At 73.3% G+C, this 55,360-nt stretch carries 54 protein-coding genes and 1 tRNA gene (1 of these 55 only partly in view); 28 read left to right on the top strand and 27 right to left on the bottom strand.

The window, feature by feature from the left end; all coding sequences use genetic code 11:
• On the top strand, positions 1–610 hold the 3' portion of the coding sequence (locus NOCJ54_RS23970) for an MMPL family transporter (protein WP_157514795.1). It extends 1,583 nt beyond the left edge of the window; 610 of the gene's 2,193 nt are visible here — the last part of the coding sequence; the start codon falls outside the window, past its left edge; the stop codon is at positions 608–610.
• Positions 607–1,344 (top strand): hemerythrin domain-containing protein, encoded by a 738-nt coding sequence (locus NOCJ54_RS0105300; RefSeq protein WP_028654666.1) that lies wholly within the window; start codon positions 607–609, stop codon positions 1,342–1,344. Before NOCJ54_RS23970 ends, NOCJ54_RS0105300 begins: the two co-directional genes overlap by 4 nt.
• A 22-nt stretch (positions 1,345–1,366) precedes the next feature.
• On the opposite strand, the gene NOCJ54_RS0105295 is transcribed toward NOCJ54_RS0105300, so the two are convergent.
• A complete protein-coding gene (locus NOCJ54_RS0105295) occupies positions 1,367–4,711 on the bottom strand; it encodes a BTAD domain-containing putative transcriptional regulator (RefSeq protein ID WP_028654665.1) in 3,345 nt (1,114 codons plus the stop codon).
• A 64-nt stretch (positions 4,712–4,775) separates the two neighbouring features.
• Between NOCJ54_RS0105295 and NOCJ54_RS0105290 the strand changes: the two genes are divergently transcribed.
• Positions 4,776–5,642, top strand: a complete 867-nt coding sequence (locus tag NOCJ54_RS0105290) for an N-acetylmuramoyl-L-alanine amidase family protein (RefSeq protein ID WP_157514794.1) — start codon at positions 4,776–4,778, stop codon at positions 5,640–5,642.
• Between the two features lie 33 nt (positions 5,643–5,675).
• On the opposite strand, the gene NOCJ54_RS29325 is transcribed toward NOCJ54_RS0105290, so the two are convergent.
• Positions 5,676–5,858: a hypothetical protein gene (locus NOCJ54_RS29325; RefSeq protein WP_145725842.1), complete on the bottom strand. Its 183-nt coding sequence runs from the start codon at positions 5,856–5,858 to the stop codon at positions 5,676–5,678.
• Positions 5,859–5,982: 124 nt separating this feature from the next.
• Here NOCJ54_RS29325 and NOCJ54_RS23965 point away from each other — a divergent pair, with 124 nt between their 5' ends.
• From NOCJ54_RS23965 to NOCJ54_RS0105265, 5 genes are all read left to right on the top strand, one after another.
• Entirely contained in the window at positions 5,983–6,918 is a 936-nt protein-coding gene (locus tag NOCJ54_RS23965; protein ID WP_036516936.1) for a glucosyl-3-phosphoglycerate synthase, read from the top strand.
• Complete coding sequence (folP, locus tag NOCJ54_RS0105280) at positions 6,915–7,772, top strand: dihydropteroate synthase (protein ID WP_028654663.1); 858 nt, start codon at positions 6,915–6,917, stop codon at positions 7,770–7,772. The genes NOCJ54_RS23965 and folP overlap by 4 nt, the downstream gene beginning before the upstream one ends.
• Positions 7,769–8,266 carry a hypothetical protein gene (locus NOCJ54_RS23960; RefSeq protein ID WP_157514793.1) on the top strand — a complete coding sequence of 166 codons (498 nt, stop codon included), beginning with the start codon at positions 7,769–7,771 and terminating at the stop codon, positions 8,264–8,266. The genes folP and NOCJ54_RS23960 overlap by 4 nt, the downstream gene beginning before the upstream one ends.
• A 410-nt stretch (positions 8,267–8,676) precedes the next feature.
• Positions 8,677–9,219, top strand: coding sequence for a rhomboid family intramembrane serine protease (locus tag NOCJ54_RS0105270; RefSeq protein ID WP_232221681.1), 543 nt, complete (start codon positions 8,677–8,679; stop codon positions 9,217–9,219).
• A 34-nt stretch (positions 9,220–9,253) separates the two neighbouring features.
• The gene (locus NOCJ54_RS0105265) at positions 9,254–10,033 is read left to right on the top strand and encodes an enoyl-CoA hydratase-related protein (RefSeq protein WP_028654661.1); all 780 of its coding nucleotides are present in this window, start codon (positions 9,254–9,256) and stop codon (positions 10,031–10,033) included.
• Positions 10,034–10,076: 43 nt separating this feature from the next.
• Here the strand turns inward: NOCJ54_RS0105265 and NOCJ54_RS0105260 are convergent, their stop codons facing one another.
• The 7 genes from NOCJ54_RS0105260 to typA all read right to left on the bottom strand — a co-directional run bounded on the left by NOCJ54_RS0105260 (position 10,077) and on the right by typA (position 20,873).
• Entirely contained in the window at positions 10,077–11,417 is a 1,341-nt protein-coding gene (locus NOCJ54_RS0105260; RefSeq protein WP_028654660.1) for a class I adenylate-forming enzyme family protein, read from the bottom strand.
• Positions 11,418–11,516: 99 nt separating this feature from the next.
• Positions 11,517–12,539 carry a TIGR03617 family F420-dependent LLM class oxidoreductase gene (locus NOCJ54_RS0105255; RefSeq protein WP_028654659.1) on the bottom strand — a complete coding sequence of 341 codons (1,023 nt, stop codon included), beginning with the start codon at positions 12,537–12,539 and terminating at the stop codon, positions 11,517–11,519.
• Positions 12,540–12,599: 60 nt separating this feature from the next.
• Positions 12,600–14,483 (bottom strand): hemagglutinin, encoded by a 1,884-nt coding sequence (locus NOCJ54_RS23955; protein WP_157514792.1) that lies wholly within the window; start codon positions 14,481–14,483, stop codon positions 12,600–12,602.
• Positions 14,484–14,821: 338 nt separating this feature from the next.
• The gene (locus NOCJ54_RS23950) at positions 14,822–16,216 is read right to left on the bottom strand and encodes an MFS transporter (RefSeq protein WP_051485490.1); all 1,395 of its coding nucleotides are present in this window, start codon (positions 16,214–16,216) and stop codon (positions 14,822–14,824) included.
• Positions 16,217–16,232: 16 nt separating this feature from the next.
• Positions 16,233–17,819 carry a fatty acyl-CoA synthetase gene (locus NOCJ54_RS0105240; protein ID WP_028654658.1) on the bottom strand — a complete coding sequence of 529 codons (1,587 nt, stop codon included), beginning with the start codon at positions 17,817–17,819 and terminating at the stop codon, positions 16,233–16,235.
• A gap of 26 nt (positions 17,820–17,845) precedes the next feature.
• A complete protein-coding gene (locus tag NOCJ54_RS0105235; protein WP_028654657.1) occupies positions 17,846–18,514 on the bottom strand; it encodes a nitroreductase in 669 nt (222 codons plus the stop codon).
• Positions 18,515–18,977: 463 nt separating this feature from the next.
• On the bottom strand, positions 18,978–20,873 hold the full coding sequence (gene typA, locus NOCJ54_RS0105230; protein ID WP_028654656.1) for a translational GTPase TypA: 1,896 nt from the start codon (positions 20,871–20,873) through the stop codon (positions 18,978–18,980).
• 66 nt (positions 20,874–20,939) lie between these two features.
• On the opposite strand from typA, the gene NOCJ54_RS0105225 reads away from it, so the two are divergent.
• Positions 20,940–21,629 (top strand): aspartate/glutamate racemase family protein, encoded by a 690-nt coding sequence (locus NOCJ54_RS0105225; protein WP_028654655.1) that lies wholly within the window; start codon positions 20,940–20,942, stop codon positions 21,627–21,629.
• A 26-nt stretch (positions 21,630–21,655) separates the two neighbouring features.
• Here the strand turns inward: NOCJ54_RS0105225 and NOCJ54_RS0105220 are convergent, their stop codons facing one another.
• Genes NOCJ54_RS0105220 through NOCJ54_RS28875 form a run of 3 tightly spaced genes read right to left on the bottom strand, consistent with a single transcriptional unit; the run spans position 21,656 to position 23,358 of the window.
• Positions 21,656–21,952 (bottom strand): PqqD family protein, encoded by a 297-nt coding sequence (locus NOCJ54_RS0105220; protein WP_028654654.1) that lies wholly within the window; start codon positions 21,950–21,952, stop codon positions 21,656–21,658.
• Entirely contained in the window at positions 21,933–22,907 is a 975-nt protein-coding gene (locus NOCJ54_RS0105215; RefSeq protein ID WP_028654653.1) for a hypothetical protein, read from the bottom strand. Before NOCJ54_RS0105215 ends, NOCJ54_RS0105220 begins: the two co-directional genes overlap by 20 nt.
• A gap of 19 nt (positions 22,908–22,926) precedes the next feature.
• The gene (locus tag NOCJ54_RS28875) at positions 22,927–23,358 is read right to left on the bottom strand and encodes a lasso peptide biosynthesis B2 protein (protein ID WP_269634518.1); all 432 of its coding nucleotides are present in this window, start codon (positions 23,356–23,358) and stop codon (positions 22,927–22,929) included.
• Positions 23,359–23,703: 345 nt separating this feature from the next.
• On the opposite strand from NOCJ54_RS28875, the gene NOCJ54_RS23935 reads away from it, so the two are divergent.
• Positions 23,704–24,876 carry a nucleotidyltransferase family protein gene (locus NOCJ54_RS23935; protein WP_028654652.1) on the top strand — a complete coding sequence of 391 codons (1,173 nt, stop codon included), beginning with the start codon at positions 23,704–23,706 and terminating at the stop codon, positions 24,874–24,876.
• Between the two features lie 13 nt (positions 24,877–24,889).
• On the opposite strand, the gene NOCJ54_RS0105195 is transcribed toward NOCJ54_RS23935, so the two are convergent.
• On the bottom strand, positions 24,890–25,630 hold the full coding sequence (locus NOCJ54_RS0105195; RefSeq protein ID WP_028654651.1) for an SDR family NAD(P)-dependent oxidoreductase: 741 nt from the start codon (positions 25,628–25,630) through the stop codon (positions 24,890–24,892).
• Positions 25,631–25,760: 130 nt separating this feature from the next.
• Between NOCJ54_RS0105195 and mshA the strand changes: the two genes are divergently transcribed.
• Positions 25,761–27,062, top strand: a complete 1,302-nt coding sequence (gene mshA, locus NOCJ54_RS0105190; RefSeq protein WP_028654650.1) for a D-inositol-3-phosphate glycosyltransferase — start codon at positions 25,761–25,763, stop codon at positions 27,060–27,062.
• Positions 27,059–27,592, top strand: coding sequence for a YbjN domain-containing protein (locus tag NOCJ54_RS0105185; protein ID WP_028654649.1), 534 nt, complete (start codon positions 27,059–27,061; stop codon positions 27,590–27,592). The genes mshA and NOCJ54_RS0105185 overlap by 4 nt, the downstream gene beginning before the upstream one ends.
• A 12-nt stretch (positions 27,593–27,604) precedes the next feature.
• Here the strand turns inward: NOCJ54_RS0105185 and NOCJ54_RS0105180 are convergent, their stop codons facing one another.
• Together NOCJ54_RS0105180 and NOCJ54_RS0105175 are read right to left on the bottom strand one after the other, a co-directional pair.
• Positions 27,605–28,762, bottom strand: a complete 1,158-nt coding sequence (locus tag NOCJ54_RS0105180) for an RNA polymerase sigma factor (protein ID WP_028654648.1) — start codon at positions 28,760–28,762, stop codon at positions 27,605–27,607.
• A 31-nt stretch (positions 28,763–28,793) separates the two neighbouring features.
• A complete protein-coding gene (locus tag NOCJ54_RS0105175; protein WP_028654647.1) occupies positions 28,794–29,213 on the bottom strand; it encodes a YciI family protein in 420 nt (139 codons plus the stop codon).
• 338 nt (positions 29,214–29,551) lie between these two features.
• Here NOCJ54_RS0105175 and NOCJ54_RS23930 point away from each other — a divergent pair, with 338 nt between their 5' ends.
• The gene (locus NOCJ54_RS23930) at positions 29,552–30,574 is read left to right on the top strand and encodes a DMT family transporter (protein WP_084254926.1); all 1,023 of its coding nucleotides are present in this window, start codon (positions 29,552–29,554) and stop codon (positions 30,572–30,574) included.
• Here NOCJ54_RS23930 and NOCJ54_RS0105165 read toward each other — a convergent pair.
• On the bottom strand, positions 30,556–31,233 hold the full coding sequence (locus NOCJ54_RS0105165) for a response regulator transcription factor (protein ID WP_028654646.1): 678 nt from the start codon (positions 31,231–31,233) through the stop codon (positions 30,556–30,558). The two genes, NOCJ54_RS23930 and NOCJ54_RS0105165, sit on opposite strands and share 19 nt — an antisense overlap.
• The gene (locus NOCJ54_RS23925; protein WP_036516925.1) at positions 31,230–32,465 is read right to left on the bottom strand and encodes a sensor histidine kinase; all 1,236 of its coding nucleotides are present in this window, start codon (positions 32,463–32,465) and stop codon (positions 31,230–31,232) included. The genes NOCJ54_RS0105165 and NOCJ54_RS23925 overlap by 4 nt, the downstream gene beginning before the upstream one ends.
• A gap of 122 nt (positions 32,466–32,587) precedes the next feature.
• On the opposite strand from NOCJ54_RS23925, the gene phoU reads away from it, so the two are divergent.
• Positions 32,588–33,241 (top strand): phosphate signaling complex protein PhoU, encoded by a 654-nt coding sequence (gene phoU / locus NOCJ54_RS0105155; RefSeq protein ID WP_028654645.1) that lies wholly within the window; start codon positions 32,588–32,590, stop codon positions 33,239–33,241.
• A gap of 225 nt (positions 33,242–33,466) precedes the next feature.
• Here the strand turns inward: phoU and NOCJ54_RS0105150 are convergent, their stop codons facing one another.
• From NOCJ54_RS0105150 to NOCJ54_RS23920, 3 genes are all read right to left on the bottom strand, one after another.
• Positions 33,467–34,213 carry a phosphoglyceromutase gene (locus tag NOCJ54_RS0105150; RefSeq protein ID WP_028654644.1) on the bottom strand — a complete coding sequence of 249 codons (747 nt, stop codon included), beginning with the start codon at positions 34,211–34,213 and terminating at the stop codon, positions 33,467–33,469.
• Complete coding sequence (locus NOCJ54_RS0105145) at positions 34,213–34,851, bottom strand: hypothetical protein (protein WP_028654643.1); 639 nt, start codon at positions 34,849–34,851, stop codon at positions 34,213–34,215. Before NOCJ54_RS0105145 ends, NOCJ54_RS0105150 begins: the two co-directional genes overlap by 1 nt.
• Before the next feature lie 154 nt (positions 34,852–35,005).
• The gene (locus NOCJ54_RS23920; RefSeq protein ID WP_232221680.1) at positions 35,006–36,142 is read right to left on the bottom strand and encodes a UbiA family prenyltransferase; all 1,137 of its coding nucleotides are present in this window, start codon (positions 36,140–36,142) and stop codon (positions 35,006–35,008) included.
• A gap of 286 nt (positions 36,143–36,428) precedes the next feature.
• Between NOCJ54_RS23920 and NOCJ54_RS0105135 the strand changes: the two genes are divergently transcribed.
• Together NOCJ54_RS0105135 and NOCJ54_RS0105130 are read left to right on the top strand one after the other, a co-directional pair.
• The gene (locus NOCJ54_RS0105135; RefSeq protein ID WP_028654642.1) at positions 36,429–36,914 is read left to right on the top strand and encodes a CarD family transcriptional regulator; all 486 of its coding nucleotides are present in this window, start codon (positions 36,429–36,431) and stop codon (positions 36,912–36,914) included.
• A gap of 59 nt (positions 36,915–36,973) precedes the next feature.
• Positions 36,974–37,582, top strand: coding sequence for a 2-C-methyl-D-erythritol 4-phosphate cytidylyltransferase (locus tag NOCJ54_RS0105130; RefSeq protein WP_028654641.1), 609 nt, complete (start codon positions 36,974–36,976; stop codon positions 37,580–37,582).
• A gap of 29 nt (positions 37,583–37,611) precedes the next feature.
• Here NOCJ54_RS0105130 and NOCJ54_RS0105125 read toward each other — a convergent pair whose 3' ends face one another.
• Complete coding sequence (locus NOCJ54_RS0105125; RefSeq protein ID WP_051485488.1) at positions 37,612–38,322, bottom strand: IspD/TarI family cytidylyltransferase; 711 nt, start codon at positions 38,320–38,322, stop codon at positions 37,612–37,614.
• Between the two features lie 103 nt (positions 38,323–38,425).
• Between NOCJ54_RS0105125 and nirD the strand changes: the two genes are divergently transcribed.
• Positions 38,426–38,791, top strand: a complete 366-nt coding sequence (gene nirD, locus NOCJ54_RS0105120; RefSeq protein WP_028654639.1) for a nitrite reductase small subunit NirD — start codon at positions 38,426–38,428, stop codon at positions 38,789–38,791.
• Positions 38,792–38,811: 20 nt separating this feature from the next.
• On the opposite strand, the gene NOCJ54_RS23915 is transcribed toward nirD, so the two are convergent.
• Positions 38,812–39,753: an alpha/beta fold hydrolase gene (locus tag NOCJ54_RS23915; protein WP_051485487.1), complete on the bottom strand. Its 942-nt coding sequence runs from the start codon at positions 39,751–39,753 to the stop codon at positions 38,812–38,814.
• 221 nt (positions 39,754–39,974) lie between these two features.
• Positions 39,975–40,466 carry a 2-C-methyl-D-erythritol 2,4-cyclodiphosphate synthase gene (ispF, locus tag NOCJ54_RS0105110; protein ID WP_232221679.1) on the bottom strand — a complete coding sequence of 164 codons (492 nt, stop codon included), beginning with the start codon at positions 40,464–40,466 and terminating at the stop codon, positions 39,975–39,977.
• Between the two features lie 32 nt (positions 40,467–40,498).
• On the opposite strand from ispF, the gene NOCJ54_RS0105105 reads away from it, so the two are divergent.
• From NOCJ54_RS0105105 to NOCJ54_RS0105085, 5 genes are read left to right on the top strand one after another with little or no spacing between them, the layout of a single operon-like run.
• The gene (locus NOCJ54_RS0105105) at positions 40,499–42,043 is read left to right on the top strand and encodes a molybdopterin-dependent oxidoreductase (RefSeq protein ID WP_028654637.1); all 1,545 of its coding nucleotides are present in this window, start codon (positions 40,499–40,501) and stop codon (positions 42,041–42,043) included.
• A gap of 46 nt (positions 42,044–42,089) precedes the next feature.
• Positions 42,090–42,824, top strand: a complete 735-nt coding sequence (locus NOCJ54_RS0105100) for an SDR family NAD(P)-dependent oxidoreductase (protein WP_028654636.1) — start codon at positions 42,090–42,092, stop codon at positions 42,822–42,824.
• 60 nt (positions 42,825–42,884) lie between these two features.
• Positions 42,885–44,279 carry a cysteine--tRNA ligase gene (cysS, locus tag NOCJ54_RS0105095; RefSeq protein WP_028654635.1) on the top strand — a complete coding sequence of 465 codons (1,395 nt, stop codon included), beginning with the start codon at positions 42,885–42,887 and terminating at the stop codon, positions 44,277–44,279.
• A 1-nt stretch (position 44,280) separates the two neighbouring features.
• Entirely contained in the window at positions 44,281–45,252 is a 972-nt protein-coding gene (gene rlmB / locus NOCJ54_RS0105090; protein WP_028654634.1) for a 23S rRNA (guanosine(2251)-2'-O)-methyltransferase RlmB, read from the top strand.
• A 22-nt stretch (positions 45,253–45,274) separates the two neighbouring features.
• Complete coding sequence (locus NOCJ54_RS0105085; RefSeq protein WP_084254924.1) at positions 45,275–46,798, top strand: metallophosphoesterase; 1,524 nt, start codon at positions 45,275–45,277, stop codon at positions 46,796–46,798.
• A 15-nt stretch (positions 46,799–46,813) separates the two neighbouring features.
• Here the strand turns inward: NOCJ54_RS0105085 and NOCJ54_RS0105080 are convergent, their stop codons facing one another.
• On the bottom strand, positions 46,814–47,722 hold the full coding sequence (locus tag NOCJ54_RS0105080; protein WP_157514791.1) for an FkbM family methyltransferase: 909 nt from the start codon (positions 47,720–47,722) through the stop codon (positions 46,814–46,816).
• Between the two features lie 127 nt (positions 47,723–47,849).
• Between NOCJ54_RS0105080 and NOCJ54_RS0105075 the strand changes: the two genes are divergently transcribed.
• The 3 genes from NOCJ54_RS0105075 to NOCJ54_RS0105065 all read left to right on the top strand — a co-directional run bounded on the left by NOCJ54_RS0105075 (position 47,850) and on the right by NOCJ54_RS0105065 (position 49,718).
• Positions 47,850–48,998, top strand: a complete 1,149-nt coding sequence (locus NOCJ54_RS0105075; protein ID WP_028654631.1) for an acyl-CoA dehydrogenase family protein — start codon at positions 47,850–47,852, stop codon at positions 48,996–48,998.
• A 70-nt stretch (positions 48,999–49,068) separates the two neighbouring features.
• Positions 49,069–49,560 carry an LppU/SCO3897 family protein gene (locus NOCJ54_RS0105070; RefSeq protein WP_028654630.1) on the top strand — a complete coding sequence of 164 codons (492 nt, stop codon included), beginning with the start codon at positions 49,069–49,071 and terminating at the stop codon, positions 49,558–49,560.
• Positions 49,561–49,639: 79 nt separating this feature from the next.
• Positions 49,640–49,718: transfer RNA gene (locus NOCJ54_RS0105065), tRNA-Gln, on the top strand.
• On the opposite strand, the gene NOCJ54_RS28870 is transcribed toward NOCJ54_RS0105065, so the two are convergent.
• Positions 49,707–50,723, bottom strand: a complete 1,017-nt coding sequence (locus NOCJ54_RS28870; RefSeq protein WP_028654629.1) for a hypothetical protein — start codon at positions 50,721–50,723, stop codon at positions 49,707–49,709. The two genes, NOCJ54_RS0105065 and NOCJ54_RS28870, sit on opposite strands and share 12 nt — an antisense overlap.
• Before the next feature lie 36 nt (positions 50,724–50,759).
• Between NOCJ54_RS28870 and NOCJ54_RS0105055 the strand changes: the two genes are divergently transcribed.
• On the top strand, positions 50,760–51,458 hold the full coding sequence (locus tag NOCJ54_RS0105055; RefSeq protein ID WP_036516921.1) for a type II CAAX endopeptidase family protein: 699 nt from the start codon (positions 50,760–50,762) through the stop codon (positions 51,456–51,458).
• 10 nt (positions 51,459–51,468) lie between these two features.
• Here NOCJ54_RS0105055 and NOCJ54_RS0105050 read toward each other — a convergent pair whose 3' ends face one another.
• Both NOCJ54_RS0105050 and NOCJ54_RS0105045 read right to left on the bottom strand, forming a co-directional pair.
• The gene (locus NOCJ54_RS0105050; RefSeq protein ID WP_028654627.1) at positions 51,469–52,380 is read right to left on the bottom strand and encodes an NAD(P)H-binding protein; all 912 of its coding nucleotides are present in this window, start codon (positions 52,378–52,380) and stop codon (positions 51,469–51,471) included.
• A gap of 59 nt (positions 52,381–52,439) precedes the next feature.
• Positions 52,440–52,619 carry a DUF5999 family protein gene (locus NOCJ54_RS0105045; RefSeq protein ID WP_028654626.1) on the bottom strand — a complete coding sequence of 60 codons (180 nt, stop codon included), beginning with the start codon at positions 52,617–52,619 and terminating at the stop codon, positions 52,440–52,442.
• 201 nt (positions 52,620–52,820) lie between these two features.
• Between NOCJ54_RS0105045 and glmU the strand changes: the two genes are divergently transcribed.
• On the top strand, positions 52,821–54,302 hold the full coding sequence (gene glmU / locus NOCJ54_RS23905; protein ID WP_051485486.1) for a bifunctional UDP-N-acetylglucosamine diphosphorylase/glucosamine-1-phosphate N-acetyltransferase GlmU: 1,482 nt from the start codon (positions 52,821–52,823) through the stop codon (positions 54,300–54,302).
• Positions 54,303–54,333: 31 nt separating this feature from the next.
• Positions 54,334–55,314: a ribose-phosphate diphosphokinase gene (locus NOCJ54_RS0105035; protein ID WP_028654625.1), complete on the top strand. Its 981-nt coding sequence runs from the start codon at positions 54,334–54,336 to the stop codon at positions 55,312–55,314.
• Positions 55,315–55,360 lie beyond the last annotated feature (46 nt).

Here is a 55,360-nt window from a genome sequence, read left to right as displayed (position 1 = left end):
GCTCAAGGCGGCGGCGATGAACCTGCTGTCGGTGGCCGCGGCGTTCGGCGTGCTGACCCTGGTCTTCCAGCACGGCTGGGGGCTCTCGCTGCTCGGCGTCGACCACGCGATCCCGGTGTCCAGCTGGGTGCCGATCCTGCTGTTCGCGGTGCTCTTCGGGCTCTCGATGGACTACGAGGTCTTCCTGCTGTCCGCCGTGCGCGACGACTGGCTCGACACCGGTGACGCCCACCGCTCCGTCGTCCGCGGCCTGGCGTCGACGGGCCGGCTGATCTCGGTGGCCGCGGCGATCATGGTCGCCGTCTTCCTCGGCTTCGCCAGCGAGGCCGCCGTGGTCGTGAAGATGCTCGGCCTGGGCCTGGCCGTCGCGGTCGCCCTCGACGCCACCGTCGTCCGGATGGTGCTGGTGCCCGCGACCATGACGCTCCTCGGCCGCTGGAACTGGTGGTGGCCCGGCAGCAGCCTTTCCGCCGGCACCCCGACCGGACGACCGGTCGACCAGGCCGACCAGGCCGACCAGGCCGACCAGGCCGACCAGGCCGACCAGGCCGACCAGGCCGACCAGGCCGACGAGACCGATCACGAGATGGAGAAGGAGGAGGTCCGGTGAGCACGTCGTACCCCCAGCAGCTGATGCTCCCCGGCCAGGCGGCCGCACCGGGCGGCCCGGTCGACATGACCGTGATGTACCTGATGCACCACGGGTTCCGCCGCGACCTGCGGAAGTTCGCGGCCGCCGCGCCGGCGACGCCGGTCGACGACCGGGCCACCTGGCGGGCACTGCTCACCCGGTGGGACCGGTTCGCCGGGGTCCTGCACCACCACCACAGCGGTGAGGACGCCGGCATCTGGCCGTGGCTGATGGCACGCGCCGACGCCGACGAGCGAGCCACCCTGGAGGCGATGGAGACCGAGCACGACGAGATCGACCCGACGCTCGCGGCGTGCCGCGACCTGCTCGCGGTTCTCGCCGACGAGGCCCCCGGCACAGCCGGTGCCGGTCGCAGCCGGGAGGAGGTGCGGGCCGGGCTCTCGGTACGCCTCGCCGAGGCCGCCGACCGGCTCGGGGCTCACCTCCGCCACGAGGAGTCCGAGGCGATGGTCATCTTCCAGCGGTACATGACCCCGGAGGACTGGAAGGCGGTCGAGGCCGAGCACTTCCGCAGCAAGGAGACCCTCGGCCAGCTCGCGTACATGGTGGCCTGGATCGCCGAGGAGCTGCCGACCGACGTGCTGCGCGGCGCGCTGGACGACGCCGGGTTCGGGATGCGGGTCGTGCTCCGCCTCGGCCGGCCGGGCTTCGCCCGCCTCGAGCGCAAGGCGTTCCGTCGCCTGCCTGGCTGACCCCGCACCGGACCCCCACGGGTCAGAAGCCGTGGCGCTCCCGCTGGTCGAGGAACCACCTCTCGACCCGCGGGAGCTGCCATGCCCGGACCTGGGCGAGCCCGCTGTCGGCGTACCGGGTGGCGGTCCCCAGCTCCCCGGTGCCGGCGGCGGCCAGGGCGAGGTAGCAGTCCACGGGGCCGTGGAAGGGGGAGGTCCCGGACATGATGCAGGTGCCGCGGTACGGCAGGAGGCGGGCGTACGCCGCAGCGCCGAGGTCCGGCATCCCGAGGCCGACCGCCAGCTCGGCCCCGGTCGCCCAGACGAACATCGAGAACCAGTTGTCGGTGTCGAGGTCGACCCCGAAGGTCTCGACCGTGGCACGCGCCTCGTCGAGCAGGCCGTGGCGCAGGGCGAGCACGGCGGCTGCGGGCCCGATCGGCATCGCCGACTCCTCGAGGAAGCGCAGCACCGTGTCGTCCGACGGCATCGGTGCCTTCGGGTCCCACAGCGGCACGAACAGCGCGGCGCCCTGCACGGTGTCGACCTTGTGGGCGGTGGAGACCAGGTCGAAGCAGTCGATCAGCCGGCCGAAGACGGTGGCGATCCGCTCCTGGTCGTCGCCCATCGCCGCCCACGAGTGGAGGAAGGTCAGCGCGACCATCTCCACGAAGTAGAGCTTGTCGTCGAGGGCGGTCCGGGCGATCTCCTCGACCTCCTCGACCAGACCGTCGACGTCACCGAGCTCGCAGCGGGTCGTCGCGAGCAGGATGCGCAGGTGCGTGCGGGTGCGCTCGTCGCCGATCCGGCCGGCGAGGTCGATGCCTTCCTCGCACCACGCGCGGCGCTGCGGAGCGGTGCTGCGGCGGAAGCCCGTCGCCGCGGACCCGGCGAGGGCGCTGAGCAGGAGGGTGTCGTCGCCGAGACGCCGGGCCATCGCGATCGCCTCGGCGCTCCAGGCGTCCAGCTCGGCGGCGCTGGCGCAGTAGTAGGCCTCGGTCGCCAGGGCCAGCAGGAGCCGGCAGTGCACCTCGCTGTCACCGGACTGGCCGGCCAGCGTGGCGCGCAGGGTCTCGACGACGTCGGCGTTCCACTCGCCGTACGCACGGGCGGGCCAGAGCGCGTCGCGGCTGGCCACCGAGGCGGCCGCCACGACCAGCCCGGTGTCGCCGAGCGAGCCGGCCAGCACGACGGCCTCGTCGGCGGCGGCATGCATCTCCAGCCGCCGGGTGCTCCAGCGGCAGGCGTCGGCGTAGCGCACCAGCAGGTCGACCCGCTCGCGGACCGTGGCGGACGGGTCCTGCTCCAGCAGGCGCAGCGCGGTCGCGAGGTGGTCCCGCGCCTCGTCGGTCGCGTGCGCGGCGAGCGCCTGGTCGCCGGCCGCGGCGGCGGCCAGGTGGGCGGCGCGCACGTGCCGGGGACCAGCGGCCTCCCAGTGCCGTGCGAGCTCCGCGGCGCGGCGGTCGTTGTCGGGCGCCTGCTCGACGAGGCCGGCGAGGGTGGCGTGGAGCCGCTCGCGCCGCGAGGGCGCCAGGGCGTCGTACGCCGCCTCCCGGACCAGCGCGTGCACGAAGCGGAACCGGTCACCGCCGAGGTCCTGCACCAGGTCGGCGGTGACCGCCGGCTCCAGCAGGTCGAGCACCTCCAGCTCGTCGCGGCCGAGTGCCGGGGCGAGCAGGTCGAGCCCGAACTCCCGGCCGATCGCAGCACCCGAGGTGAGCGCCGCAGCCGTGTCGGGTGGGAGCTGGGCGATGCGGCGGTTGACGACGGCAGCGACGGTCGACGGCAGGTCGTCGACGACCTCGGCCAGGCCGCGCTCCTCGCTGCGGGCGAGGCGGCCGTACTCGACGAGGAAGAACGGGTTGCCCTCGGTCCGCCGGTGCAGCGCCCCGGCCAGTGCAGGGTCGCCGTCCCCGGTCAGCGCGTCGAGCAGGGCGGCGGTCTCGTCCGCGGACAGGCCGCCGAGGTCGATGCGCAGCGCGTGCTGCCGGGCGAGTGCGGCGGCGGTCTCGGCGAGCGCCGGCTCGGCCTCGCCGCTGGGTCGCCAGGTCGCGACCACGAGCAGCCGGAGGTCCGGCTCGACGTGCGTGCACAGGTGGCGCAGCACCCGCAGCGACGACGCGTCGGCCCAGTGCAGGTCCTCGAGGCCGAGCAGGACCGTGCGGTCGCGGGCGAGGTGGGACAGCGCGCGCCGGACCTCCTCGGCCACCGCGAACCGCGCCGCGTCGTGGTCCGGGCCGTGGACGCGCGGGGCGAGGCCGAGCGCGGAGGTCCACGGCCACAGCGGCGGTGCGTCCTCCTCCTGCGAGCAGCGGCCGATCAGCACGAGCGCGTCCGCGGCCTGCGCCCGCAGCGCGAGCTCCGCGCCGAGCCGGGTCTTGCCGGCGCCGGCGTCGCCGACGATCGCGGCGAAGCCTGCGCGGCCCTGCACGGCCCCGTCGAGCAGTGCGGTCAGCCCGGCGAGGTGGGTGTCGCGTCCGACGAGCGGCCACGGGGGCACGACGACGCGGGCGGGCTCCGGCGGCGCCGGCATCGCTGGGTCGGGTGGTCCGGCCGGCGGCGGAGGTGCGGTGGCTGTGGTCGCGGTGGACACCGCCAGGGTCGCGGCCGCGGCGGGCAGCTCCTGCCGCAGGATCGTGGTCTGCAGCTCGCGCACGGCCCCGGACGGCTCGATGCCGAGCTCGTCGTCGAGGGTGCGCCGCAGGCGGTCCAGCACGGCGAGGCCGTCGGCCTGGCGGCCGGTGCGGGCCAGCGCCGTGGCCAGCAGCGTCCACGGCCGCTCGCGCAGCGGGTGTGCCCGGGTGAGCGCCTCCAGGCCGGCGACCGCCTCCGCGTCGCGGCCGGCGGCGACCAGCAGCGCGGCGCGCTGCTCGCGGGCCAGCAGGTGCACCTCCTCGAGCCGGGCGCGCTCGGGGTCGACCGCGTCGGAGGCGGGCAGGTCGGCGTACGGCTCGCCGCGCCACAGCGCCAGCGCCCCGGTGAGCCGGTCGAGGACCGGCCCGACATCGGTGGCCGGGGCGACCGGGACCGTGCCGAGCCCGGCCACCAGGCCGGCCGCCTCGGTGACGGCGGCGGTCAGCTCGGCGGCGTCGGTGCGGGCGTGGAGGAGGTAGCCGTGCCCGCTGCTGGAGAGGTACGACGACGGCGATCGTGGCGGCAGGTCCGGCTCGAGCAGGCGCCGGATCTGGGAGACGTAGGTCTGCAGCGTCGCCGCGGCGCTCGCTGGCGGGTCCTCGCCCCACAGCGCCGCGACGAGGGAGGCGGCCGGTGCGGGGCGCCCGTCGGCCAGCGCGAGGGCGGCCAGCAGCGCGCGGTGCTTCGCGGCCGCGACGGCCACCGGTCGGCCGGCGACCTCCACGACGGTCGGGCCCAGGACGCCCACCCACATGCGACCGATCCTAGGGACGTCGTGCGGCGCCGGGACGCGCTTTGGCGGAACGTAGGGTGGCCGGGTGCCAGCCCGCCGACGCCGCCTCGCCGTGGTGGCTGCGGCCGTCCTGCTCGCGGGCTGCCAGACCGACGGGTCGCGGGGGCCCGCGCCGGTGACCTCGACCGCCGGGCCGACCACTGGGTCGATCGCTGGGCCGACCGGTGGGTCGAGCGCCTCCACGCAGGCAGACCGCGACCCCCGGCCGGCTCGTCCGCTCGCCGGCCGGGTCGTCGTCCTCGACCCGGGCCACCAGCTCGGCAACCGCCGCCACGTCGCCGAGGTCAACCGGCTCGTCGACGCCGGCGGGTTCGCCAAGGAGTGCAACACCACCGGCACGGCCACGAACAGCGGCCTGCCGGAGTCGACCTTCACCTGGGCGGTCGCCCGCGTGGCGAGACGGCACCTGGAACGGATGGGCGCGAAGGTCGTGCTCACCCGCGACACCGACTCCGACGACCAGTGGGGCCCGTGCGTCGACGAGCGCGGCCGCGTCGGCAACCCCGGCGAGCGCGGGCCGACCGCCGACGTGCGGGTCAGCATCCACGCGGACGGCAACCTCGACCCCGGCGCGACCGGCTTCCACGTGATCCGCCCGGCGCTGCGCGAGGGCTGGACCGACGACATCGAGCGCCCCTCGCGCCGGCTGGCACGGACCCTGCGCGACGCCCTGGTCGCGGCCGGGATCCCGCCGGCGACGTATCGCGGCGCGGACGGGATCGACGCCCGCGACGACCTGGGCACGCTCAACCTGTCCGACGTCCCGGCCGTGATGGCCGAGCTCGGCAACATGCGGCACCCCGACGACGCGGCCCGGATGGAGAGCCGGGCGGGGCAGCGGCGTTACGGGCGCGCGATCGCCGTCGCGGTGCGCGACTACCTGGCCCGCTGACGTCGTGCCGGCGGGCGCGTCGAGGGGCGGCTCCTAGTGGCCCGTCAGCAGCTCGGAGGGGTCGACGATCCGCACCGGGGGCCGGTGCCGTCCACCGCCTGCCTGCAACCTCTTCTTGCGTCGTGGCCGCTTGCTGTGCCGCTCGATGTGCGGGCAGCCGCGCGGGCCGTGCTTCACCAGGCAACGCACCTTGCGCCGCCAACGTCCAAGGCTCATCGGAATCTCCTGGGGGAGGGAGCGCCCACCAAATTCCCGAGGCTTCGGACCGTAGCACTGGAACGCGTTCTCGGGGCCGGACCTCGGCAAAATCCCCGGGTTCGCGCCCGGTAGGTTGGCGGGCATGGGGATCCGCGCCGCCCACTGGGACGACTGGTCCCTCGAGGGGCTGCTGGGGGCCAAGGAGCGGCTGGGGCAGCAGGTGAGCCTCGTGGTCCCCGCCCGCAACGAGGCGGCCACCGTCGGCGACGTGGTCACCCGGGTCCGTGAGGCCCTCGTCGACACCGTCGCGCTCGTCGACGAGGTGGTCGTGATCGACAGCGACTCCGTCGACGACACCTACGCCGTCGCGGAGTCCGCCGGCGCGCGGGTGCACCGCTCCGCCGAGATCCGGCCCGACCTCGGCACCCACCCCGGCAAGGGCGAGGCGATGTGGAAGTCGCTCTTCGTCACCACCGGCGACCTCGTCGTGTTCATGGACGCCGACCTGCACGACTGGGACACCCACTTCGTGCCCGGCCTGCTCGGCCCCCTGCTCTCCGACCCGCAGGTCCAGCTGGTCAAGGGCTTCTACGAGCGCCCCGGCGCCGACGGCCCGCTCGAGGGCGGTCGCGTCACCGAGCTCGTCGCCCGGCCGCTCATCGCGCTGCTCTTCCCCTTCCTCGGCGAGCTCGTGCAGCCGCTGGCGGGGGAGTGGGCCGTGCGCCGCTCCTGGTTCGCCGGGCTGCCCGTGCCGACCGGGTACGCCGTGGAGCTGGCCGCGCTCGTCGACACCGTCCGCGCCGCCGGACCCGACGCCGTCGTGCAGGTCGACCTCGGGGTGCGCGCGCACCGGCACCAGGCGTTGCGCGACCTCGGCGGGATGGCCACCCAGATCATCGCGGCGGCACTGGCGCGGTCCGGCGTGGAGCTGCCCGGTGACGAGCCCGGCGGTGACGGGGCAGGCCGCGCGGGAGCTGCCCCCGAGGCGGCGGAGCTGCGGCAGTACCTGCGCGGGCTCGAGCCCGTCACCCGCGTCGTACCCACCCTCGAGCGCCCACCGGCGGAGGCCTACCTGTGAGACTCGGACGCCAGCAGTTCGGCGACGACGAGCCGTTGATGATGGCGATCGTCAACCGCACCCCCGACTCGTTCTTCGACAAGGGCGCGACGTGGGCGGAGGAGGCGGCGTTCGCGCGGGTTGCCGAGGTCGTCGCCCAGGGCGCGGAGATCGTCGACATCGGCGGCATCAAGGCCGCGCCCGGCGTGGAGATCTCGCCAGCCGAGGAGAAGGCGCGGGTCGTCGACTTCGTGGCGCGGGTGCGCGAGCAGTACCCCTCGCTGGTCATCTCCGTCGACACCTGGCGCGCGGAGGTCGGTGCCGCCGTCTGCGCTGCGGGCGCCGACGTCCTCAACGACGCCTGGGGCGGCGCGGACCCCGAGCTCGTCGACGTCGCCGCCGAGCACGACGCCGCGATCATCTGCACCCACACCGGCGGCGTGACCCCGCGGACCCGGCCCTACCGCATCGACTACGACGACGTGGTCGCCGCCGCGATCCACGACACGGTCGCCTACGCCGAACGGGCGCTCGCGGCGGGCGTCGCGCGCGAGTCGATCGTCATCGACCCCGCCCACGACTTCGGCAAGAACACCTTCCACTCCCTCGAGGTGACCCGCCGGATCGGCGAGATGGTCGCCACCGGATGGCCGGTGCTGGTCTCGCTGTCCAACAAGGACTTCGTCGGCGAGACCCTCGGCCTCGAGGTCGGCGAGCGGCTCGTCGGTACCCTCGCCGCGACGTCGGTGTGCGCCCTCGCCGGGGCCCGGATCTACCGCGTCCACCAGGTCGTCGAGACCCGCCAGACCGTCGACATGGTCTGGTCGATCGCCGGCCGCCGACCGCCCCTGCGCGCGATCCGGGGGCTGCAGTGAGCGCGCCCGCCGACCGGCCCGTGACGGCACTCGTGCCGGGCGTGCTGGCCCTGCTTCCGTCGTACCGCTCGATCGAGGACCCGGTCGCCGACCTCCGCGCCGCGTGCCGGGCCGCCGTCGGCCGCCTCGGCCCGCGGGTCCGCGTCGTCGCCTCGCCCGCCACGGGCGGCTCGGGGGCTGCCGTCGCTGCCGCGCTGGTCGCCGAGGTGGGCGCTGAGGTCGTGGAAACCGGCGAGACCGGCGTGCTGGTCGTCGGCAACGGCTCCGCCAAGCGCACCGAGAAGGCCCCCGGCCACCTCGACGAGCGCGCCGAGGCCTTCGACGCCGTCCTCCGCGCCGACTTCTCCGCCGCTGCCACCGACCCGGCCCTCGCCGCCGACCTCTGGGCCGACACCACCTGCCTCGCCGACCTCCCGCCGCTCGCCGACGCCGACGTCCTCTACGACGCCGCCCCCTTCGGCGTGCAGTACTGGGTCGCCGTCTGGCCCCGTTGAGACGTCACCTGTGGCTCGTCGAGGCGTCACTTCTGGCCGGTTGAGACGTCACCTGTGGCTCGTCGAGGCGTCACCTGTGGCGGGTTGAGACGTCACCTGTGGCTCGTCGAGACGTCACTTCTGCCGGTTTGAGACGTCACTTCTGGCCGGTTGAGTGGTCGGACCTGGCGGGTTGAGGCGTCACGTGCGTACGTCGTCCGGTCCGGTGACGTTTCAACCTGCCGCAAGTGACCACTCGAGGTGCCCTTCCTGACCACTCGAGGTGCCCTTCCTGACCACTCGACGGGCCGCAGGTGACGTCTCAACGGGCCAGAAGTGACGCTTCGGGGAGTCGGGTGGGGTGCCAGACTGGCGGGGTGAGCATGACGGGGACGAGTCGGACCAGGCCGGCGTGGCAGGTGGCCGGGCTGGTGGCAGTCACGTTCGTGGCGCTGCTGTGGGTCATCGAGGTCATCGACGCTGCGGTGTCGAACCGGCTCGACGGCTGGGGGATCCAGCCGCGGTCGGGGGAGGGGCTGCTCGGGATCATCGCGGCGCCGCTGCTGCACGGTGGGTGGGGGCACCTGACCGCGAACACCGTGCCAGCGCTGGTGCTCGGATTCCTCACCCTCGCCACCGGGCTGGCGCGCGGCTTCGCCGCGACCGCGGTGATCTGGCTGCTCGGCGGGCTCGCGGTGTGGCTGGTCGCGGGCGGCAGCTCGGTGCACGCCGGTGCGTCCGGGTTGATCTTCGGCTGGATCACCTACCTGGCGGTGCAGGGGTTCGTGGACCGCAAGCCGTCGGAGATCCTGATCGGCCTGGTCGTGCTCGTCGTCTACGGCAGCGTCCTGTGGGGCGTCCTGCCCGGTCAGCCGGGCGTCTCCTGGCAGGGCCACCTCTTCGGCGCGGTCGCGGGTGTCGTGGCGGCGTTCGTGGTCAGCGAGCGGGGCTTCTCGCGTCCGCACCGGCCGTGAGGGGAGCGGTCCGCGCGGCGGTACCCTCGCGGGCGTGACCGACGACCTGCTGATCGACCGCGACCGCATCGGGCCGGGCGTGCTCGAGGTGACCTTCAACCGCCCCGAGCGCCGCAACGCCTTCACCAGGGAGATGTACGGCGAGCTGCGGGCCCTGTGGGAGCAGACGGCCGAGGACCGCTCGGTCCGCGTGGTCGTCCTGCGCGGCGCGGGCGGCAAGGCGTTCGCCGCCGGCAACGAGATCAGCGACTTCCTCGAGGCCGACGCGGTCGACTACGAGAACTGGATCCGCGAGATGTTCGACCGGCTCTGGTCGCTCCCGCAGGTCACCATCGCGGCCGTCGACGGCGTCTGCGTCGGCGGCGGCCTGGCCGTCGCGACCCACTGCGACCTGCGCGTCGCGACCACCGCCTCCCGCTTCGGCTACCCGATCGCGCGCACCCTCGGCAACGCGCTGTCGGGCACGGTGCTCTACCGCTGCCAGGCGATCTTCGGCGAGTCGCTGACCCGCGAGATGCTGCTCGCCTCGCGCCTGGTCTCCGCCGAGCGCGCGTACGCCGTCGGCGCGCTCGCCGCCGCGGTGCCGGACGCCGCGGCGCTCGATGCCGAGGTCGCCGACCTCGCGGCCGGGATCGCGCAGGCCTCGCGGGTCACCATCGAGGCCACGAAGCACCAGCTCGTCTCCCGCGCCCGTCCTGCCGAGGCGTCGATCGACGGTGAGGAGGCGCTGCTGCGCGAGGTCTACTCCGGCCCTGACTTCAAGGAGGGCGTGCGGGCGTTCCTCGCCAAGGAGAAGCCGGCCTTCGGCCGCTGAGCCGGCCCGGCGGTCCCGTCGGGCCGGCTCGCCCGGGCCCGGGTCAGCGCCCGGCGCCCCGCAGCATCTTGTTGCCGGTCGTGGTCATCGTGTCGAGGAACTTGATGCTCCGCGGCCGGGCCGCCGGCGGGAGGTCGGCGCACACGGCGCGGACCTCGCTGGCGACCGCCTTCTCGTCGTACCCCGGCTCGAGGACGATCTCGACGGCGAGCACGTGCCCGACCATCGGGTTCGGGCGGCCGTAGGCACGCACGAGCGAGACGCCGTCGACCTTGCTCACCCGGTCCTCGATCGGGATGGGGTGCACCTTGACGCCGCCCACGTTGACGACGTCGGTCTTGCGGCCGCGGAACTCGATCCGGTCGCCGACGACCTCGACCAGGTCACCGGTCGCGCGCCAGGCGCCGTCGGGAACCTCCTCCTCGCCGTGGTAGCCGAGCATCGAGGCCTTCGAACGCACCCACAGCTCGCCGTCCTGCACCTTGAACTCGACGTCGCCGCCGGGCTCGAGCATGGAGATCGGCAGCCCGGGGCGACCGTCGCGGACCGTGACGTTCTGCCCGAACTCGGTGGCGCCGTAGATCTGGGAGATGTTGGCGTTCGGGAAGCGCTCCGTGATCCGGTCCAGGAGCGCGCCGGGCACCGCCTCGCCGCCGAGGCTGACCTGCCGCAGGTCCGGCACGGCGCCGCCGTCGGACTTGATCTCGGCGAGCAGGAAGCGCCAGAAGGTCGGGGTGCCGCTGGCGTGGGTGACGCCGGAGGCGCGCATGGCGTCGAGGGCGTCGCGGGGCTGGAAGGACTCCGCGGCGACGAGCATCGCCTGAGCGGCCAGCACGTGGATGAGGATCTGCAGGCCGCCGAACTGGTTGAGCCCGTAGGCCAGCAGCCAGCGCTGCTCGGGCGCCGGCTTGATCTTGTGGGTGGTGCGCAGCAGGCGGTCCCACTCATGCCGGACGCCGCGCGGGAAGCCGCTGGTGCCGGTGGTCATCGCCATGATCGGCCGGGACTCCGGCAGCGCCGGCAGGTCGCCGGGCGTGGTGGCGGCGAGCTCGGCGTACCCGACGACCGGCGAGGAGATGCCGCGCCCGGTGACGACGACCTCGTGCTCGAAGCGCGCGACCATCTCGTCGATGGCGTCGTCGGTCGGCGCGAGCGGGTAGACGCAGCCCTCCACGCCGACCCGGGAGCAGGCGGCGAGGACCGCCAGCACGTGCGCGGGGTCGGGGTCGAGGATGGCGATGCGGCGCAGGTCGCGCTCGACCAGCGCGGTCGCGATCGCCTGGACGTCGCGGTGGAGCTCGGCGTAGGTGGTGGTGCCGTACGGGCTGGTCACCACGACGTCGTCGGGGCGGGCGGCGACGGCCGCCTCGAGGAGTTCGATCATTGCTGTCCGTCCGTGGGGGTGTGGAGCAGGGCCCGGGCGGGGGCTCCCGAGCGCGTGGGGATTGTCGCACCACCACCCCCGGCTACTGGCCGGTATGGCTCAGGTCTCAGCATTCAGCGCGCCGACCAGCGCCGCGACCTGCTCGCCCGAGGGGTCGTGGCCGGGGAAGTAGCAGCACACCCGGTCCGCCACCCCCGGCGCGCCGGCGAAGCGCCGCCGCACCTCGGCGGCGCACTCCTCGGGCGTGCCGACCACGGCGATCGTCTCGAGCATCGTGTCGTCGACCAGGGCGACCATCGCGGCGACGTCACCGGTCTTCGACAACCGGTTCAGCTCCGGCTGCAGGTCGCCCCATCCCTCGACGTCGAGCACCGGGCGGTACGCCGGCGTGGAGCCGTAGAACGCCAGGAGGGCCCGTACGCCGGACCGCGCGGTGGCGAGCTCCTCGTCGGTGCGGCCCATCGCGAGGATCGCCTGCGGGAAGACCTCGAAGCGGCTGCCGGTCCGGTGCCGCCGGGCGAGGCCCTCGGCCACGGCGGGCAGCGTCCGCTCGTGGAAGTGGCGGTGGGTGTGGAAGGGCATGACCAGCAGGCCGTCGGCGACCTCGGCGGCGGTGCGGGTCATCCGTGGACCGAGCGCGCCGAGCAGGACCGGCGGAGGCCCGAACGGGTTCGGGCCGGGGACGAAGGTCGGCGGCATCAGTGTGTGCGTGGTGTGCTCACCGCGGAACTCCAGCCGGGTGCCCTCCTGCCACGAGGTGAGGATGGCCTGGGTGGCAGCCACGATCTCGCGCATCCGCTCGGCCGGCGGGGACCACCGGGCGCCGTACCTCTTCTCGACGTGAGGGCGGATCTGCGACCCGAGGCCGAGCCGGAACCGGCCGCCGGACATCAGCTGCAGGTCCCACGCCGCGTGGGCCAGGTGCATCGGGGAGCGGGGCATCGCGATCGCGACGTTGGTCATCAGGTCGGCGTCGACCTGCCCGGCGACCGCCGCGAGCGGGAGGAAGACGTCGTGCGGGCCCTCGAAGGTGAACAGGCCCGCCGCACCGGCCTCGGTCAGCTCCCGCGCCCGGGCCAGGACGCGGTCGGGGCGGGCATCGAGCTGCAGGTCGACGAGCACGGCCCCATCCAACCGGATGGGGCCGTGCTGTCGTGGTCGATCGGTCAGGGTCGGTCGTCGTCAGTCGTCGCTGCTCACCGGGTCCCCGTTGTCGATCGTCAGGGCCGACGTCTCCTCACAGCTCGCCCCGATGTCCTGCTGCGCCGGGTTGGTGCTGTCGTAGGACACCTCGAAGGAGTACGTCCCGGAGGTGCTGACGGCCTCGTCGTTGGTCGTCGAGACCTCCACCCCCGACGCCCCGTTGACTGCGCGGTCCTCGGTCCACACCGGGGTGCCGGTGCAGGTCCCGTTGTCGAAGAACCGGAAGGTGACGGTGCCCGTCATCGTCCCGCCGGACGGCGCGGTGAGCGTCGCCGAGTCGTTCGGCACCCAGCTCTGCTCCGTCGAGAGGGTCGAGGCGACGGAGCTGACCACCACGTCCTCGTCGGTGTCGGTGCAGTCGCTGTTGTGGGTGACACCGCTGGTGTTGGGTGACGATCCCGAGTAGGTCGCGACCCAGTGGTAGTCACCGACAGCGGTCGGCACGAACTGCGGGTCGGGCGTGCTGTAGCTGCCGTTGCCGCTGACCGCGACGGCGGGCGAGGTGTAGGCGAGCGAGCCGCAACCATCCTCGCTCGGCCCGTACAGCCGGAACGTGATCGTCCCGTTCGCCGCCGCACCCGAGGTCGAGGTCGTGTGGATCACCGCCGCCGTCGGCTGCGTCGCCGTGCCGCCCAGGGTCGCGCTGTCGCTCACGGACCCGCCGAGGAAGACGTCGTCGCCCGCCGTGGTGCTCAGCGTCGGCGTCACCGGGTTGACGGTGAAGCACTCGTCGTCGGGGTTCGACTCCGTGGCGGCCGGGATACCGTTGGCGGCGTCCCCCGGCCAGCTGGCGGACCAGCAGTAGTCACCTGCTGCAGTGACGTACGCCGAGGGCGAGGTCACCGTCTTCGGGTAGCTGCCGCCGGCGATGCTCGTCGACCCGACCTCCACACACTTGTCCGGGGTGCTGTCGAGGTAGCAGAGCGTGAACGTGATCGCCCCGGTGGGCGTCGCCGACCCGCCGTCGAGGTCGAGCGTCGCGCTGTCCTTCACCTCGACCACGCCGCTGCCGATCGAGATCCCGCCGGCGCCGATGTCCTCACCGGCTCCGGTCTTCGGGGTGGTGGTGAGGGTGGCGTCGCAGGTGCTGATCGGCTTCAGGTCGTTGAGGATCGTGTCCTTGTAGTCGGCCGTGTCCGAGTTCCCGGTGACCGTGCTCGGGATGACGTTGGCGAAGACCTGGCAGCCGCCGTCGCTGAGCCCCTCGTCGGTCAGGTTGATGGCGGCCTCGCCCTTGAACTTGTCGGGGCTGAACTTCGCCAGGCCCGCGGTGATCATGGTCGCCCCACCGAGCACCAGTGGCCCGTTCTGGACCGGCTGGGTCCAGATCCTCTTGTAGAGCGTGGTGCTGCTGCCGCTCTGGTCCCACAGGATGAGGAAGTCACCGGCCTGGCGGTTGGCCCACGGGTTGCAGCTCGCCCGCAGGGCCGTCTCGCTGGCGCTGTAGTCGCAGCCCGCCGGGAGCGGGCTGGCCATGAACTCGAAGGAGATGAAGCCGCTACCGCTGTTCGCGTCACGCTCCCACGCGAAGTAGATCCAGTCGTCGCCGGTGTCGTCCCGCTGCAGGTCGAGCCAGGCCCGGCGCAGGTCGACCTGTGCGTTCGGGTTGGTCATGTCGAGCATCGGGGTGGCGGCATTGTGGATGACGCCGATCTTGGTGGAGCTGCCGTTCTTCGGCCCGAGCTCCTTGACGCTGCCGAAGCCGTTCGCGTCGCTCGACGGCGACACGGTGTCCGGGACCTCCTGGGCACCGGAGTCGGGAATGACGACCCCGTCGATGTCGTACGGGCCGACGGGCTCCGCGGTTGCGGAGTCGGGCCGGATGATGGCTGCGCCGAGCGCGAGCACGAGACAGCTGAGCACGGCGGCCGATCGCCGCCAGCGCCTGGTCGAGGCGCGATGGTTGTGTCGCATCGGACGATGTCCCCCAAAGGTCTACGGGTGCAGGGAAGGTGCACGCGGTCGAAGTGGACCGACACCTGTCCCCGAGAACCCCCGAGGGCGACGCAGTGTTCGACGGGCCGTTTCTCCCCTCCGGCTCTCCCACCGGATCCCTCTCGGCCCTGCGCACATCACACGCCCGCGCCGGTCCCGGCGACAATGACCCGTCGGGGCCAACCCGGGCAGCGAATGCGCTGCAATCGGATCCGCTGCCATCGCATCCGATTGCCCGGACCTGCGGGTGTGCCCGGACCCGTGCCTCAGGCCGGGACAGGGGTCCCGGGGTGCCGGCGCCCGGCGAGCGCGACGACGGCGCCGGTCACGAAGCAGAGCGCCGCGAGGGTGAGTCCGGTCGCGCGGAAGGCGGCGTCGTCACCGCCGTACACCCCGACGAGGGCGACGCTGACGGCCGAGCCGGTCGAGAAGCCGAGGTAGCGCAGCAGCAGGTTGAACGCCATCGCGCTGCCGGTCTCCTCGCGCGGCACGTGCGGCACGATCAAGGGGGCGAGCGAGGAGAACGTGAACCCGCTGCCGAGGCCGCCGACAGCCATCGCGAGCAGCGCTGCGGGCAGCGTGTGGTGGTGCAGTGCGAGCAGCACCATGGCGGCGGCGAAGGTGGTCGCCCCGACGGGCAGCAACAGGTGCGGGCCGAAGCGGCGGGAGACCCGCAACGCGAGCCGGCTGCCGCCGACGCTGCACACGGCGTACGGCACGAGCACCAGCCCAGCGGCCGCGGCACCCCGGTCGAGGCCCCAGCCGGCGCTGCCGTCGGCACGGACGAGGAGCACGACGATCGTGAGCAGGCCGTACATCCCGACGGCGAGGGCGAACGCGACCGCGTTCGGCCCCAGCACGCCCGGCCGCGCGGCCAGGCGGAGGTCGACGAGCGGCAGCCGGCCGCGGCCGGTCAGGTGGCGGGTCCGCACGACCCAGCCGACCAGCAGGGCGGCCCCGCCCGCGGCGAGGCCGAGCACCCCGGCGGACAGCCAGCCCCACTTCTCGCCCTCGCTGACCGCGAGCAGGACGGCGACGGTGCCGGCGGCGACGAGGACTGCGCTGGGCAGGTCGACCGGCTGCGGCTCGCCGGGCGCGGTGCGGGGGAGGTGGCGCCACGCGAGCACCAGGGTGATGGCGACCAGTCCTGCTCCCATGCCGTAGGCGCCGGCCACGCCGAGCTGGTCGGCCACCAGCCCGGTGAAGGGGTAGCCCAGGCCCGCGCCAGCCACGGTCGCGACGGAGAGCAGGGAGAGCCGGGAGACCAGCCGGTCGCCGGTCCACGCGTCCCGCGCGACCGCCAGCGTGAGGGGTACGACGGCCAGGCCGATGCCCTGTGCGGCGCGCCCGACGATGAGCGGACCCATCCCGAGCGGGAGCGCCGCGAGGAGGGTCCCGGCGAGCACGACGAGGAGTGCGCCGACCACCACCGGACGCCGCAAGCGGCCACTGCCCCAGCGCCCGATGACGGGCGTGGCTGCTGCGGCGGCGACCATGCTCGCGGTGAGGATCCACTGCGCGGTCGAGACCGGGACGTCGTACCGCTCGGCGATGCTGGGGACCAGCGGCGCCCCGAGGCTGCTCACGATGGACGAGACGACGGTGACCGCCAGGAGCGTCACGAACAGCCAGCGGTCCTCGCGCGCCGACTGCGGGCTCACGCGTCCACCGTGGCGCTCACTCCTGGTCGCCGGCCGCGAGGTCGGCGTGGGTGTCGCGCAGCTGGCGCTTGAGGATCTTGCCGCTGGGGTTCTTCGGCAGGCTCTCGGCGACGACGACGTACTTCGGCGCCTTGTAGCCGGCGAGCTGCCCGCGGGCGTGGGCGACGACGTCCTCAGCGGCCAGGCTCGCGCCGTCCTTCGGCACGACGACCGCGGCGACCGCCTCGACCCAGCGCGGGTGGCTGACGCCGAACACGGCGACCTCGGCGACGTCGGGGTGGGTGTAGATCGCCTCCTCGACCTCGCGGCTCGCGACGTTCTCGCCGCCGGTCTTGATCATGTCCTTCTTGCGGTCGACGACGTAGAGGTGGCCGGTGTCGTCGAGGTAGCCCAGGTCGCCGGAGTGGAACCAGCCGCCGCGGAACGCCTCGGCCGTCTTCTCCGGGTCGTTGTAGTAGCCCAGGGTCGCGTGCGGGCTGCGGTGCACGATCTCGCCGACCGTGCCCGCCGGCACCGGCTCGTCGTTGTCGTCGACGATCCGGGTCTCGACGTTGACCGCCGCCCGGCCCGCCGACCCGGCGAAGGGGAGCTGCTCGTCCGGGCCCAGGATCGTCGCCACCGGTGCCATCTCGGTCTGGCCGTAGAAGTTCCACAGCTGTACGTCGGGCAGCCGCTCCTGCAGCTCGCGCAGGACCTCCACCGGCATGGGGGAGGCGCCGTAGTAGCCCTTGCGCAGGCTCGACAGGTCGGTGCTGTCGAAGTCAGGGTGGCGCAGCAGCCCGATCCACACCGTCGGCGGCGCGAAGAACTTCGTCACCTTGCGCTCCGCGATGGTGCGCAGCACGGTGGCCGGGTCGGGGCCGGGCAGGATGATGCTCGTCGCGCCGAGGTAGACGTCGGTGCCGAGGAAGCAGTCGAGCTGCGCGCAGTGGTAGAGCGGCAGCGTGTGCAGCTCGACGTCGTCGGCGGACATCGAGCCGTCGACGACGCACGAGACGTACTGCCACATCAGCGACCGGCTGCTCAGCAGCGCGCCCTTGGGGCGGGACTCGGTGCCGGAGGTGAACATCATCCGCACCGGGTCGTCGTCGCCCACGGGTACGACGACCGGCGGGCCGTCGTGCTCCAGCCACTCCGCGAGGTCGACCCAGCCGTCGGGCACCTCCGCGTCCGTCAGCCGGATCACGTGGCGCAGCCGCACCTGCGGGTCGGCAGCGGCGGCTACGGCGGCGTCGGCCGTCGGCACGAGGGCGTCCTCCACCACGAAGCCGGTCGCGCCGCTGTGGTCGAGGATGAAGGCGATCTCGTCGGCGCCCAGCATGAAGTTGATCGGCACCAGCACCACGCCGGCCCGGGCGGCGGCGAAGTTGAGGACCGCGAACTCCCAGCAGTTGTGGCTCAGCAGCGCCAGCCGGTCACCCTTGGCCAGTCCGGCCGCGGCGATCGCGGCAGCGGTCCGCTCGACGTACGCCTCGAGGTCGGCGAAGGTCAGCTCGGTGCCGCGGTCGGCGATCGCGAGCTTGTCGGGCACGCGCTGGGCGGTGCGGCGGGTGAGGTCCCCGAGGGAGTGCTGGCGGGCGGTGAGGACGTCGTTGGCGCTCATGGCGTCGAGGCTAACCGGCTCGGCGGTCACGGTCGCTCGACCCGGGTGACGACCTCGTCGAGCGACGCGCGCTCGGTGCGGAAGCTGTTGACCGGGTGGCCCGACGCGGGCCTGCCGAACGAGACCGCGCAGACGACGAGCCGGTCCTCGGGCAGGTCGAGCAGCTCGCGGACCGCGTCGGAGTGCATCGCGATGGCACCCTGCGCGATCGAGCCCAGGCCGAGGTCGTGGGCGGCGTTCATCAGGTTGGCGACGTACCCGCCGCAGTCGATGGCGCCGTAGGTCCCGTGCTCGGCGTCGGCGGTGACGATCGCGACGTGCGGGGCGCCGAAGAAGGTGAAGTTGCGCAGCATCTGCTCGAGCCGGCCCATGGAGTCGGACCGCTCGATGCCGAGCACCTCGTAGAGGCCGTGCCCGGCGGCGCGGCGGCGGTCGGCGTAGACCCCGCTGTAGGTCGTGGGCACCGGGAAGTCCGCCGCACCGGGGGAGCCGGACGACACCCGGGCGAGCAACTCTTTACCGAGCCACTCCGCGGCATCGCCGGAGAGCAGGTGCACACCCCAGGACTGCGTGTTGCACCACGAGGCCGTGCGCTGGGCGGCGGTGAAGAGCCGGGTCAGCGTCTCCTCGTCGAGCGTCTCGGGCAGGAACTCCCGACAGCTCCAGCGGGTCGACATCAGCTCCTCGAAGCTCACGGTGGCTCCTCTCCTCGCCCGTCCCTCGACAGGTCGACTCCGCACGCTAACCACCGCCGCGGGACCGTTTCGGGGCCGTCCATGATCAGGGTTGTGGCGGGTGACCCGGGTCACAGCAGTCGGTCACAGCAGTCGTGGCTGGGAGGGCGGCGGTGCCGTGGGTGCGCGCCGCCGGGAATCACCGCCTGGGTGGTGATTCTCGAGGCTGGTGGGTCTGGTGGGGCTGGTGGGGCAGCAGGTGCGTCTGGGCTGCCGGACCGACGTACCTGGTGGCCGTTCCTGGGACTTGGTGGCCGCTACAGCAGTCAACAAGTTCGGGAATCGCCACCGGAGCGGTGATTCCTGTGACCGCTGGTGCCCCTGTGACTCCCCTCCAGTGCCAGTGCGCACGCCGACTGACCGGCGAAGAGCAGAAGCCCGCCGCGAATCTCTTCGCGACGGGCTCCTTCTGGCAAGCGGCGGGCTACTTGTTCGCCTTACGCGCTCGGCTCGCGATCTTCCCGCGCTCGTTCTGGTCGAGGATGACCTTGCGGATCCGCACCGTCTCCGGCGTGATCTCGACGCACTCGTCCTCGCGGCAGAACTCCAGGCACTGCTCGAGGGAGAGCTTCTTCGGCGGGATGAGCTTCTCGAAGTTGTCGGAGGTGGCGGACCGGATGTTGGTCTGCTGCTTCTCCTTGGTGATGTTGACGTCCATGTCGTCGGCGCGGGAGTTCTCGCCGACGATCATGCCCTCGTAGACCTCGGTGCCGGGCTCCACGAAGAGCACGCCGCGCTCCTGCAGCGAGGTCATCGCGTACGCCGTGGCCGCGCCCGCGCGGTCGGCGACCAGCGAGCCGGACTGGCGCGAGCGGATCTCGCCGGCCCACGGGAAGTAGCCCTCCGAGATGGAGTGCGCGATGCCGGTGCCGCGGGTCTCGGTGAGGAAGTCGGTGCGGAAGCCGATCAGGCCGCGGGCGGGGACGATGAACTCCATCCGCACCCAGCCGGTGCCGTGGTTCGTCATGCCCTCCATGCGGCCCTTGCGGTTGGCGAGCAGCTCGGTGATCGTGCCGAGGAACTCCTCGGGGGCGTCGATGGTGAGGCGCTCGTACGGCTCGTGCAGTTTGCCGTCGACCTCGCGGGTGACCACCTGCGGCTTGCCGACGGTCAGCTCGTAGCCCTCGCGGCGCATCTGCTCGACCAGGATGGCCAGCGCCAGCTCGCCGCGGCCCTGCACCTCCCACGCGTCGGGGCGCTCGGTCGGCAGCACGCGCAGCGACACGTTGCCGATCAGCTCGGAGTCGAGACGGTCCTTGACCAGGCGGGCGGTGACCTTGTGGCCCTTGCCGCCCTTGCCGACCAGCGGGGAGGTGTTGGTGCCGATGGTCATCGAGATGGCCGGCTCGTCGACGTGGATGAGCGGCAGCGCGACCGGGTTCTCCGGGTCGGCGAGGGTCTCGCCGATGGTGATGTCCGGGATGCCGGCGACGGCGACGATGTCGCCGGGGCCCGCGGACTCGCCGGGCTTGCGCTCGAGGCCCTCGGTGATGAGGAGCTCGGTGATCTTGACGTTCTTGACGTCGCCGTCGCGACGCATCCACGCGACCTGCTGGCCCTTCTTCAGGGTGCCCTGCTTGATGCGCAGCAGCGCGAGGCGACCGAGGAAGGGGGAGGCGTCGAGGTTGGTGACGTGGGCCTGCAGCGGGGCGCCCTCGTCGTACTCCGGGGCCGGGATGGTCTCGAGGATCGTCTGGAAGAGCGGCTCGAGGTTGTCGCCGGCCGGGAGGCTGGCGTTCGCCGGCTTCTCCAGCGAGGCGATGCCGGCCTTGCCCGAGGCGTAGACCACCGGGAAGTCCAGGGCGTCCTGGCTGTGCGAGTCGTCGAGCAGGTCCATGAACAGCTCGTAGGTCTCGTCGACGACCTCGTCGATCCGGGCGTCGCCGCGGTCGGTCTTGTTGACCACGAGGATCACCGGCATGCCGGCGTTGAGCGCCTTGCGCAGCACGAAGCGGGTCTGGGGGAGCGGGCCCTCCGAGGCGTCGACCAGCAGCACGATGCCGTCGACCATCGACAGGCCGCGCTCGACCTCGCCACCGAAGTCAGCGTGGCCGGGGGTGTCGATGATGTTGATCGTCATCCCGCCCTCCGGCGCGTGGGCGCCGGTGTAGCGGATCGCGGTGTTCTTCGCGAGGATCGTGATGCCCTTCTCGCGCTCGAGGTCACCGGAGTCCATGACCCGCTCCGCGACGCCCTCGGCCTCGTGGGCGCTGAAGGCGCCGGCCTGGTGGAGCATCGCGTCGACGAGGGTGGTCTTGCCGTGGTCGACGTGCGCCACGATGGCGACGTTGCGGAGGTCAGTGCGACGAGTCTTGGACACGAACGACCAGCCTACTGGCGGCGGACCTTCCCACCCGCATCGTCGCGGACGCCCTACACTGCCCGGATGCAGACCATCGGCCTCGTCGGCGGAATGTCCTGGGAGAGCAGTGCGGCCTACTACGAGGCCCTCAACCGTGGGGTCGAGGAGCGCCTCGGCGGCTTCCACTCCGCGAGGACGGTGATGGCGTCGGTCGACTTCGCCGAGGTCACCGCCCTGCAGGAGGCGGAGGACTGGGACGGCGTCGCGACCGTCCTGCGCGATGCGGCCACCTCGGTCGAGCGGGCCGGCGCCGACTTCCTCATGCTCTGCACGACGACCTTCCACCGGGTCGCCGAGCAGGTCCAGGACGCGGTCTCCATCCCGTTGCTGCACCTCGGTGACGTCGTCGCGGAGGCCACGAAGGCCGAGGGCGTGGAGACCGTCGCCCTGCTCGGGACGAAGTTCGCGATGTCGCGCACCTTCTTCACCGACCGGATCGCCAGCCACGGGCTCGAGGTCGTGGTGCCGGACGCCGCGCACCACGACGAGCTGAACCGGATCATCTACGACGAGCTGGTGCACGGGAAGGTGCTCGACGACTCCCGCCGATCCGTGGTCGAGATGATCAGCGAGCTGTGGGACGCCGGCGCCGGTGGCGTGATCCTCGGCTGCTCCGAGCTCGAGCTGCTCATCCGCCAGGCCGACTCCGAGATCCCGGTCATCCCGTGCACGACGCTGCACGTGAAGGCGGCGCTGGACCGCGCCCTGGCCTGACCACCCGCGCGTCGCGGACGCGGCCGTCAGGCGGCCGGGTGCACCATGCCCCTGCCGTGCAGCTGGTCGACGAACGCCTCGACGTCGGCCCGGCAGGCGTCCGGCGTGACGTCGTACTCCTCGGCGACGAGGGCGCACAGCGCGTCGACGTCGCGCGGCTCGGCGAGGTGGCGCCACAGGGTCGCGGCGACGCCCTTGACGGCGTAGTACTCGCCCTGGTCGACCCCCATCATCACGAACTCGCCGTTCATCTCGACGGCCTGCAGGGCGTCGTCGCGGACCCAGCGGGTCGCGGTGGCCTGGTCAGCGGAGCGCTTGGGCATGGTGGTCCTCTCGTACGGCGGGCAGGTCGGGCAGGCCGGGCAGGCCGGGCAGGTCGCCCGGGTCGAGGAGGTCGAGCGGGACGTCGCGCCCGATGTCGGCGAGCACGGCGTCGGCCGACGCTGCGACCGAGTCGGTGCCGCGCGGCCGGTCGAGCCGCGCCAGCCGCGCGCTCGCGGCGAGGACGGCGCTCCGCGCCAGGTGGGTACGACGGTGCGGACCCACGAGCAGCTCGTTGCGGTAGCTGTGCTCGTGCAGCGTGGTGAACACCGCCGCGCCGGTCACCGGCGTGAGCCGCAGCGGGCCGTCGTGCCGGTCGAGGGCGTAGAGCCAGCGCACCGGCAGCGGCTCGAGCGCGGGACGGTCCAGGGGCACGTGGAACTTGGCGTGCTCGGCCCGCACCCGGCGCAACCCCGCGCTGTCGCGACCCAGCCGGTCCAGGGCGTCCTGCCAGAGCTTGATCCGCGGCCAGCCGGGCAGCGCCCGGCCCTGCGCGTCGACGGGCACGACGTCGTCGCTGAGCACGTCGAAGCCGCGCCGGTGCATCTCCGCGGCGAGCGTGGACTTCCCGGCGCCGGAGTGGCCCAGCACGACCGCACACGCGTCGCCGACGCGGAACGCGTTGCCGTGCAGCACCAGGTGGCCGCGCTGGAGCATCAGCGCGCCGAAGGCGGTGCCGAGCAGGAACAGCCGCACCACGTCCGGTGCGGTGCCGGGGAGGGCGTCGACGGTGATCGCGGTGCCGCGGTCGACGGCGAACCGGCCGACGTCGGGGACGTCGAGGCCGATGCGCTCGCCGTCGAGCCACAGGCCGAGCGGGAGCAGGGAGGCGTCGGCCCCCGGGGGAGGCACCGAGCCGGTGCGGATGACCACGTCCGGCGTACCGGTGGACGGGGCAGGCGCCAGCTCGGGCAGCGGGAGGTCGCTGTCGACGAGGAGTCCGTAGCCGGTGTGCATGGCGGTCCTGGTGGTCGGGTCAGGGGCGTCGCGGCGCCCACGCGGCGCCGCCGACGCGGGTCCAGGCGTCGCTGGAACCGCCGGTGACGGCGACCTCGCCGGCGGCGACCCAGACGTGGGCCTTGAGCTGTCCGGCGGCGTCGCGGCGCAGGCCGAAGGTGACGGTGTGCGGCACGCGGGCAGCGCGCAGCAGCAGGCGGGCGGTCAGTGCCTGCGGGAAGCAGTCGGACCGCCAGGGCGTGCGGGAGGCCGCGGTGCGCACGACCCAGCCGATGCGTCGGGCGCGCCCGAGCTCACGCGCTCCGGCTGGCGACGGGGCCGGTCCCCATCCGGGCCCCGTCGCGTCCGGTGTGCCTCGTCCGCCCAGCAGGTGGCGCACCACCGCGGAGGGCAGGGCGAGCGTGAGCAGCCGGGTGGCCCCCAGCAGCAGCCAGGCCGCCGCGACCGACAGCCGGCTGGCCGGACTCAGCTGCCGATGCCGATGATGATGTCGAGGTCGAGCTCGAGGTCCTGGGTGGCCCGGAGGCTGAGGGACTCGAGCACCGGCGGGGTGTAGGTCTGCTTCATGAGCGACTCCTCGGGATGACGGACGGAGGGAGGGAGGTCTCCGTTGACCGTTGAAACGGAACTCTGGGCCCGAGGGAACGCCCGTGCCGGCCGATCGGTGAAGTTTTTACCTTCGCGGTCGACCCGTCACCGTTGACCGCTCGTCCGCAAGGATCGTTTCCGATGGATTCGCGGGTGGATTCGCCCGTTCCGGCACCGCGCGGGACCCGGCGGTGCCACCCTCGGCTGCGTGACCGTTCCCTCCGGCAGGCCGGACCCCGCCCGCGCCGTCGTCACGGCGCTGGTGCGTGCCGCGCTCGCGGCCGAGGAGGGGGCCGCGGCCCCCGGGGTCTCCCTCGACGGGTACGCCGCCCGGGCCCTCTTCGCGACCGCCCAGCGGCACCGCGTGCAGGAGCTGCTGCGCACCCACGCCGACGCGCTCGGGCTGCCCGCGGAGCTGGTTGGGCTGCTCGACCGCTGGCGCCTCCTGGCTCGGCAGCGGGTGCTGCTGCAGACCCTCGACACAGTGCGTGCGTGGGAGCTCCTCGATGCTGCCGGGGTCGATGCCCTGGTGTTCAAGGGCCAGGCGCTCGCGGTGCAGACCACCGGGCGGGCCGACGCCCGTGGCCCCGGCGACGTCGACCTGCTCGTCGCCCCCGACCAGCTCGTGGCCGCCCACCGCGCCCTGACCGGTGCCGGGTGGCGCCTGCGCGACGGGGTGCGCGTGGAGCCGGGGACCTGGTCGTGGCGGCACGTGAGCCGGTGGGGCAACGCGCTCACCTACCGCGGCGAGGGCGCCGACGTCGACCTGCACTGGCGCCTGGAGATCACGCCCGACGCCCACCCGCCGTTCCGCGAGCTGCTCGCCCGCGCCGAGCCGGTCGTGATCGGCGACGCGAAGGTCCCGACCCTGGGCCGGTACGACGCCCTGCGGCACCTCGCCGCCCACCGCGAGGGCTGGGTGTGGCTGCGCACGCTGGCCGACCTGCGCCGACTATGCCGGGAGCCCGGCGTGCTCGACGGCCCGCTGCGGCCCGCGGCGGTCCGCTCGCTGGCCGCGGCCCGCACGACCGTCGGCCTGCCGCAGGGGGTGCCGGCGAGCGTGCACGCGCAGCTGGACCGCACGCCGCCCGCGTTCCTGGCGCAGGTGCTGCGCAACCACGCGGCCGAGGTGCCCTCCGGATTCGGCGGCGGCGTCGGCGGTGCCATCGGCTTCCGCCACCGGCTGGCCACCAGCAGCTCACCGGCCGACCTGCAGCACACGGCGGTGGCCCTGGTGCTGCCGGCGCACGCCGCCTACCCCGTGCGGTCCCGCACCGCGTGGACCGGCGTCCCGCAGGCGCTCGCGCTGCGTCTCTCCGCCGCCCTGCGCGCGGTACGACGCCTCCTGCTCCCGCGGCGGGCCGCAGGCCGCGCCGCGTGATCCGGCGACGTGGTCAGGCGCGGTGCACCTTGTGCGAAGCAGCCTGCGCGCGGGGCTTGATCACCAGCTCGTCGATGTTCACGTGCGGCGGCCGGGTCGCGACCCAGGTGATCGCCTCGGCCACGTCGTCGGCGACCAGCGGCTCGGCCACCCCGGCGTAGACCGCGTCCGCGCGCTCCTGGTCGCCGCCGAAGCGCACCAGCGAGAACTCCTCGGTGCGCACCATCCCGGGCGCGACCTCGCACACCCGCACCGGCTGGTCGTAGAGCTCCAGGCGCAGCGTCTCGGTGACGACGCGGGTGCCGTGCTTGGCCGCGGTGTAGCCAGCCCCGCCCTCGTAGGCCGTGCGACCGGCTAGCGAGCCGACGTTGACGACGACGCCGGCGCCACTGGCCACGAGGGCCGGCAGCAGGGCGCGGGTCACCTGCATGAGGCCGATCACGTTGACGTCGTACATGCGGCGCCACTGGTCGGTGTCCGCCTCGGCGACCGGCGCGAGGCCGAACGCACCACCGGCGTTGTTGACCAGCACGTCGAGCCGGGGGCCGACGGCCTCGGCCAGCGCGGCGACCTGGTCGGCGTCGGTGACGTCGCAGGCGACCGCGCGGCCGCCGATCTCGGCGGCGAGGGCCTCGATCCGGTCGGTGCGCCGGGCGGCGCAGACCACCTCGAAGCCCTCCCGGGCGAGGTGCCGCGCGGTGGCGGCGCCGATCCCGCTGGACGCTCCGGTGACGACGGCGAGGCGGCTGCTCATGACCCCCATCCTTCCGGACCGGGAATGCCGGGCAGACTGGGAGGGTTGGCCTATCGCCGGAGTTGGTGGGTACCGCCCCGGCAGCAAGGGTCACGACGCCGGCACGACGGGCACGAGAGCAGGAGGTGGGATGGCGGAGCCGAGGGATCCGAGGCAGTCGCGCATCGGGCGCGTCGCCATGGTCAGCCTCCACACCTCCCCCCTCGACCAGCCTGGCACCGGTGACGCGGGCGGCATGAACGTCTACGTCCTCGAGGTCGCCCGCCGCCTCGCCGCCAGCGGCATCGAGGTCGACATCTTCACGCGCGCCACGAGCAGCGCCCTCGACCCGGTCGTGGCGGTCTCCGACGGGGTGTCGGTGCACCACGTGCACGCTGGTCCGTTCGAGGGACTGAGCAAGGAGCAGCTGCCCGGGCAGCTGTGCGTCTTCGCCCGCGAGGTGCTGCGCGCCGAGGCCGTCCACCCGCCCGGCCACTTCGACGTCGTGCATTCCCACTACTGGCTCTCCGGCCAGGTCGGTGCGCTGGCCCGCGACCGCTGGGGCGTGCCGCTCGTGCACTCGATGCACACGATGGCCAAGGTCAAGAACGAGGCGCTCGCCGAGGGCGACACCCCCGAGCCCGAGCAGCGGGTGATCGGCGAGGAGCAGGTGGTCGAGGCCGCCGACGTGCTCATCGCGAACACCGACCTCGAGGCCAAGCAGCTGATCAACCTGTACGACGCCGAGCCGGCCCGCGTCGAGGTCGTGCACCCCGGCGTGGACACCGAGGTCTTCCGCCCGCTCTCCCCGACAGACCGGGCCCGTGCCCGTCGCGAGCGCGACCTCGGCGACGACGCGCTCGTGCTGCTCTTCGCCGGCCGGATCCAGCCGCTCAAGGCGCCCGACGTGCTGCTGCGCGCGGTGGCCGAGCTGCTGGTGCGCCGCCCCGAGCTGCGCCCGCGGCTGGTCGTGCCGATCGTCGGCGGTCCCTCGGGGTCCGGCCTCGAGCGGCCGACGTCACTGGCCAACCTCGCGGCCGAGCTCCGCATCGACGACGTGGTCCGCTTCGTGCCGCCGGTGCCCCAGCACGAGCTGGCGGGGTGGTACTCCGCCGCGTCGCTGGTCGCCGTGCCGTCGTACAACGAGTCCTTCGGGCTGGTCGCCGCCGAGGCCCAGGCCAGCGGCGCACCGGTCATCGCCGCCGCGGTCGGCGGGCTGACCACCGTGGTCCGCGACGGGCACAGCGGCCTGCTGGTCGACACCCACGACGCCCGCGACTGGGCGGTCGCCCTCGAGCGCGTGGTCGCCGACCCGGCCTACCGCGACCGGCTGGCGGCCGGTGCCCTCGTCCAGGCCGAGCAGTTCTCGTGGGAGGCGACCGCCGCCCAGACCCTGGCCGTCTACGAGCGCGCGCACTCCCTGATGCGCGAGGAAGCAGGAGCGCTGCGATGAGCGACCCCGCGAGCACCCCCGCGAGCACTTCCGCCGGCAGCCCTGTCGAGGTCGTCCGCGAGCACCTGCGGGGCAACGACATCGAGTTCGAGGAGACCGAGCAGGGCACCTTCAGCTTCGCCCTGCCGGGGGAGAAGAAGCTGCAGACGCCGGTCCGCCTTGACGTCGGCCCGCACGCGCTCGGCGTCCACGCGTTCGTGTGCCGGCGCCCCGACGAGCAGTTCGAGCGGGTCTACCGCTGGCTGCTCGAGCGCAACATGCGCATGTACGGCGTCGCGTTCGGCATCGACCACCACGGCGACATCTACCTCGACGCCCGGCTGCCGCTCTCGTCGGTCACCCCCGAGGACCTCGACCGGCTGCTGGGCTCGGTGCTCACGTACGCCGACGAGTCGTTCAACACGATCCTCGAGCTCGGCTTCGAGAGCTCCATCCGCAAGGAGTGGGAGTGGCGCATCGAGCGGGGCGAGTCGACGAAGAACCTCGAGGCGTTCCGCGGCTGGCTGGAGTCCGGGCAGCCGGCCGACTGACGGTCCCGGTCGTCACGGGTGGCGCAGCCGTGCCGCCTGCCGGGTGAGGTGGTCGCGCTCGGCCGTGCTGGTCGCCCGCGCGGCCGCGACGGCGTAGAGCCGCGCCGCCTCCTCGCGCTCGCCCACCTGCTCGTGCAACCACGCTGCGGCCGCCTCCCGGCGCGGGACGTCGTCGGGGACCTGCTCGAGCTCCCGCAGCCCGGCCAGCGGGCCGTCCGCGGCGCCGACCGCGACGGCCCGGTTCAGCAGCACCACCGGGCTCGGCGCGAGGCGCACCAGCTCGTCGTACCACTCCACGACCTGGACCCAGTCGGTCTCCTCGGCGGTGGCGGCGTCGTCGTGGAGCGCGGCGATCGCCGCCTGGGCCTGGTACTCGCCCATCCGGTCGCGGGCCAGCGCACCCTGCAGCAGGTCCACCCCCTCGGCGATGAGCGCGGTGTCCCACAGCGACCGGTCCTGCTCGGCGAGCGGGACCAGGTCGCCGGTGGGGGTACGACGCGCGCGCCGGCGCGCGTGGTGCAGCAGCATCAGCGCGAGCAGGCCGTCGACCTCCGGGTCGTCGGTCGCCGCCGCGAGCTGCCGGGTCAGCCGGATCGCCTCCTCGGCGAGATCGACCTCGCCGGTGAAGCCCTCGTTGAAGATCAGGTAGAGCACCCGCAGCACCGCGCGGACGTCCCCGGGCTGGTCGAAGCGCTGGCCCGACACCGTGCGCTTCGCGCGGGAGATGCGCTGGGCCATCGTCGCCTCCGGCACCAGGAACGCCTGCGCGACCTGCCGGGTGGTGAGGCCGCCGACCGCCCGCAGCGTGAGCGCCACCGCCGACGCGGGGCTCAGCGCCGGGTGGCAGCAGCGGCTCAGGAGCAGCAGCGTGTCGTCGGCCTGCTCGGTCGGCCCCGGGGCGGGCTCGCGCTGGACGCGCTCCTCCCGGCGTTGCCGGGCAGTCGCCGAGCGCACCTCGTCGACGAGCTTGCGACGGGCCACGGTGAGCAGCCACGAGCGGGGCTCGTGGGGCGGGTCGTCCGGCCACCGTCGTACCGCCTCGAGGAGGGCCTCCTGCACGGCGTCCTCGGCCGCTGCGAAGTCGCCACCGCGGCGGACGAGGACACCGAGGACCTGCGGCCCGAGCTCGCGCAGCAGGTCCGCGAACCCGTCGCCGTGCACGTCCACCACCGGCCCCGCCCCGGTCGCCCAGGTCGCCCGGTCACTCGGTGACGACCGGCGGCTCGCCCAGGAAGGGGCGCACCTCGATCCACTCGTGGATCGGCCGCCCGCCGGGGCCGGGCGCCGCGGAGAGCGACGCTGCCGCCTCGTGGGCACGCTCGGGGGTGTCGACGTCGATGACCATCCAGCCGGCGATGAGCTCCTTGGCCTCCGGGAACGGGCCGTCGGTCACCGGCGGGCGCCCCTCACCGTCGTACCGCACGAAGGTGCCCTCGGGCGCCAGCGCCTGCGCGTCGACGAACTCGCCGCGCTCCCGCATCTGCTCGGCCCAGTCCTGCATGAACCGCACGTGCGCGTCCACGTCCTCCGGCGCCCACTGGTCGATCGGCAGGTCGGTGCCCGGCACGTTCTCCGGCCCGCTGGTGCGCCGGTAGTGCTTGAGCAGGAGGTACTTCGCCATGGTCTGTCTCCTTGTTCCGAGACGGCCATCTTGCCGCCTTCACCCGGGAGACGGAGCCACCCCGGCATCCTCGACATCCGCCACCGGACCTTTCCCCGGCCCTCTCTCCGGACCCGTCCGCGGGGCCGGTCGAGGGGCGGCCGGCTGGGATAGTCCCGGGTCAAGAGCACCCTTGAACGGCGTGTCGCGGTGCTTGTGACCCGGGACTACCGCGCCGGGAGCCAGGAGCTGTCCGCAGACCGGGTCAGCGGGCGGGTCGTGCACAGGGTCGGATCACGCGCGGGGCGGTGTGCGGAACCCGCGCGGCCGGTGTCGGTGGGCGTCCCTAGATTGGCCGGGTGACGAAGCGCGGATGGTCGCTGTTCCTGGCGATGTGCCTGATCTGGGGGCTGCCCTACCTGTTCATCCGGATCGCGGTCGAGCACGTGTCACCGGCGTCCCTCGTCTTCCTGCGCACGGCGCTCGCGGCCCTGGTGCTGCTGCCGCTCGCCCTCGCCCGCCGCGAGGTCGCGCCGGTGCTCGCGCGGTGGCGACCGCTCGCCTTGTTCGCGGCCATCGAGATCATGGTGCCATGGGTGCTGCTCGGGCACGCGGAGCAGCGCATCTCCTCGTCGCTGGCGGGGCTGCTGGTCGCCGCCGTCCCCCTCTTCGGGGCGCTCGCCTTCCTCGTCACCACCCACGCCGAGCGGTTCAGCCGCTCCCAGGCCGCGGGGCTGGTGCTCGGGTTCGCCGGCGTCGCCTGCCTGGTCGGTCTCGACCTCGACCACGTCGACCTGTTCGCTGTCGCGGAGATGCTGGCCGTCGCGGTCTGCTACGCCGCCGGGCCGCTCGTGCTGACCCGCTGGCTCGCCGACGTGCCCGGACTGGGCGTGATGGCCTGCGCGCTCACGCTCACCGCCCTCGTCTACCTGCCGTTCGGCGTGGTCGACGCGCCGACGGGGTTGCCCGGCGAGGCGTGGGGGAGCATCGCCGTGCTCGGGCTGCTGTGCACCGCGGTGGCCTTCGTCGTCTTCCTCGAGCTGATCAGGGAAGCCGGGCCGACGCGCTCGACGATCATCACCTACGTCAACCCCGCCGTCGCGATCGTGCTCGGTGTGCTGCTTCTCGACGAGGCGGTCACCGCCGGCATGCTCGTCGGCTTCCCGCTCATCCTCGTCGGCTGCTTCGTCGCGGCCGGGGGCCGCGGCGCCGCCGACGGTACGACGGCCGCGAGTGCCGACCCGGCCGCCGACGTCGCGCTCGAGGCCGAGTGCCCGGTCGACCTGGCTGCTCCGGACCCTGCCGGGCCGGGCCGACCACCTGGGCGCGCGGAGGAGGCCGGCGGGGCGAACCCGGCGTCGGGTCAGACGTCGAGCTTGTAGCCCAGCCCGCGCACGGTCACCAGGTACCGCGGCTCGCTCGGCTCGGGCTCGAGCTTGGCCCGCAGCCGCTTCACGTGCACGTCGAGGGTCTTGGTGTCGCCGACGTAGTCGGCACCCCACACCCGGTCGATCAGCTGCCCGCGGGTGAGGACCCGGCCGGGGTTGCGCAGGAACATCTCGAGCAGCTCGAACTCCTTGAGCGGCAGCTTCTGCTCGACGCCGTCGACGGTCACCACGTGCCGCTCGACGTCCATCCGCACCGGCCCGCCCTCGAGGGTGTCCGGCTGTGCCTCCTCACCGGCTCCGCGGCGCAGCACGGCGCGGATCCTCGCGACCAGCTCGCGCGGGGAGTACGGCTTGGTGACGTAGTCGTCGGCGCCCAGCTCGAGGCCGACCACCTTGTCGATCTCGTCGTCCTTGGCGCTGACCATGATCACCGGGACGTTGGAGGTCTGCCGGATGGTGCGGCAGACCTCGGTGCCGGGGATGCCGGGCAGCATGAGGTCGAGCAGCAGGATGTCGGCGCCGTTGCGGTCGAACTCCTTCAGCGCCGCGTTGCCGTCGGCCGCGATCGCGACCTCGAAGCCCTCCTTGCGCAGCAGGTAGGCGAGGGCGTCGCTGTAGCTCTCTTCGTCCTCGACGACAAGAACCCGTGTCACGGGCGTTCCTCCTGGAGGTGGGGCTGGACGGGGGCGGCAGGGGTGGCAGGGGTGGCAGGGCTGGCTGGGGTGGCAGGGACAGTGTCGGCGACCTCGCCGCCGGGGCGGGCGGCCGGGTCCGGGCGGCGCGGCAGCGCGAGGGTGAAGGTGGAGCCCTGGCCCTCGACCGACCAGACGCGCACCTCGCCGCCGTGCGTGGCGGCGACGTGCTTGACGATCGACAGGCCGAGGCCGGTTCCGCCGGTGGAGCGGTGCCGGGCGGGGTCGACGCGGTAGAAGCGCTCGAAGATCCGCTCGACCTCCTGCTCGGGGATGCCGATGCCCTGGTCGACGACGGAGACCTCGACCATGTCGCCGGCGGTGCGACGGGTCACCACCACCCGGGAGCCGGGCTCGGAGTAGGTGACGGCGTTGGAGACGAGGTTGCTGACGGCGGCGGCGACCTGCTTCTCGCTGCCGAGCACCGTCAGGCCGTGCTCGCCCTCCGCGACCACCGCGATCTCCTTGCTCGCCGCGGTCGTCGAGACGACGTCGACGGCGGTGGCGACGACGGAGTCGATCGACACCGGTGCGGGCGAGTCGAGGGGCTCGTCGCCCTGCAGCCGGGACAGCTCGATGATCTGCTGCACGAGCCGGGAGAGGCGGTCGCTCTCGGTGATCATGCGGGCGGCGAAGCGTCGTACCGCCTCCGGGTCGTCGGCCGCCCCGTCCACCGCCTCGGCGAGCAGGTGGATCGCGCCGACGGGGGTCTTGAGCTCGTGGCTGACGTTGGCGACGAAGTCGCGGCGGACCTCCTCCACCTGCCGCTCGCGGGTGCGGTCCTCGACCAAGGCCAGCACCAGCCGCGTGCCCAGCGGCGCGACCCGCGCGGTCACGTGCCGTGGGCTGCCGGCCGGGCGCGGCACGATCAGCTCGGTCTCGCGGATCTCGCCGTCGCGGCGTACCTGCCGGATCAGCTCGCCCAGCTCGTCGGACAGCAGGGTCGTGCCCCGCACGAAGCCCATCGCGAACGCCGGGGCGGACGCCTTGAGGACGGTGTCGGACTCGTCGACGACGACCGCGCTGCTGCGCAGCACCGACAGCACGGCGGCGACGCCGTCGGGCACGACCGGCTCCTCCGGGGCGCGGTAGCGGTGCTGCTGCCGGTCGCTGAGGTGCCACGCGAGCATGGCGCCGGCGGCCACGACGCCGCCGAGGAGCGCGGCCAGCACGGCCTGGGTCGTCGCGTCCACGGCTCGATCGTACGGCGGCACGCCGGCCCGTCCGGGCAGCGGGAACGACCCGCCGCGCGATGTTCACCCCGCGTTCACCGGGCGCCGCCGCGCGTACACCTGCGGCTCGTACCGTCCGCCGCATGCGTGATGCGTACACCGAGGAGCTCGAGTCCGTCTTCGCCGACCTGGCAGCCATCAGCCGCAGCGTGCGGACCGCCGTCCGCGACGCCAGCCGCGCCCTGCTCACCGGCGACGCGGCCGTCGCGGAGCGGGTCATCAGCGGCGACGCCGCCATCGACCGCGCCCGCGAGCAGGTCGAGGAGCGCGCGTTCAGCCTGCTGTCGCTGCAGCAGCCCGTCGCCGGCGACCTGCGCACCATCGTGGCCGCGCTGCGGATGGTCGCCGAGCTCGAGCGGATGGGCGACCTCTCGGTGCACGTCGCGAAGATCGCCCGCCTGCGCGTCCCCGAGGTCGCGGTGCCCGCCGAGGTCCGCCCGACGATGGAGCAGATGGCCGAGGTCGCCCAGGACATGGTTGCCCGGGTCAGCGACGTGATCACCACCCGCGACGTCGAGGCCGCGATCGCGCTCGGCCGCGACGACGAGGAGATGGACCAGCTGCGCCGCCGCAGCTTCACCGAGCTGCTCGGCGACGACTGGTCCCACGGCGTCGAGGCGGCGGTCGACCTCGCCCTGCTGGGGCGGTACTACGAGCGGATCGCCGACCACGCGGTGTCCGTCGCCAACCGGGTGGTGTTCGTGGTGACCGGGCAGCACCCGGCGCCGGCGGCGTAGGAATCCCCGCCTGAGCGGGGATTCCTGCGCTTGATGACGGTTGCAACGGCCGACAAGCGCGAGGAGACGTCAGCAAGTTCGGCTCGGGGTGGGCCGGTGAAGGGGATTCACCACCTAGGTGGTGAAACTCCGACTGGGCACACGAAATCAGGCCCACCGGGGCGGGGAATCACCACCTAGGTGGTGAAACTCGTGACTGGTGGGACGCGTGTGACGTCCCGCCGGTCACCGGCCCTGGTTGGCGACCGCGGCTGCGGCGGCCGCGGCGGCCTCCGGGTCGAGGTAGCGGCCACCGGGGACGGTGGGGGCCAGCGTGTCCTCGTCGAGCTCGTAGACCAGCGGCATCCCGGTGGGGATGTTCAGGCCGGCGATGTCGGTGTCGCTGATCTGGTCGAGGTGCTTGACGATCGCGCGCAGGCTGTTGCCGTGGGCGGCGACGAGGACGGTGTGGCCGGCGCGCAGGTCCGGCACGATGCCTGCGTCCCAGTAGGGGAGCAGTCGGGCGATGACGTCCTTCAGGCACTCGGTGCGCGGCATCTCCTCGCCGAGGTCGGCGTAGCGCGGGTCACCGGCCTGGGAGTACTCGCTGTCGTCGTCGAGCGGCGGCGGCGGGGTGTCGAACGACCGGCGCCAGAGCATGAACTGCTCCTCGCCGTACTGCTCGAGCGTCTGCTTCTTGTCCTTGCCCTGCAGGGCGCCGTAGTGGCGCTCGTTGAGGCGCCAGGACCGGCGCACCGGGATCCAGTGGCGGTCGGCGGTGTCGAGCGCGATCGCGGCGGTGTTGATCGCCCGGCGCTGCAGCGAGGTGTGCACGACGTCCGGGAGGAGGCCGGCCTCCTTGAGCAGCTCGCCGCCGCGCGCTGCCTCGGCGCGGCCCTTCTCGGTCAGCGCGACGTCGACCCAGCCGGTGAACAGGTTCTTCGCGTTCCACTCGCTCTCGCCGTGGCGGAGCAGGACGAGGGTGTACGTCATCAGTGGCCGCCCTCCGGCGAGGGGGCGTCCTCGGCGCAGTTGAAGGTGGCGTCCTCGCCGTCACCGTGGCCCTCGTCGTGGCCCTCCTCGTCGGCGGCGGCCTCGGCGGCCTCACCGGCGGGGGACTCGTCCGCGGCCGGCTCCTCCTCGGTGGTGGTGCTCGGGGTCGGGGTCGGGACCTGCGTGTACTGGTAGCAGGCCTTCACCACGGGGGCGTCGACGCTGGCGGTCTCGCCGGTGCTGAAGGTGAGCTCGAGCGGGAGGACGTCGCCGGCGGTGAAGTCACCGGTCAGCTCGATCGCGTCGATGTTCGCCAGGTTGACCGTGCCGCGGCCCGGCACCTCGACCTTCTCGAAGGACGCGGCCTGGGCCTGGCCCTCGGGGGAGGCGACGCTGTCGAGGGTCGCGGCGTCCTCGAGGTTGTTGGCCAGCGAGCCGATGAGGCGGCCCTCGCCCTTCGCGGTCGCGAGCACCCGGATGCCGAGCGCGTCGACGGACTGGTCGCGGTCGTTGTCGCCGGCGCCGATGGTGTTCACCCGGTCGGTGGGGTAGTCGAAGCCGCAGGACGTGAGCGTCGCGGCCGCGGGCACGAGGGCCAGCAGCAGTCCGGCGATCGCAGTCGGGCGCAGGTGGGGCATGTCGGCAGGCCTCCGCTGGTCTGTCGTGGTCGGCCGCCGGGCGGCCGGTGGAACCGGGTGGGCGCGCCCGCGGACGCACCGCGGGAGCGGCCACACTCTAGCGTTCCCGGGTGGCGGACCTCCGCCCAGCCTCCGGTTCTGGGCTGCGCCCGGGCTACTGGCTGAGCCCGACCTTGGCGCCCATCACCACGATCAGGATCACGACGACGACCGTGTAGACCGTCGAGAGCGCCAGCAGTCGCGTCGCGCCGAGCTTCAGCCCGAGCTTGAGCGGGAGGTAGGTCCAGCCGTCCTCGTGGTCGGCGACCAGGCCCCACACGGCCCGCATGAAGTGCACGCCGATGCCCAGCAGGGCGGCGAGCGCGACGATGACCGGCTCGGGCGGGCTGCCCTCGGCCTGGCCGCCCCAGCCGCCGTACGACAGGTAGGCGGGCAGCAGTGCGAAGGACACCGCCCACGACCACCACGAGAAGAAGCCGGTGCGCAGGATGACGTTGCCCAGCAGGCCGACGGCGACTGATGCGAGGTAGAGGCAGCCGGCCTTGATGCCGGTGGTGATCGCCAGCGGCACCAGCAGCAGCGCGGCGACGAACAGGCTGTACCAGAGGGTGTCGGTCGAGAGCCGGCCCATGGCGACCGGCTTGCCGGTCAGGCCGTGCGCCTGGTCGCGCTGCCGGTCGACGATGTCGTTGTGCCAGCCGAGGATCGTCTGGCCGACGAGCACGGTGAGCAGCACGACGGCGGTCTCGCGCGCCGGGCGGCCGGCGACGGCAGCGGCCAGGCCCATGACCAGTGCGGTCGTGATGGCCTGCTTGGCGTGGGCGGCCTGGAGGAGCTGGACGGCGAGCAGGTTGCCGAGGCCGCCCTCGCTGGCGCTCGGCAGCGGCGGCAGTGCGTCCGTCTCCCCGGTCCCGGCCTCCTCGTCCAGCACGTCGCCCTCGAGGCCCTGGAGGTCGGCGTCCTCGTCGGACAGCTCGGCGTCGACCTCGGCCGCGAGCTCGGGGTCGTCCTCGTCCGTGCCCGGGGAGAGGTCCTCGGCCGGCTCGACGGGCTCGGCCGCCTCGGCGAGGTCCTCGTCGGCAGCGTCCTCGGTCGGCGCCTCGACGAGGACGTCGGCACTCGCACCGGCCTCCCCGGCCTCGCCGGTCTGCGCGGTCTCCGCGAGGTCGCCGAGGTCGCCGAGGCCGCCGGGGTGGTCGAGCTGCTCGTCCGGGGTCTCCTCGACCTGCTCCTCCGAGCCGGTTCCCTCCCCGGCAGGGCGACTGCGCCGCCAGCGCTGCATCCGTGCCATGGCGGCCAGTATTGACCACGCGCCCTGTCCGACGGTGCGGGCCCGCCGATCGGGCGTGCCCGGCGCCCGGATCCCACACGGGTATGGCGGCCGGGGGAGCCGGGGGCAGGCTCCGCCCCCTCCGGGTGACGTGGCCCACAGGTCCGACCGCGCGCGGGAAACACACCTGACCCCTGTTGTCAAGCCACCGTCACCACCCCGATTGCCCCGCTGACCTGCGCAAACGCTTTCTGGTGAGCCGTCGGGACGTGGTAGGATAGGTGCCCTAGGAAGGGGTTTTGCTCATATGACTTTCACCGTCGGCGAAACGGTCGTCTACCCCAATCACGGGGCCGCGGTCATCGAGAACATCGAGATGCGGACGATCAAGGGCCAGGAACGGCAGTACCTCGTGCTTCGGATTGTCGCCCAGCAGGACCTCGTGGTCCGTGTGCCGGCCGACAACCTCGATCTCGTGGGTGTTCGGGATGTCGTGGACAAGGACGGGCTGGACAGGGTCTTCGGGGTGCTCCGTGCGGAGCACGTCGAGGAGCCGACCAACTGGTCGAGGCGCTACAAGGCGAACCTCGAGAAGCTCCACAGTGGCGACGTCATGAAGGTGGCCGAGGTCGTGCGCGACCTGTGGCGCCGCGAGCGCGACCGCGGGCTGTCGGCCGGCGAGAAGCGGATGCTCGCCAAGGCTCGCCAGATCCTGGTCTCCGAGCTCGCCCTGTGCGAGAACACCAACGAGGACAAGGCCGAGACCATCCTCGACGAGGTGCTGGCGAGCTGAGGCTCCGCTCCACCTCCTGACAGCGTCACAGCTGCGACGGCGTCATACGGTGGGTTCCGATGAACCCGCACCCGTATGACGCCGTCGACATTTCCGCCCCGGTCTCCGGGATCGTGGTCGAGGAGGGCCGTGGTGCCCTGCCCTTCCACCTGATCCACGGCGAGTCCCTCGTCGCGGCCGCCGCCTGGGCGGCCGGCGAGGCCGGGGTCGACCTGGTCGACCTCACCGTCGCGCTCTCCGTCGTGGCCGAGCGCGGCGAGGCGCTCGTGCTGCACGACCCGCTCTGCCCGGCCACTCCGCCGCCCTTCATCGCCTCCTGCGCCGACCGTGCTGCCGTCGACGACGTCGTGGTCGTCGGGGTCCGCCCGGTGACCGACACCGTCAAGGAGGTCACCGGTGCCGCCGGGGCCGCGACGGTCGGGGCCACCGTCGACCGGGACGGTCTGGTCGCGGTCTGCTCCCCGGTGGTCCTGCCGCCCTCGGTCGTGCGCGACCTCTTCGGCGACGGCGGCAGCCTGCCGTCCACGGACTTCGTCGAGCTCGTCGCCGCGCTGCGCGAGCGGTACGGCGACGACCGGGTCGCCCTCGTGGACGCGCCTGCCGAGGCGCGCCGGGTGGGGTCGCCCGACGACATCGCCGTGCTCGAGGCGCTGACCGACCCCCGCTGACCCCGGCGCCCGCAGGCGGGTGGTCGAGGCTAGCCGAGCAGCCGCTCGGCGACCCGCAGGTCCTCGGCCCAGGTGACCTTGAGGTTGCGCGCGCTCGACGGCACGGCGTGGATCGACAGGTCGCCACCCGCTGCGAACTCCGCGAACGCGGCCGCGGTGTCGGTGCCGTCGAAACCGGCCTCCGCGGCCGCGGCGTACGCGACCAGCAGCGGTGCCGCCCGGAACGCCTGCGGGGTCTGCACCCCGGCCAGCCGGGTGCCGGGACCACCCGGCGCGGGCACCTCGCTCGCGGAGCGGGGGAGCAGGCCGGGCAGGTCGAAGGCGGGCACCGCGCCGCCGTGCTCGCGGGCCGCGGCGATGGTCTCCTCAAAGAGATCGACGCCGGCCAGTGGGCGTGCACCGTCGTGGATCGCGACCACGTCGACGCTGCCGTCGGCGACGCGGGGCGCGAGCAGGTCGAGCGCCGCCTGCTCGGAGGCCTGCCGGGTCGCGCCGCCGTCGATCAGCAGCACCTCACGCTCGCCGACCAGCGGCTGCAGCGCGGCGCCGACCTGCCCGCGCTCGCCCGGGCGGCACACGACCACGACGGGGTCGACGCCGGGCACCTCGAGCGCGGTGCGCACCGACCACCCGAGCAGCGGCACCCCGTGCAGGGGGAGGAGGACCTTGTTGACCTGGGCGCCGACCCGGGTCCCGCTGCCTGCAGCGAGCACGACGACGGCGGCGGTGGGACTCGGCACGGGGCGAGCCTAGCGAGCGCCGGCGGCGGGGCGAGAGCAAGCGTTTTCATGCTCGTTACACGGCGAAACGCCGCTGAGAACGAACGGACCCTACGTTCGCTGCATGACGGGTCACCCAGCGGCGGAGGAGTGGCAGCCGGTGTGCCGCATGGCCGAGCTCGAGGTCGACCGGGGCGTGACAGCGCTCGTGCACGGCCAGGCGATCGCGATCTTCCGCACCGCCGACGACGCGGTCTACGCCCTGGGCAACCACGACCCCTTCGCCCGGCACTCCCACGGCGGTATCTCCCGCGGGATCGTCGGTCGGCGCGGCGACACCCCGTTCGTCGCCTCGGTCGCGCACCGGCACGCCTTCGACCTGCGCACCGGGCAGTGCCTCGACGACCACCACGTCGCCGTGCCGGCGTACGACGTCAAGGTGGTCGAGGGTGTCGTGCTGGTCGGCGGCCGGAAGGTCACCGCCGCCTGATCCCGTCCGGCGGCCGTCGGTCAGGCCTCGGCCCGGTGCCGGCCAGTCCGGGGATCCTGCTCGGTCCCGGCATCCGCCAGCGCCCGGTCGACGAGCGCAACGAGCTCGTCGGTGACCAGCTCGCGCCGCTCGAACGGCAGGTAGTGCCCGGCGTCGGGCGCGACCAGCAGGCGCGCCCCGCGGATGCCCTCGGCGATCTTCGCGGCGTGCTCCGGCGGGGTGAGCAGGTCGCGACTTCCGACGAGCACGGTGGTCGGCACGTCGTCGAACGCCGACAGGTTGCCCACGCGGTCGTGGGCCATCATGTCGCGGAAGAAGCCGGACATCGTCTCGGGCCAGGCGTGGATCAGCTGGTCCACCACCAGCCCGACGTCGCGCGGACGGGCCGGGCGACCGAAGAGGAAGCGCTTGGCGATCTGGCGCTCGATGACCGGGAACCGCTCGCGCCGGCTGCGGCTGAGTATCCGCGAGCGGTTGGCCAGCAGGAACGGCAGCCGGTCCCGCAGCACCGGGCCGGTCGCGGCCGGCAGGCCGAGGGTGACCTTGCTCAGGTCGCCGCAGCTGGTGCTGACGAACAGGGCGCCGGCGATGCGGGGCACCAGGTCCGGGCGTTCCTCGGGGATCGCGGTGAGCGTCATCCCGCCCACGGAGTGGCCGGCGAGCACCAGCGGCCCGTCCGTGGCCCAGGTGTCGACGACCAGGCCCAGGTCGCGAGCCAGGTGCGGGATCGTGCACGCCGGCTCGGGAGCCCGGTCGGAGCGCCCGTGGCCGCGGTGGTCCCACGTGATCAGCCGGATGTCGGGTCCGTAGCGGTCCAGCAGGTCGGTGACCTGGTAGTGCCAGTCGGACTCCTCCGCGGTCCAGCAGTGCGAGAGCAGCACGTTCACCGGCGCGTCGTCGCGGCCGCGCACGGTGACGTGGATGCGCAGCCTGTCCTCGGTGATCACCTCACGCTGGGGCACGAAGGGTCCTCCTCGGCGTCGTGGCCGACCCCTCGCCGGAGGGGCCGGGTCCGGTCCGCCGCCCACCCTGCCACGCCCGGAGCCGTCCGCGACAGCGTGTCGCACCTTGGGCGGGTCGCGGGGAGCGGGAGGGGATGAATTCGCCGGTCGACCGGCGAAACTGTCGCTGGACCGACGAAGTTTCGTCGGTCAGGAAACAGATTTGTCGGTCAGGTCCCGTCTCAGGACGACAGCAGCGCGGTGGCGATGGCAGCGACGCCCTCGCCGCGGCCGGTCAGGCCGAGCCCGTCGGTGGTGGTGGCCGACAGTGACACCGGGGCGCCGACGACGCCCGACAGCGCAGCCTCCGCCTCGGCCCGGCGCGGGCCCACCTTGGGCCGGTTGCCGATCACCTGCACGGCGACGTTGACGACCCGGAAGCCCGCGGCCTCGACCCGGCGCCGGGTCTCGCCCAGCAGTGCGGCCCCGCTGGCGCCGGCCCACTCCGGCTCCGCCGTACCGAAGTTGCTGCCGAGGTCGCCCAGCCCGGCTGCCGAGAGCAGGGCGTCACAGGCCGCGTGGGCGGCGACGTCGGCGTCGGAGTGGCCCTCCAGCACGACGTCCTCGTCGGGCCACTGCAGGCCGCCGAGGGCGAGGGGCGGGGCGTCCGCGGCGCGGGGGACGAGGCGGTGGACGTCGGAGCCGATGCCGACGCGCAACCCGGTGGTGTTCACGGCCCGATCATGCCTGAGGAACAATCGAGGTCGTGAGGACCTCCCGCGCCTGGTGGGCGCTGTCCGGCCTGGTGGCCGGCCTGCTGGGGCTGGCGACGAGCTACGCCGCCGCGGCACTGCTGCACGTGCGGGAGGCGCCGGTCGTCGCGGTCGCCGAGGGGATCACGGCGCTCACGCCGGGATCGGTCGTGAAGTGGGCGATCAACACCTTCGACCGCGACGACAAGAAGATCCTGGTCCTCGGCATCCTGTTCTTCCTCGCCGTCGCCTTCGCGCTCCTCGGCCGCCTCGCCCGGCGCCGCTGGTGGCTGGCGGTGACCGGGTACGTCGCCCTCGCGGTCGTGGCGGTGGTGGCGGTCGCGACCAAGCCGACCCCCTCCCCGATCGACTTCGTGCCGATCGTCGTCGGGCTGCTGGTGTGGGTGGTGACGCTCGCGGTGCTGGCGGAGTGGTTGCGCGGCTGGGAGGTCGTCGAGGACGAGGGCGACGAGGACCCGGGCACCGAGCCTGCGCACACCCGTCGCCACTTCTTCGTCGCGATCGGCGGTGCTGCGGCGCTCGCCGCTGCGGCGGGCCTCGTCGGCCGGATCGCCGGCAACGCCCGTCGCCGTGCCGAGGAGAGCCGGCGGCTGCTGCGCATCGAGGGCGTCACCGCGCCCGCCGTGCCGGCCGGTGTGGGAGTCGGCGTCGACGGCGTCGTGCCGTGGCAGACGCCGAACGAGGACTTCTACCTGATCGACACGGCCTTCATCAAGCCGACCATCGCGCCCGCCGACTGGCAGCTGCGCATCCACGGGATGGTCGAGCGCGAGATCACGCTGACCTACCGCGACCTGCTCGACCGCGAGCTCACCCAGGACTGGATCACCCTCAACTGCGTGTCGAACCCGGTCGGCGGCAACCTGGTCGGCAACGCGTGGTGGAGCGGCGTGCGCCTCGCCGCCCTGCTCGCCGAGGCCGGGCCGCAGAAGGGCGCCGACGCGGTGCTGCAGACCTCCGAGGACGGCTGGACCTGCGGCACCCCGCTGTCCGCGCTGATGGACGAGCGCAACGCGATGCTCGCGGTCGCGATGAACGGCGAGCCGCTGCCGATCGAGCACGGCTTCCCGGTGCGCACGATCGTCCCCGGCCTCTACGGCTACGTCTCCGCGACCAAGTGGGTCGTCGACCTCGAGGTCACGACGTTCGACGACATCACCGCCTACTGGACCGACAAGGGCTGGGCCGAGCAGGGGCCGGTCAAGATCGCCTCCCGCATCGACGTGCCGCGCAACAACGCCGAGGTCCCCGCCGGCGAGGTCGTCTGTGCCGGCAGCGCCTGGCTGCAGCACACCGGCATCTCCCGGGTCCAGGTCCAGGTCGACGGCGGCGGCTGGGAAGACGCCGAGCTGGCCAGCACCCCGAACGTCGACACCTGGGTGCAGTGGCGAGCGAGCGTGCGCCTCGAGGAGGGCGACCACCAGATCCGCGTCCGCGCCGTCGACAACGACGGCAGCACCCAGACCGGGGTCGTCGCCGACGTGCTGCCCGACGGCGCCACCGGCTGGCACACCGTCAGCGTCTCGGCGAAGGCCTGACCCGGACGTCCCGTACGACGCGTCGGGCAGACCCTAGGCTGCGCCCGTGCAGGACTTCGCTGGCCGCGACGGCGGCGCCCTGGTCGTGGGCGGTTCGGGCGGTCTCGGCCGTGCGATCGCCGAGCTGCTCGAGGAGCGCGGGGCCCGGGTCGCGGTGACGCACCGGTCCCGGCCGGTCGACGTCGGCGTGGCGTCGTACGGCCTCGACCTGGCGCAGCCCGAGGAGGTGCCGCGCGTGGTCGGGCACGCCGCCGCCGAGCTGGGCGGCCTCCACACCGTCGTGCACGCCGCCGGGCCGCACGTGCCGATGGTCCACCTCTCCCGCGTGCCGCCGGCCGACATGGCTGCCCAGCTGGCCGTCGACACCGCCGGCTTCTTCGCCGTCGCCCATGCAGCCCTGCCGTTCCTGCGCGAGTCCCGCGGCAGCCTCACGGCCGTGACGACCGCTGCCACCACCCGCTTCCCCGTCCGCGACGGTCTCTCGTCGGCGCCCAAGGCCGCGGTCGAGGCGATCGTGCGCGGCCTCGCCGCCGAGGAGGGGCGGTTCGGCGTGCGGGTCAACGCGGTCGGCCCGGGCATGCTGACCGACGGGATGGCCGAGCGGCTGATCAGCAGCGGCGAGCTGGACGAGCGGGCCCTCGAGGTCACCCGCGGCAACATCCCGCTGCGCACCTTCGGCACCGCCGCCGACATCGCCGAGGCGGTCTGCTTCCTCGCCTCCCCGCGTGCGGGCTTCATCACCGGCCAGAAGCTCGACGTCGACGGCGGCTACGGCTGCTGACAGCGCGCCCGCGCCGCGGGGATGAGTGGCCGGGCGTCCCGGATCCCTAGACTTGCCCGCGTGACCATCAGGCTCTACGACACCGCGACCCGCGAAGTCCGTGACTTCGTGCCCCTCCAGGAGGGCAAAGCGGGTCTCTACGTCTGTGGTCTGACGGTGCAGAGCGAGCCCCACGTCGGGCACGTGCGCTCGGCGGTGAACTTCGACGTGCTCCAGCGGTGGCTGCGCCACCGCGGCTACGAGGTCACCTTCATCCGCAACATCACCGACATCGACGACAAGATCCTCACCAAGTCGGCCGAGCAGGGCCGCCCCTGGTACAACCTCGCCTACGCGATGAAGATCGAGCTCGACAAGGCCTACGCCGCGCTCAACGTCGCCCCGCCGACGTACGAGCCGGCCGCCACCGGGCACATCCCCGAGATGATCGTGCTGATCGAGCGGCTCGTCGAGCGCGGCCACGCCTACCCGGCGGCCGACGGCTCCGGCGACGTCTACTTCGACGTCCGTTCCTGGCCGCAGTACGGCGAGCTGACCCACCAGGGTGTCGACGACATGGAGCCCGCCGCCGACGCCGACCCGCGCGGCAAGCGGGACCCGCGCGACTTCGCGCTCTGGAAGGGCCGCAAGGACTCCGAGCCGGAGACCGCGTCGTGGCCGAGCCCCTGGGGCCCGGGCCGCCCCGGCTGGCACATCGAGTGCTCCGCGATGGCGGGCAAGTACCTCGGCGAGGCCTTCGACATCCACGGCGGCGGCGTCGACCTGCGCTTCCCGCACCACGAGAACGAGCAGGCCCAGTCGCGTGCGGCCGGCGGCGCGTTCGCGTCGTACTGGATGCACAACGCGTGGATCACCACCGCCGGCGAGAAGATGAGCAAGTCGCTCGGCAACACCTTGAGCATCCCGTCGATCCTCGAGCGCTACCGCGGTGCTGAGCTGCGCTTCTACGTGGTCGCGGCGCACTACCGCTCGCACGTGGAGTTCTCCTTCGACGCCCTCGACGAGGCCGCCGCGGGCTACCGCCGGATCGAGGCCTTCCTCGAGCGCGCCGGCACCGCCGAGCCCGGTGACCTGCCCGAGGCCTTCGCCGCCGCGATGGACGACGACCTCGGTACGCCGGCGGCTGTCGCCGTCCTCTACGACACCGTGCGCGAGGGCAACCGCCAGCTCGCGGCGGGTGAGGACGCCTCGGTCGCGGCGGGCGCGGTGGCGGCGATGCTCGACGTGCTCGGCGTGCACCCGGCCGACCCCGCCTGGGCGGGCTCCGGCAGCTCGGACACCGAGGAGCGGCTGAGCCGCGCGGTCGACGCCCTCGTCGCCGGCCTGCTCGAGGAGCGCGCGCAGGCGCGCGCCGACAAGGACTGGGCCCGGGCGGACGCGATCCGCGACCGGATCAAGGCGGCCGGCATCGAGGTCACCGACACCCCCGACGGACCGACCTGGACGGTGAGCTGACATGGCAGGCAATTCCTCGCGCAGGGGCGCGGTGCGCAAGCAGAGCAAGAAGCCGACCGCCGGCTCCGGCGGCCGCGTGAAGCGTGGCCTCGAGGGCAAGGGCCCGACCCCCAAGGCGACCGAGCGCGAGTACCACAAGGCCCACAAGATCGCCCAGGCCAAGAAGGCTGCGGCAGCGAAGAAGGGCGGGCGTGGCGGCCCGCGCCGCAAGGGCAGCGACGCCGAGTGGATCGCCGGGCGCAACTCGGTCGTCGAGGCGCTGCGCGAGAAGGTGCCCGTCACCTCCGTCTACGTCGCCGAGGGCGCCGAGCGCGACAACCGGTTGCGGGAGGTTTTCCGCCTCGCCGCCGAGCAGGGCGTCGGCCTGCTCGAGGTCAGCCGCGGCGAGCTGGACCGGCTCACCGACGGTGCCGTGCACCAGGGTCTCGCCGCGCGCATCCCGGCCTACGAGTACGCGCACCCCGACGACCTGCTGGACCTCGCCGAGGAGGCCGGCCAGGCCCCGCTGGTCGTCATGCTCGACTCGATCACCGACCCGCGCAACCTGGGCGCGATCGTCCGCAGCGCCGCCGGCTTCGGCGCGCACGGCGTGGTCATCCCCGAGCGGCGCGCGGCCTCGATGACCGCAGCGGCGTGGAAGACCTCCGCCGGCGCCGCGGCGCGCTGCCCGGTCGCCCAGGCCACCAACCTCACCCGGCAGATCCAGGCCTACCAGGAGGCGGGCTGCTTCGTGGTCGGCCTCGCCGCCGACGGCGACCTGACCCTGCCGGAGCTGGCCGCCGACGACGACCTCGCCAAGGGGCCGCTCGTGATCGTGGTCGGCTCCGAGGGCGACGGCCTGTCCCGCCTGGTGTCGGAGAACTGCGACCGCCTGCTGTCGATCCCGATGGCCGGCGTGCTCGAGTCGCTCAACGCTGGTGTGGCCGCCTCGGTCGCGCTGTACGCCGTCGCCGAGGCCCGTGCCCGCAGGTAGCGACCGGCCCGGGGGCCGGGGGGTGTCGCTGACGCGCGCCGCGGTGCTGCACCGCGTCGGGCTGCTGCTCGGCGTGCTCGGCTGGGCCGCGCTCGCGGTGACCATCTCGGCGGTGATCTTCGTCGAGAGCGAGCGCACCGTCGACCTCGCCAGCCACGAGGCCGTGGTGAGCCCGGACTTCTCCGGCGACGTCGTGCTGCGCACCGGGCCGGTCCTGCCCGACCTCCGCCTGCCGACCGGGTCGCGGTTGGGCCTCGAGATCGAGCTCGGCAAGACCGACACCACCTCGGTGCCGGAGCTCACGGCCCGCTACGCCGCGATCGCCTCCCAGCCCGAGGGCCAGGTGGCCGTCGTCGAGCGGGCGGTGCGCACGATGGCGCTGGCTGCGCTCGTCCAGGGCGCTGCGTTGGCGACCGTGCCGTTCGTCCTGTGGTGGGTCGTGGGCCGCGAGCGGCGCCACGCGCTGCGGGCCCGGTTGCCCTCGCGCCGTGGCGTGGTCGCCGCCCTCGCCTGCCTGGTGCTGGTCGCCGCGATCGTCGCGCCGCTGGGGTGGGGGCGCCACGAGCCGGAGCCGGAGCGCTGGATGACGCTCGCGCAGTTCGTCGGCCCGGACGTGCCGCTCCCGGAGCAGGTGGAGGACGTCGAGGTCATGGGCGCCGTCACCGCCGCCGAGACCCAGCGGCTGATCGCCAGCGCGGTCAACAGCTACCGCCAGGGCGAGGCGTTCTACTCGAAGGCCACGAAGGACGCAGCCGAGCTGCCGCTGCGCGAGCCGCGGGAGGACGAGACCGTCGCCGTCCTGGTCTCCGACCGCCACCTCAACGTCGGCATGGACGCGGTCGCGCGTGCCATCGCCGACCGCGCCGGTGCCACCGCCGTCCTCGACGCCGGCGACGACACCTCGACGGGGGAGCGGTGGGAGGCCTTCTCGCTCGACTCCGTCTCGGCGGCGTTCTCCGGCTTCGACAGGTGGGCGGTGGCCGGCAACCACGACAACGGCGACTTCGTGCGCGCCCACATGAGCGACCACGGGTGGGAGTACTTCGACGGCGAGGTCGTCGACGGTCCCGGCGGCTCCCGGATCATGGGGGTCGACGACCCCCGCTCCAGCGGCCTGGGCAACTGGCGCGACGAGAAGGGCCTGTCGTCGGCCGAGGTCGCCGAGCGGCTCACCGAGGCCGTGTGCGAGGCCGACGAGGACGGCGACCGGGTCAACACCCTGCTGCTGCACGACGCCGACTTCGGCGACGGTGCCCTCGCCCGCGGCTGCGTCGACCTCGTCGTCGGTGGCCACGTGCACGTCGAGGACGGCCCGAACGCCGTCACCGCCGAGGACGGGCGGGTCGGCTACACCTACACCGTCGGCACGACCGGCGGCGCGGCGTACGCGATCGCCATCGGCACCAAGCTGCGCCGCGACGCCAACATCGCGCTGATCACCTACCGCGACGGCCGGCCGGTGGGCGTGCAGTCGGTGGTGCTCCGCACCAACGGCCGGTACGACGTCAACGACTGGGCCGCGCTGGAGTACACCCCCGCACCGTGAGGTCGGGGGAGCAGGTCAGTCGGCGACGATCTCCTCGAGGACCCGGCGCCCGACCGGGTCGTCCACGTGGGCGACCGCGACGTCCCAGAAGCCGTAGCCGCGCTCCTGGATGGTCAGGTCGAGGACCGCGCTGCGCTCGGCCAGCTCCTCGGTCGCCGCGCTGAAGAGCAGGTTGCCGAGGTTGTCCCACACGACGGCCGAGGTGTAGCCGGCGTCGACCAGCTGGGCCCAGAGCTTCTGCGGCTCGTACTCCGGCGTGACCATCCGGGTCGGGCGCGGGTCGAACTCGAAGAAGATGACCGGTCGCGAGCCCACGAACGTCTCGAGGTAGGCGTTGACGAGCATGACGTCGTAGCCGTCGGTGTCGGACTTGATGAGTCGCACGTCGCGCAGCTGCGGGTGCTGCTCGAGCAGCACGGTCGTGGTCAGCGCGGGGAAGGACTCGGCCTCGGCGGTGCCGGCCGTCTCGTCCTCGTCGCGGACCACGATGCTGCTGCCGACGTCGGCCGAGCGCACGCCGAGCGGCACCGAGGTGTCGGTGCCGGGCGCCACGAGCACGGCCGGCACGATCTCCACGCCGGGGCGCTGGGCGAGGTTGGCCTCCAGGTAGGGCAGCCAGCGCGGGTTGGCCTCCAGGCAGACCGCGCAGCCGTCCACCTTGGCGAGCACGAGCATCGTCGAGTCGCCCACGTTGGCGCCGACGTCGAGGAGGTTCACCGACCCCTCGTGCGCGCCGAGCAGCTCGGCGAGGCGCACCAGGTTGTCGGCGTACTTCGTGCCCTTGCGGGCGAAGTAGGGCAGCCCGTGGCGACGCGGCAGCGTCATCCGGACGCCGCGGATGCGGCGCTCGACGGGCGTGTCCGGCAGCCGCGAGGCAGCCATCAGGCGCAGGCGGCCGAGCACGTGGCGGGGGTATGAGAGCACGACGGAACTCCTCGTCCAGTCCCCCCTGACGCCCCCCAGCGACAGCCGGAGCCTAGTGGCAGCGGCTCGTGGTTGGTGAGCCTTTCCCGGATTTTCCGGAAGCGGCGCCGACGCTTAGGTTCGGGTCATGGCCACGACTGTCGACCGCCTGCTGCCCACCGAGGAGGCCGAGGAGCTGCTCGCCCTCGCCCGCGAGATTGCGACGAAGGAGCTCGCGCCGCAGGTGGCGGAGGCCGAGGAGGCGGCGGTCTTCCCGGAAGCGGCCTACCGCCTGCTGGGCCGGTCGGGCCTGCTGAGCCTGCCCTTCGACGAGGAGCACGGCGGCGGCGGACAGCCCTACGAGGTGTACCTCCAGGTCGTCGAGGAGATCGCCACCGCGTGGCCCAGCGTCGGCGTCGGCACGAGCGTGCACGCCCTCACGGCGACCGTCGTCGCCGCGAACGCCTCCGCGGAGGTCCGCGACGCGTGGCTGCCGCGGATGCTGTCCGGTGACTGGCTCGGCGCCTACTGCCTCTCCGAGCCGCAGGCCGGCTCCGACGTGAGCGGCATCCGGACCGCCGCGGTGCGCGACGGCGACGACTACGTCGTCAAGGGCACCAAGCAGTGGATCTCCAACGGCTCCTGCGCGGACTACTACATCCTCTTCGCCCGCACGGGCGAGGACCGGACGCGCGGCCTGTCCGCCTTCGTCGTCCCCGACGGCACCGAGGGCATGAGCTTCGGCGCTCCCGAGAAGAAGATGGGCCTGCACTGCGACGTCACCACGCAGGTGCTCTTCGACGGCGCCCGGATCCCGGCCGCCCAGCTGATCGGCGAGGAGGGTGCCGGCATGCGGGTCGCCCTGTCGGCGCTCGACGCCGGCCGGCTCGGCATCGCCGCCGTGGCGACGGGCATTGCGCAGGGTGCGCTGGCCTACGCGGTCGAGTACGCCAAGGAGCGCGAGCAGTTCGGCAAGAAGATCGGCGAGTTCCAGGGCCTGCAGTTCCTGCTCGCCGACATGGCCGCCGAGGTCGAGCGGGCCCGGGCGTCGTACCTCCACGCCGCACGGCTCAAGGACGCCGGCCGCCCGTTCTCCCGGCAGGCCTCGATCGCCAAGCTCACCGCCACCGACGCGGCGATGCGGGTCACCACCGACGCGGTGCAGGTGCTCGGCGGCAACGGCTACACCCGCGAGTACCCCGTCGAGCGGATGATGCGCGACGCCAAGGTCACCCAGATCTTCGAGGGCACCAACCAGATCCAGCGGATGGTCATCGGCCGCGACCTGCTGCGCTGACCTGCTGGGCTGACCGGCTGGGCTGACCGGCCGCTGGTTGCGCCGGGCGCGAGCGTGCAAGGCTGCGCGCATGGGAAAGAGCCTCGTCGCCCGCCTCGTCGGCATCGGTGTCGCGATCGCCGTCGCGCTCGGCGTCTACTACTTCTCCTCCAGGGGCGAGGAGAAGGCCGAGCAGGCCAAGGCGCCCGACGTCGGTGAGTGCGTCTACTTCGAGAAGGACGGCACCAACGACGAGGCCGTCGAGGTCGGCTGCGGCGACGCGAAGGCGAGCCACAAGGTCGTCGGCGACGCCGGCAGCTGCGGGGCGAACGAGACCGGCTACCAGGTCTCCCGCGCCGGCTCCGACGCCTTCGTCGACCTGTGCCTGGTGATCAACGCCGCCAAGGGCGACTGCTTCGACCTCGCCACCGAGGGCAAGGTCGACTGCGCCGCCACGAAGGGCCAGCCGCAGGTCCAGAAGGTCGCCTCCGTCGGCAAGGCCGGCGGCGCCTGCGCGACCCCGGGCCAGCCCTTCGAGTACGCCGAGCAGGACACCCTGATCTGCTTCGTGCCGAACGGCTGAGCCCCGCGGCGCGAGCCCGACTGCACCGCCGACCACTTCGCCCGGCCCGAGCGCCGGCACCCTAGGCTGGGCCCTGCAATCCCCGGTTGGTCTGTCGGCAGGGCCCGCCTGACTTTGAATCAGGACAAGCGACGTAGGTTCGACTCCTACCCGGGGAGCTCGTCGAGGATCACCGCGACCTCGGGGGAGGCGTAGAACGGCGCGAGCCGCTCGCGCAGCAGCCGCTCCAGGTCGCCGGCCTCGCGTGCCGTGGTGACCACGGCCGAGGCCAGCTCGGTGACGTGGGCGACCAGCGTGTCCTGGTCGAGGCCGAGGTCGGCCGCCAGCGCGGTGGCGGGGTGGTCGCCGTAGATCCCGTAGAAGGCGTCGACGAGCGCGTCGGCCAGCGCGAGAGCGGGGTCGCTGGTGGCCGCCGCGATCGCCACGTCCTGCAGCAGGTCCGCAGCGCGGTGGACGTCCTCGCGCGAGGCGACCTCGCTCACGTGCGGCACCGGCTTGTCGGCGTACAGGTCGTAGAGCTCGACGACGGCCGCACGGGCTGCCGGGTCCTTGAGGGTCTCGACCAGCACCTTGTTGAGCCGCTTGGTCGCGAACGCGGTGCCGGCGCCCAGCACGCCCTCCAGCTGCTTGTCGGCCGCGCCGGCGACGACCCCCGCCGCACCCACGCCGAGCGCGAACAGGGCGCCCACGCCGGGGATCTTCTCCGCGACGGCGCGGTTGGACTGGAGCACCTCGCCGACCAGCCGGCCGACGAAGCGCGAGGCCAGGGTCGAGGCGAGCGGGCTGGCCGTGGCGTCGTCGAGCAGCCGGGCGACCAGGTCGGTGCGCGACAGCGCCGCCGCCGCGATGCGCTCGACGTCCTCGCGGGACACCAGCTCGCCCAGCGTGTACGACGCCTCCGGGCCCTCGTGCAGCACGTCGGCCACCATCGCGACCAGCGTGCTCGCGCCGGTGCTCGCCGGGACCGTGGCCAGCGCCTCGTGCACCAGCTCCTTCGCCCGGTCGGCGTCGACGAGCTCGGCGAGCGTGGTGCGCGACTCGACGTCGAGCAGCGCCCGCACGTCCCGCTCGACGGTCGCGGCCAGCTCGGCACCGGTGAGCCGGGTGACCAGCCACGCGACGTGGGCGTCGAGGAGGCGCTCGGAGCGGGGAGCCGTCGTCATGGGGCGAGGGTAGTGGCGACCCCGTAGGTTCGGTGCATGGTGCAGCGCTGGGTCCGCAGGTCGTTGTGGGACGTCGTCCCCCGCGACCACCGCGACTCGCCCGAGGCGCTGCGGCAGCGGCAGGTCGTCACGGTCGGCGTCGTGCTCGTCGGCGCCGCCATGCTCGGACTCTCGCTGCGCATCGAGCCGGGAAACCCGTGGTTCTACCCGGCCACCTTCGCGATGGCGGTCATCTGGACGGCGGGCGCCTTCCTCTCCGGGCCGCTCCACCTGGGCCGGATCGCATCGCCTCGCGACGGCGACACCCTGGTGCGCCCGGTCCTCTCGCCGATCGTCCTCGGGCTCGCCCTCGCCGCGGTGTTCGTCGTCGGCGGGCTCGTGGTGCGGGAGGTCCCGTGGCTCCACGACCAGGTCCGGTCGGTGACCGACTTCGCCGACCAGGGCGCGCTGCCGCTGCTCGTGCTGGTCACGGTCGTCAACGGGGTCGCCGAGGAGCTGTTCTTCCGCGGCGCGGCCTACGCCGCCGTACCTCGCCACCCGGTGGCGTGGACGTCGGTGGCCTACGTGCTGGCCACCCTCGCGACGGGCAACGTGATGCTCGCCTTCGCGGCCACCGTGCTCGGCGTCGTGGTCGGGCTGGAGCGTCGTGCCTCCGGCGGCATCCTCGCGCCGATCCTGACCCACTGCACCTGGTCGTTCGCGATGCTCGTGGTGCTGCCGTTGCTCTTCGGCTGACGGCTCGCCCTCAGACCTCCAGGCCCTCCTGCAGCCGCTCGGCCAGCGCCCGCTGCACCGCCTCGCGGTAGCTCAGCGGCTCACCCGGCACCAGCTCGCGGATCCGGCCGTCGGTGACCACCACCTCGGTGCTCATCGAGTCGATCAGGTTGCGCCCGGTCGTCACGTCGACGTCGGTGACCAGGGCGAGCCAGAACGACGACAGCCTCGGGGTCAGCACCGGTGCGCGCACCAGCGGCACCGGCTTGCCGCCCTGCACCTCGGCGGCGATCTCGAGCATGTCGACGTAGGTCATCGCCTCGGGTCCGCCGATCTCGAAGACCTCGCCGAACGCCCGTTCGTCGCCGATGACGCCGACGAGGTAGCGGATCACGTCGTCGACAGCGATGGGCTGCGTGCGGGTGCTCGTCCACCTCGGCACCACCATCGCCGGCAGGTTCTTCACCAGCTGGCGGGTGAGCTCCCACGAGATGCCGCCGTGGCCCACGACGATCGCGGCGCGCAGCACCGTGACCGGCACGCCGGCCTCGCCGAGCAGCGACTCCACCTCGCGCCGCGAGCGCAGGTGCGCCGACAGCTCGTCGCCGTCGTCGCCCAGGCCGCCGAGGTAGACGATCTGGCGCACCCCGGCCTCGGCCGCGGCCGCCCCGAAGGCGCGTGCCGCGGCGGCGTCGCGCTCCTCGAAGTCCTCGCGGTCGAGGGAGTGCACGAGGTAGACCGCCACGTCGACGCCGGCGAGCGGCTCGGCCAGGGAGGCGGGGTCGGAGACGTCGCCGCCGTACGGCGTGCCGGCGCCGTTGTACCTCTCGGGTCGCCGGGTGAGGGCGCGCACGTCGGCGCCCTGGTCAACGAGGGCGTCCACGAGCCGGCGACCGATGAATCCGGTCGCGCCGGTCACGAGGACGGTGGAGCCTTCCGCCATTCCCCGAGCCTACGGGGCGGTCGCGAGGGGTCAGCCGGTCGGCGGACGACGAGCCGGCGTCAGGCCGTGCGGCGCAGCTCCATCGGCTGGCCCTCGGGCGTGAGGTACGCGCCGTCGTCGAAGAGGATGACGCCGTTGCAGAGCCGGCACCAGCCCTGCTCGCTGTGGTCGGCGGTCACGTGGGCGCTGCAGCAGTCGGTGGCCGCGGCGTCCGGGCACTGCGGGGAGTGGTCGCACATCGTCGTGCTCCCTTCATCGGTCGGTGTCGTTGTCCCTGTGTGTCGTAGGTCTCCTGTGATACGCCTCATCGGCGCCGGATGCACGGGCTTTCGTCGAACTGTGGAAAAGGATGCGATCGGATCCGGTCGCGGGCGGTCCGCTCGGGTGGGCCGCTCGGGTGGGCGCGCGGGGCCTCCGTCCCGCGGGATTACTGTGTCCGCGTGAGTGAGCAGCTGACCGTCATCGTCCTCGCCGCCGGCGGGGGCACCCGGATGAAGTCCAAGACCCCGAAGGTGCTCCACCGCATCGGCGGGCGCAGCATGATCGGCCACGTGCTCGCCGCGGTCGGCTCGCTCGAGCCGACCCGCGTGGTGACCGTCGTGGGCCACCAGCGCGAGCTGGTCGCCCCGCACGTCGGCGAGCTGCGCCCCGACGCCGTGCTCGCCGTCCAGGAGGAGCAGCTCGGCACCGGGCACGCCGTCCGGGTGGCGCTGGAGGCGCTCGACGCCCCGCCGAGCGAGGGCACCGTCCTCATCGCGTACGGCGACACGCCGCTCCTCGCCGGGGACACGCTGCGCGCCTTCGCGGAGTCCCACCGCAGCGCGGGCGCCGCGGTCAGCATCCTGTCCGGCATCGTCGCCGACCCGCACGGCTACGGCCGGATCGTGCGCGACGACGCGGGCGCCGTGCAGGCCATCGTCGAGGAGAAGGACGCCACCGACGAGCAGCGGGCGATCACCGAGATCAACTCCGGCATCCTCGCCTTCGAGGCCGCCTTCCTCGCCGACGCCATCGGCCGGATCGGCAACGACAACGCCAAGGGCGAGTACTACCTGACCGACGCGATCGCGCTCGCCCGTCGAGACGACCTGCTCGTCGCCGCCCACGCCGTCGAGGACGCGCTGCAGACCGAGGGGGCCAACGACCGCGCCCAGCTGGCCGAGCTCGGCCGCGAGCTCAACCGCCGCATCGTCACCCGCTGGATGCGCGAGGGCGTCACGGTCATGGACCCCGCGACCACCTGGATCGACGCCGACGTCGTGCTCGCCCAGGACGTCACGATCCTGCCCGGCACCCAGCTGCTCGGCGCGACCGTCGTCGGCGAGGACTCGGTGATCGGGCCGGACACCACCCTCGAGGACTGCGAGGTCGGTGCGGGCGCCCGCGTCGTGCGCGCCCACGCCCAGCTGGCCGTCGTCGGCGACGGTGCGACCGTCGGCCCGTTCGCCTACCTGCGCCCCGGCACCGCCCTCGGCGCGAAGGGCAAGATCGGCACCTTCGTCGAGACGAAGAACGCCGCCATCGGCGAGGGCGCGAAGGTCCCACACCTGTCGTACGTCGGCGACGCCGAGATCGGCGAGGGCTCCAACATCGGCGCGGGCACGATCTTCGCCAACTACGACGGCGTCGACAAGCACCGCACGAAGGTCGGCCGGCACGCCAAGACCGGCTCCAACAACACCTTCGTCGCACCCATCGAGATCGGCGACGGTGCCTCCACCGGCGGCGGCACGGTGGTCCGCCGCGACGTCCCTCCGGGCGCCCTCGCGGTGAGCACCTCGCCGCAGCGCAACATCGAGCGCTGGGTGCTGCTGCGTCGTACCGGCACGGCCCAGGCGGACGCCGCCGCGGCGGCGCTGGGTGAACCGTCCGAAAACGGCCGTGGAGTTGGGGACGACCCCGCGGAGAAGGCAGAATCCTGAGTATCAACTCCGGCGACCAGGGGAGTCACGCGTGAGCGGCTTGAAGCGGACGACCGAGAAGAACCTGATGGTCTTCTCGGGACGGGCACACCACGAGCTGGCGGAGGAGGTGGCCGAGATCCTCGGGCAGCAGCTCGTGCCCACCGACGCCCGCGAGTTCGCCAACGGTGAGATCTACGTCCGCTACGCCGAGTCGGTGCGTGGCTGCGACGCGTTCGTCATCCAGAGCCACACCACTCCGATCAACGAGTGGATCATGGAGCACCTGATCATGGTCGACGCGCTCAAGCGTGCCTCGGCCAAGCGGATCACGGTCGTCATGCCGTTCTGGGGCTACAGCCGCCAGGACAAGAAGCACCGCGGTCGCGAGCCGATCTCCGCGCGCCTCATCGCCGACCTGTTCAAGACCGCCGGCGCCGACCGGATCATCACCGTCGACCTGCACGCCGACCAGCTCCAGGGCTTCTTCGACGGCCCCGTCGACCACCTGATGGCGCTGCCGGTGCTCACCGACTACATCAAGGCGAAGTACGGCCACCAGGAGCTCGCCGTCGTCTCGCCCGACGCCGGCCGGATCAAGGTCGCCGAACGCTGGGCCGCCCGGCTCGACGGCGCGCCGCTGGCCTTCATCCACAAGACCCGCCGCATCGACGTCGCCAACGAGGTCGTCGCCAACCGCGTCGTCGGCGAGGTCGCCGGCAAGATCTGCGTGCTGACCGACGACATGATCGACACCGGCGGCACGATCGTGAAGGCCGCCGAGGCCCTGATGACCGCCGGTGCCGCCGGCGTCGTCATCGCCGCCACCCACGCGATCCTGTCTGAGCCCGCCGTCGACCGGCTCAAGAACAGCACCGCGACCGAGATCGTCGTCACCAACACGCTCCCCGTCCCTGACGAGAAGCAGTTCGACAAGCTGACCACCCTATCGATCGCCCCGATGGTGGCCCGTGCCATCCGCGAGGTGTTCGAGGACGGCTCGGTCACGTCGATGTTCGACGGGCACGCGTAAGGGGTCACCAGAAGGGTTGTCGTTTGGGACCAAACGGCGACAATTC

The organism is Nocardioides sp. J54, assembly GCF_000519005.1.
GTDB lineage: Bacteria > Actinomycetota > Actinomycetes > Propionibacteriales > Nocardioidaceae > Nocardioides.
The sequence above is the reverse complement of the archived record's forward strand: the minus strand, read 5'-3'. Positions and strand labels throughout refer to the sequence as shown.

Excerpts from the sequence above, each read along its gene's own strand:
- NOCJ54_RS0105050 (WP_028654627.1), bottom strand. The coding sequence starts at position 52,380 with ATGGCGGAAGGCTCCACCGTCCTCGTGACCGGCGCGACCGGATTCATC.
- NOCJ54_RS23920 (WP_232221680.1), bottom strand. The coding sequence starts at position 36,142 with ATGGCACGGATGCAGCGCTGGCGGCGCAGTCGCCCTGCCGGGGAGGGA.
- NOCJ54_RS0105045 (WP_028654626.1), bottom strand. The coding sequence starts at position 52,619 with ATGTGCGACCACTCCCCGCAGTGCCCGGACGCCGCGGCCACCGACTGC.
- NOCJ54_RS0105185 (WP_028654649.1), top strand. The coding sequence starts at position 27,059 with ATGAGCGACCCCGCGAGCACCCCCGCGAGCACTTCCGCCGGCAGCCCT.
- NOCJ54_RS0105195 (WP_028654651.1), bottom strand. The coding sequence starts at position 25,630 with ATGAGCAGCCGCCTCGCCGTCGTCACCGGAGCGTCCAGCGGGATCGGC.
- NOCJ54_RS0105260 (WP_028654660.1), bottom strand. The coding sequence starts at position 11,417 with ATGATCGAACTCCTCGAGGCGGCCGTCGCCGCCCGCCCCGACGACGTC.
- NOCJ54_RS0105295 (WP_028654665.1), bottom strand. The coding sequence starts at position 4,711 with ATGTGGGTGGGCGTCCTGGGCCCGACCGTCGTGGAGGTCGCCGGCCGA.
- NOCJ54_RS0105240 (WP_028654658.1), bottom strand. The coding sequence starts at position 17,819 with ATGAGCGCCAACGACGTCCTCACCGCCCGCCAGCACTCCCTCGGGGAC.
- NOCJ54_RS29325 (WP_145725842.1), bottom strand. The coding sequence starts at position 5,858 with ATGAGCCTTGGACGTTGGCGGCGCAAGGTGCGTTGCCTGGTGAAGCAC.
- phoU (WP_028654645.1), top strand. The coding sequence starts at position 32,588 with ATGCGTGATGCGTACACCGAGGAGCTCGAGTCCGTCTTCGCCGACCTG.
- nirD (WP_028654639.1), top strand. The coding sequence starts at position 38,426 with ATGACGGGTCACCCAGCGGCGGAGGAGTGGCAGCCGGTGTGCCGCATG.
- rlmB (WP_028654634.1), top strand. The coding sequence starts at position 44,281 with ATGGCAGGCAATTCCTCGCGCAGGGGCGCGGTGCGCAAGCAGAGCAAG.
- mshA (WP_028654650.1), top strand. The coding sequence starts at position 25,761 with ATGGCGGAGCCGAGGGATCCGAGGCAGTCGCGCATCGGGCGCGTCGCC.
- NOCJ54_RS0105130 (WP_028654641.1), top strand. The coding sequence starts at position 36,974 with ATGAACCCGCACCCGTATGACGCCGTCGACATTTCCGCCCCGGTCTCC.
- NOCJ54_RS0105225 (WP_028654655.1), top strand. The coding sequence starts at position 20,940 with ATGCAGACCATCGGCCTCGTCGGCGGAATGTCCTGGGAGAGCAGTGCG.
- NOCJ54_RS0105145 (WP_028654643.1), bottom strand. The coding sequence starts at position 34,851 with ATGCCCCACCTGCGCCCGACTGCGATCGCCGGACTGCTGCTGGCCCTC.
- NOCJ54_RS0105175 (WP_028654647.1), bottom strand. The coding sequence starts at position 29,213 with ATGGCGAAGTACCTCCTGCTCAAGCACTACCGGCGCACCAGCGGGCCG.
- NOCJ54_RS0105220 (WP_028654654.1), bottom strand. The coding sequence starts at position 21,952 with ATGCCCAAGCGCTCCGCTGACCAGGCCACCGCGACCCGCTGGGTCCGC.
- NOCJ54_RS0105150 (WP_028654644.1), bottom strand. The coding sequence starts at position 34,213 with ATGACGTACACCCTCGTCCTGCTCCGCCACGGCGAGAGCGAGTGGAAC.
- NOCJ54_RS0105055 (WP_036516921.1), top strand. The coding sequence starts at position 50,760 with ATGGTGCAGCGCTGGGTCCGCAGGTCGTTGTGGGACGTCGTCCCCCGC.
- NOCJ54_RS0105075 (WP_028654631.1), top strand. The coding sequence starts at position 47,850 with ATGGCCACGACTGTCGACCGCCTGCTGCCCACCGAGGAGGCCGAGGAG.
- NOCJ54_RS23965 (WP_036516936.1), top strand. The coding sequence starts at position 5,983 with ATGGGGATCCGCGCCGCCCACTGGGACGACTGGTCCCTCGAGGGGCTG.
- NOCJ54_RS0105135 (WP_028654642.1), top strand. The coding sequence starts at position 36,429 with ATGACTTTCACCGTCGGCGAAACGGTCGTCTACCCCAATCACGGGGCC.
- NOCJ54_RS0105070 (WP_028654630.1), top strand. The coding sequence starts at position 49,069 with ATGGGAAAGAGCCTCGTCGCCCGCCTCGTCGGCATCGGTGTCGCGATC.
- NOCJ54_RS28870 (WP_028654629.1), bottom strand. The coding sequence starts at position 50,723 with ATGACGACGGCTCCCCGCTCCGAGCGCCTCCTCGACGCCCACGTCGCG.
- NOCJ54_RS0105215 (WP_028654653.1), bottom strand. The coding sequence starts at position 22,907 with ATGCACACCGGCTACGGACTCCTCGTCGACAGCGACCTCCCGCTGCCC.